Here is a 54106-nt window from a genome sequence, read left to right on the forward strand (position 1 = left end):
CCGCCCGAAGGCCAGCCCCGCCTCGAAGGTGCCGATGCCATGCATGCGTGGGTGCGGGCGTGGTGCGGGGCCGAGACTGGCTGGATCGAGATCGACCCGACCAACGACATGCTCGCCGGGGCGGATCACGTCACCGTCGCCTATGGGCGCGACTATTCGGATGTGGCGCCGACGCGCGGCTCGCTGCGCTCCGAAGGCAGCCATGTGACCACCCATCAGGTGGATGTGGTGCCGGTGTAGCGGCTCTTCCGATCCGGCGTCGTTGACGTTTGCTCAACCTCTTTGCCGCTATCCTCCACGCGCAACGGGCAGCGGGCAAGGATGCGCCATGCGACGGATCGACGAGAAACTGGCGAAGATCGCGCGCGGTCGCTATGGGCCGCGGGATTTCATTCTCACCTTCTGCAAGGATGCCGACCTGATCCGCGGCTGCTCGGCCGCCGGGCGCCTGCCTGATGGGCGGCTGCGCAGCGCGCCGGACTACCGCGCCGACATGCGGCGGGTGATCGAAAGCGATCTGGCCGATATCGTGCTGACCTCGCTGTCCTCGGCAGAGGTATTCAGCGAAGAGGGGATTTACGCGCGCTCCAACGTCACCCCGGCGGTGCGGCTCAGCGACAATACCGACATCTGGCTGGTGCGCGGCGGGCGCTACGCGCAGTTTCCGGCGCTGCCCTTCCGCTCCTCACGGCTCGAGAACGTGCGCCCGGTGGCCAACCTCGGGCTCTACGCGCTGAATTTCTACAATGATATCGACATCGACCATGCCACGCTGCGCGCCTATACCGAGTTTCGCGAGCACGCCACCGCCATCGGCCTGCGCCACTTCCTGCGCGTCGCCGACCCGCCGATCCCTGTCGAGACGGTCGAGGCAGAGTATGCCGCCTTCCGCAATGATATGCTGACCCGGAGCCTCTCGGGCATCGCCCGCAAGGAGCGCCCGCTCTTCATCGAGGTCGGCTACCACGGTCCCCGCGCCATGGAAGAACTGGCGGATTGGGATCCGGCAAGGGTCATCTTTGGCCTCACCGGCTGCGGCGAAGGCACGACGCGCGACTGCCTTGAACGGCTCGCGCAGGCCGAGCGCCACGGCGCCCGCGTCGCCAGTTTCAGCCGCGCCGATTTCCAGTGCGAAGACCCGGTGCTGATGATGCGCGCCATGCGCCGCGTGGTGCGCGAGGGGGTCAGCTCTCTCGAAGCGGCACAGGCCTATCACGGCGATCTGGAGAAGGCGGGGCTGACCCCGCTGCGCCCCCTCAAGGAGGATATCGAACTGACGGTGCCGCTGCTCAGCCGCAACCAGACCCGCGCAGCCTGACGGGGCTCTGCCGCCCGCCAAGGCCCAAGCCTTGCATGCTCAGGCACGAGCGTAACCTTTGATGCCGCGCTGGATGGGCTGGGGCGCTGCAGGGCCGGGCGCTGCAGGGGCCGGGCGCGGCAGGAGCAGGGCCTGCGCTTTCTGCTTTCCCCCACCCTCCGATATGTCCAGAAAGGGCGGCGCAAAGAGGACGGCGGGGACGCAGAATATGGACGACGGCAGCGGGTTCTGGATCGCAGCAGCGCTCGCCACCTATTGCGTTGGCGCCTCGAAGGGCGGGCTGCCGATGATCGCCATGCTCGGCGTGCCGATCCTGTCGCTCTTCACCACACCCGCCGCCGCGGCGGGGCTCTTGCTTCCGATGTATATCCTCGCCGATCTCTACGCGCTCTGGCTCTTTCGTGGCGAGTTTTCCCGCCGCAACCTCACCATCCTGATCCCGGCGGCGGCGCTCGGCATCCTGCTCGCCTTCCTCTGCATCTCCCGCGTGCCGCCCGAGGCGGGCAAGCTGCTCGTCGCGCTGGTGGGCGTCTACTACCTGGGTGACGCGCTGCGGCGGCGCTTGGTGCGTGACAGCCGCGCGCGCCCTGCTGATGTGCCGCGTGGCATCTTCTGGGGCGCGCTGGCGGGGTTCACCAGCTATGTCTCCCACGCCGGCGGCCCGCCGTTTCAGGCCTACACCCTGCCGCAAAAGCTCTCGAAGATGCGCTTTGCCGGAACCGCGGCTATCCTTTTCGCCTGCGTCAACTGGATGAAACTGCCGCCCTATGTGCTGGCCGGGCAGGTGACATGGGGCAGCCTCGGCCATGTGGCGCTGCTCGCCCCGGTGGCGCTTTTTGGTGCGTGGTCCGGCCACCGGCTGGTGCGCTGGCTGCCCGAGCGCGCCTTCTTCGCGGCGATCAACACCGCGCTGGCGCTGCTCACTCTGCGCCTGCTGTGGGAGGTCGCCACCGCTTGGGGCTGGCTCTAGGGCCTTCTTCTCTTTCACAAATACGCCGGGGGAGGCGCGCGCAGCGCGGCGGGGGCAGCGCCCCCATAGGTCCTGCGGGTCTCCGCGCTTGCACCGCGCGGGGGTGGGCGCTAACACCAACCGGCATTCCAAAATGGGCCGAGGAGGGCACATGACCGACGCAGCGGCAACCGACTGGATCGCGGTGGACTGGGGCACGTCGAACCTGCGCCTGTGGCGCATGGCGGCGGATGGCACGGTGCTGGAGCGCGTCGAGAGCGACGCTGGCATGGGCCGCCTATCCCCCGAAGAGTTCGAGCCGACCCTCCTGAGCCTCCTGCCCGACCTGACGGCGCGAACCACGGTGCTGGTCTGCGGCATGGCCGGAGCGCGGCAGGGCTGGATCGAAGCGCCTTATCTCTCGGTCCCCTGCGCGCCGCCGAAAGCGGCGCAGGGCATCGCCGTGCCCACCAAGGACAGCAGGCTTGACGTGCGCATCCTGCCGGGCGTGTCGCAAAACAGCCCCGCCGACGTCATGCGGGGCGAGGAAACGCAGGTCGCGGGCTTTCTGGCGCTTAACCCGCGGTTCGACGGGGTGATCTGCCTGCCCGGCACGCACAGCAAATGGGTGCATGTGAGCGCTGGCGAGATCATCTCGTTCCGCAGCTTCATGACCGGCGAGATCTTCGAACTGCTGAGCCAGCGCTCGGTGCTGCGGCACGGGCTGGGGCAGGGCTGGGACGATGCGGCCTTTGCCGCGGCGGTGGATCAGGCCATGGGCCGCCCCGCCGGGTTCGCGGCAGAGCTTTTCACCCTGCGCGCCGAGGGGCTGCTGCACGGGCTGTCGCCGGATGCGGCTGCCGCGCGGCTCTCGGGTCTGCTGATCGGCATGGAGCTTTCGGCGGCCAAACCCTACTGGCTGGGCACGAGTGTCGCCCTTCTGGGGGCAAGCAAGCTGGTGGCGCATTACCGCAAAGCGCTCGAGGCGCAGGCGGTGCCGGTGCTCATCGCCGATGCCGATCGCATGACGCTGGAAGGGCTGAAGGCGGCCCGCAAAGAGGAGACACAAGAATGACCCGCGAGATCATCGCCATCCTGCGCGGCCTCACGCCCGAGGAAGCGCCCGCCGTGACCGAGGCGCTGATCGGCGCTGGCATCACCAAGATCGAGGTGCCGCTGAACTCGCCGCAGCCGTTCGACTCCATCGCCGCCATGGTGCAGGGCTTTGGCACGCAGGCGATTATTGGCGCAGGCACGGTGCTTGCCCCCGAAGACGTGCTGCGCCTGCAGCAGATCGGCGCGCGTATGGTGGTCTCGCCGGACATGAACCAGCGGGTGATCATGGCCACCAAGAAGGCGGGCATGCTCAGCTACCCCGGCGTGCTGACCCCGACCGAGGCGTTCACCGCGCTGCGCACCGGCGCGGACGGGCTGAAGTTCTTCCCCGCCTCCCTGATCGGCCCGGATGGGCTTAAGGCGATGAAAGCGGTGTTGCCAGAGGGCACGGCGACCTATGCGGTGGGCGGTGTCAGCGCGGGCAATATGGGCGAGTGGCTGGCGGCGGGCGTCACCGGCTTCGGTATCGGCACTTGGCTCTATAAACCGGGGCGCAGCCTCGACGATCTGACCGCCCGCGCGCGCGAGGTGGTGGCCGCCTATGACGCGGCGCAAAAGACGGAACTGGCGGGCTGACGGCGCGCGCGTTACCTTCCTTGCAACACGGCACGGAAGGACGCGCGATGAGCCAGGCGACCAAGAAAGCCACCGAGGATGACATCCGTCCGGGCGAAACCGCGATTGACCTGCCGCCCGCTCAGGACGCGCAGCTGCGCTTCATCGGGCGCATCAGAACACCCTTTGCCAGCCGTACCGATTGCCCGCGGCAGGGCGATCCCGATGGCCCCGAGTGCCGCATCGAGCTTGATCCCGAATGGGCGCCTGCGCTCGACGGGGTGGATCGGGCCGAGCGGTTGCAGGTGCTCTACTGGCTCGACCGCGCCCGCCGCGACCTGCTGACCCAGAGCCCGCGCGGCAGCGACGGCACCCGTGGCACCTTTTCGCTGCGCTCTCCGGTGCGGCCCAATCCGATCGGCATCTCCTCGGTGAAACTGCTGCGGCGCGAGGGCACGGTGCTGGTGGTGCGCGGCCTCGATTGCGTCGACGGCACGCCGCTTCTCGACATCAAACCGGACCGCTGCGCGCATGGAACGCGGCCTGATGGGGCGTGATTCAGTTTCGTCTATATTTTGTGCGGATGTCAGATTCTCGCATTCAAAGTGCGCATTTGCGTCTCGTGCGCGCGCTTGGGGCGGCCCGCTCGGGCGCCGATTGCTTGTGGTTTCCGAAGCCCTGAAAGAGGGTCCGCGAGGCAACCGGAGGACAGGTCCATTCCCTATGATCAGCCGCAGATGAGCGCCGCCGGAAGTGCCCCGACTGCGGGCTCGGCGAACCGTGCGCGCGGCAAGGCCCGGATTGCCGCACGGCGGCGCAACGCGGCCAGTGTCATCGGCGATCTGCACATGTCCGGCAGCTCGAAACTTCTGTTCCCCCGGGCGCAGGATGCGCTGCAGGCGGTCTATCTCAACAGCTCTGGCGGCGTGACCGGCGGCGATGCCTTCGACATCGAAGCGACCGCGCGCGAAGGTGCGCATCTGGCGCTGACCACGCAAGCGGCGGAGCGCGTCTATCGCGCGCTGCCCGGCGAGGTCGGGCGGGTGCAGACGCGGCTGCAGATCGAGGCGGGCGCCCGGCTCGACTGGCTGCCGCAGGAGACCATCGTATTCGACGGCGCGGCGCTTGACCGGCGGCTGTCGGTGGAGATGGCCGAGGACGCCCGCTTTTTGCTGTGCGAGCCGCTGATCTTCGGGCGGGCCGCCATGGGCGAGCGTGTCACCGATCTGCGCCACGCTGACCGGATCGATATCCGGCGCGGCGGCAAGCTCGTCTGGGCCGACCGGCTGCGTCTTTTCGGCGATGCGTTCGCGCGGCTTGCCGATCCGGCCATCGCGAGCGGCGCGCAGGCCTTGGCGACGGTCGTTCTGGCCGCGCCCGGCGCTGGCGCTCGCGTCGAGGCGCTGCGCGAGATGCTGCCCGAAACCGAAGGGGTGTTTTCCGCCGGTGTCTCGGCGCTCGACCCCGATCTTACTGTGTTGCGCATGCTCGCCATTGACGGGTTCGAGCTGCGCCGTCACCTTTGCCCTGTACTGCGGCGCCTGTCGGGCGCCGAACTCCCAAGACCCTGGATGATCTGACCCATGCAACTGACCCCCCGCGAAAAGGACAAGCTTCTGGTGGCGATGGCCGCCGAGGTGGCCCGCAAGCGCCTCGCGCGCGGCGTGAAGCTCAACTACCCCGAAGCGATCGCGCTGATCACCGACGCGGTGGTCGAAGGCGCGCGCGACGGCCGGTCTGTGGCCGAGATGATGGAGGCGGGCGCGCAGGTCATCACCGCAGAGCAATGCATGGAAGGGGTGCCCGAGATGGTGCACGAGGTGCAGGTCGAAGCCACTTTTCCGGACGGCACCAAGCTGGTGACCGTGCACAATCCTATTCGCTGACCGATCCGCTGACATAGCCGCCTGACCGGGCGGCCCAACACGACAAAGACCACAGGTGAGACGATGAAATACCTCCTTCCGATCATGGCTCTGCCGCTTGCCACCCCCGCTTTCGCGCATTCGGGCGCCCATATGCATCCGCATGGCGCCGAAAGCTGGCTGACCGCAGTGGCGGTTCTGGGCGCGGCGGCTTATGGCGCCTATCGCCTCTATGGCGGTGGCCGCAAATGATCCCCGGCGAGCTCTTTCCGGCAGAGGGTGAGCTGACGCTCAACGAAGGGCGCGAGGCGATCACGCTGATGGTCGCCAACACTGGCGACCGCCCGGTGCAGGTCGGCTCGCACTACCATTTCGCCGAGACCAACCCCGCGCTCGATTTCGACCGCGCCGCCGCGCGCGGCATGCGGCTTGATATCGCGGCGGGCACCGCCGTGCGCTTCGAGCCCGGCCAGCGCCGCGAGGTGCAGCTGATCCCGATCTCGGGCGCGCGCAAGATCTACGGTTTCAACCAGCACGTCATGGGGGCGCTCTGAACGGCGCTTTTCTTTCAGCATAGGGGCGATGGCCATGTTCGAGGCATTCGGGGCACTAACGGGAAGCATGATGCGACTGGGGATGCTCAGCGCCGAGGCGCAGAGCGTGATCGCCCTTAGGATGCTGGGCTTTGCCGGCATGTGGTCGGTACCCTCGACCGAGGCGTATCGCATGACCGCAGAGAAAGGCCCGGCCTTCGTCCAAGGATGGATGCGCGCCAGTCAGGCGATGATGATGGGCGCGCCTGCGGGCACGGTGATCACCGCCTTTTCCGCGCCGCTCGAGCGCAAGGCGCGCAGCAACCGCAAACGGCTGAGCCGCCGCGGGCCGCAGTTCCGTCCGGGCCAGCGCTCGGGCTGGTGAGGCGCGGCGCGACAGGCGCGCCGGGCCCTAAGTTCAGGGATTTTGTGTAAGGGGAGCGAGACGATGTTTTTCATGACACCGATGGACTGGGCCGCGATCACCATGCGCAATGCCGCGCAGTTCTACGCCCTGCAACTGCAGATGGCGCAGAGCCTCGCTGCCTTCTCACGCCAGCAGGGCGCAGCGTTTGCGCCCATGGCCCGGCCCGCGGCACCTGCCGCCATGGGCATCTGCGGTCCAGTGCGCCTGTCGCTGGTGAAACCCACGACGCCTGCGAAACCTGCGCCCGCGCGGGCGCAGCTGTGAGCCGGGATCTCGCTTGATCGCCCGTCGCCATATCCCCGTGCGGCCCTTTGGTCGGCGCTCGGAAGTTGCCGCGCCGCACCGCTGCCAAAGCGCCCGCTCAGGCGTCGGGCAGCGGTGGCAGGCTGCGCAGGTAGAGGATCACCGCGTCGAGGTCCTCAGCCGTCATCCGCGCCAGATAGCCATAGGGCATGGGCGGCAGCATCGGCGCGCCGTCGGGCCGCTTGCCCTCGGTGATCATGGCCTTCAACTCGTCGTCGCTGTATCCGGCCAGACCGTCCTCGGAACTGGTCAGATTGGGCGCGGTGACACTGCCCCACGGTCCGTGGAATTCGAACCCGCCCTTGCCAAGATGGTCGCCGTCGAGCATCGGGCCGGTCTCGCTCATCGGCGAGTGACACTCCATGCAATGGCTGACCGCCCGCGCGAGGTATTCGCCGTACTCCACCGTGACGCCGCGCGCGGGCGCGGTGACGCTTTCGACCGGCGGGCCGTACGCTGGGGGCAGGGGAATGTTGTAGACCGAGGCCGGAACCTCGTTCTCGACCGGATCGAGCGTGCGCAGGAAGGCGACGATCGCCGAGAGATCCGCATCCCCAAGATCGCGATACATGGCAAAGGGCATCGGCGCGCCGATCACCGAGCCGTCGGGTCGGAGGCCCTCGCGGATCGCGCGGGCAAGTTCGGCGTCGCTCCAGTCGGCAATGCGCCCGGCGGGCGTGATGTTGGGCGCATAAGCGGTGAACATCGGATTATCCTCGACCAGCCGCCCGGCCAGTTCCATGCTCATGTCAAAGCCCGCCTCGCCGAAGGGTGTATGGCAGTTGCCGCATCCGGCGGGGCCGCGGACGAGATATTCGCCGCGCGCGATCTCGCTTTCGTCGGCAAGGGCGCCGCCGCAAACGAGCACCGTGTAGGACAGGGTGGAAAAGAACTTGTTACGCATCGTGAGCTCCTTGCTGTGAAATCGCTGGGAGGAGGGACTGGCCATGACTAAGTTCACGGGTACGTTACCTGCGGCAGGCTGCCGCACCAAGAAGAATTACCGAACTGGAATATTTCGCCCCGCTGCAAGCAGGGCCGCCGCGTTGGCGCTGCTGCTCTGTGGCATGGCGGGCGCCGCATCTGCCGCCTGCAACGAGGCGAAGACGACCATCGAAATGGGCGATTGCGTCCGCGGCGAATATGAGGCGGCGGATCTCGAGCTGAACCGCGTTTATGCGCAGCTGAAGGACGCCCGGGACACAGCCTTCATGGCCAAGGTCCGCGACGCGCAGCGCGCGTGGATCCCGTTCCGCGACGCCGCCTGCGACGCCGAAGGCGCGCTCTATGAAGGCGGCTCGCTGCAACCCATCGCGCAGGTGTCCTGCCTGACCAAACTTACCCGGCGTCGCAGCGAAGACCTGCGCACGCTGCTGTCGAACTGACCATCCGAGGAAGACCCACATGCCCGCAACGATTTCCCGCCGCGACTACGCCGCCATGTTCGGCCCGACCACGGGTGACAAGCTGCGCCTTGCCGACACCGATCTGATCATCGAGGTCGAGCGCGACCTCACCGCTTCGCTGGCCGGGGCCGGGCAGGGCGGCAATGGTGCCATCTACGGCGAAGAGGTGAAATTCGGCGGCGGCAAGGTGATCCGCGACGGCATGGGGCAGTCGCAATACACCCGCGCCGAAGGGGCGGTGGACACCGTGGTGACCAACGCGCTGATCGTCGACCACACCGGCATCTACAAGGCCGACGTGGGGCTCAAGGACGGGCGCATCGCCAAGATCGGCAAGGCGGGCAACCCCGACACCCAGCCGGGCGTCGACATCATCGTCGGCCCCGGCACAGAGGTGATCGCGGGCGAGGGGCGCATTCTCACCGCGGGCGGCATGGACAGCCACATTCACTATATCTGTCCGCAGCAGATCGAGGACGCGCTGCACTCGGGTCTGACCACCATGCTCGGCGGCGGCACCGGCCCGGCGCATGGCACGCTGGCGACCACCTGCACACCGGGGCCGTGGCACCTTGGCCGGATGATGCAGGCCGCCGATTCCTTCCCGATGAACCTTGCCTTCGCGGGCAAGGGCAACGCGGCGCTGCCCGCGGCGCTGGAAGAGCAGATCAAGGGCGGCGCCTGCTGCCTCAAGCTGCACGAGGACTGGGGCACCACGCCTGCCACCATCGACAACTGCATGAGCGTTGCCGACGCCTGGGACGTGCAGGTGATGATCCACACCGACACGCTCAATGAATCGGGCTTCGTCGAGAACACCGTCGCGGCGATGAAGGGCCGCACCATCCACGCCTTCCACACCGAGGGCGCGGGCGGCGGCCATGCGCCCGACATCATCAAGATCTGCGGCGAAGAGTTCGTGCTGCCCAGCTCGACCAACCCGACGCGGCCCTACACCACCAATACGCTCGAGGAACACCTCGACATGCTGATGGTCTGCCATCACCTCGACAAGTCGATCCCCGAGGACGTGGCCTTTGCCGAAAGCCGCATCCGCCGCGAGACCATCGCCGCCGAGGACATCCTGCACGACATGGGCGCCTTCTCGATCATTGCTTCGGACAGTCAGGCCATGGGCCGGGTCGGCGAGGTGATCATCCGCACGTGGCAGACCGCCGACAAGATGAAGAAGCAGCGCGGCAAGCTGGCCGAGGAAACCGGCGACAACGACAACTTCCGCGTCCGCCGCTACATCGCCAAATACACCATCAACCCCGCCATCGCACATGGCATCAGCCAGCACATCGGCTCGATCGAAGAGGGCAAGCGCGCCGATCTGGTGCTGTGGAACCCGGCCTTCTTTGGCGTGAAGCCCGAGATGGTTCTGATGGGCGGCACCATCGTCTGCGCGCAGATGGGCGATCCCAACGCCTCGATCCCGACGCCGCAGCCGGTCTACACTCGGCCCATGTGGGGCGCCTATGGCCGCTCGGTCGAGAACTCGGCGGTGATCTTCGTGTCGGAGGCGGCGCAGGCCGACGGGCTGCGTGACAAGCTGGGCCTCGCGAAACAGACCGTGGCGGTGAAGAACACTCGCGGCATCGGCAAGAAGGACCTGATCCTCAACGACGCGCTGCCCGAGGTCGAGGTGAACCCCGAAACCTACGAGGTGCGCGCCAATGGCGAGCTGCTGACCTGCGAGCCCGCCAAAGAGCTGCCGATGGCGCAGCGCTACTTCCTCTACTGAGAGCATCCCGCCGGTCCTGCGGCGGGACCTGAACTTGCTGGCGCCGGTCCCTTCCATGGGGCCGGCGCTTGGCGTATCAAGACCGCAGACTCAGGCCATGACCACGGCGCAAGGGCTGCGCCTCACGCATGACAGAGCCGAAATCCCCATCTTTGCAAATCGCCAAGATTCTGGGCAGCCTTTCCCCTCGCGCATGGCAGCCCAAAGCTAAATGCCGTGTCTTAAAGGATTTTAACCGCGCTTCGTTCGCAAACTGTCGCTCATTTGGGCGCCTAATTATTTTGCTTCGTCTCGCGGGCGATCTCGGCAACAAAAATATCTGTGATCTCTGCGCGGGTTGAAGGCCAGTTATGCAGTTGCAGCATTTGTTGTTCTGCGGGGCGTGCCCTAAGTTGGATGGCAAGGGAGGAAACCAACACTGAAGCTAGGATAGGTTTCCAAATGGCATTTCTGACTGCAACCGCACGCAACGAACAAGCACCGTTCTTCTCGCGTTTCTTCGCAGCCATCGGCAACGGCCTTGTCTCGATCGGTGAATCGAACCCGCGCCTGCGCAAGATCGAAGCCCTGCAGCGTCTGTCGGACGAGCAGCTGGCCGAGCGTGGCATCCGCCGCGAAGACATCGTGCGTCACGTCTTCCAAGACGTCTTCTACCTCTGAGTGTCTCGGCGCCTCTCGGGCGCTGCAGAACTCGGCATCTCAAGGCCACGCCCCGGAGAACCCGGCGCGTGGCCTTGCCTTTTCCGGCGGTTGGGACGAGGTTGCTGGCGCAATCCTGAAGACCGACGGAGCCTTCCCATGACCTCCCCCGCGCCCGCCCCCGCGTCTGCACTGCCCGTGTCCCACGAGATCGCCCGGAAGGGCGCCGTGTCCGAGGCGCATCCAGAGGCACCGCTGAGCGTCACGCTCAGCTACGAAGACCGCTTCCTGCGCCGCAAGGTGCTGAAGAGCGATCAGGGCGAGAGCTTTCTTGTCGATCTGGCGCATACCGAAAGCCTCGACGAGGGCGATGCCTTCGTGCTGACCGATGGGCGGGCGGTGCGCGTCGCGGCGGCGGCAGAGCCGCTGCTGGCGGTGAGCGGGGCCGACCTGCCGCGCCTCGCATGGCACATCGGCAACCGTCACACGCCTTGCCAGATCGAAGCCGCGCGGCTGCTGATCCAGCGCGACCACGTGATCCGCGACATGCTGGCTCATATCGGTGCGACGGTGGAGGAGGTGCTTGAGCCCTTCACCCCCGAGGGCGGCGCCTATGGGCATGGGCGCACCCATGGCCACGACCATTCCCACGCGCATGGCCCCGAGGGGCATTCGCACAGCCACTCTCATAGCCATTCGCACAGCCATTCGCATGCGCACAGCCACGGGCATGATCATTCTCATGATCATTCTCATGATCACTCCCATGAGCAGTCCCATTCCCACGGTTCCGCGCACACGCATGACCACTGATCCGCTGCTGACGCTGCACCAGCTGTTCTCGCCCTCCTTTCCGGTGGGGGCCTTTGCCTATTCGCACGGGCTCGAGACCTTGGTGCAGGAGGAGCGCATCACCAGCGCCGCGCAGCTTCAGGGCTGGCTCGAGGCGGTGCTGCGTCACGGCGCGGGCTGGAGCGATGCGGTGCTGCTGGCGCAGGTGGCGCGGGGCGGTGATGCGGCGGAACTGGCCGAGCTTGCCACCGCGCTCTCACCATCGGCCGAGCGGCGGCTCGAGACGGTGAAACAGGGCGAGGCCTTTGCCAGCACGGTGCGCGATCTGTGGCAGGTGGACATCCTGCCCGCGCCCTATCCGGTCGCCGTGGGGCAGGCGGTGCGCGCGCTGGACCTGCCGCTGCTGCCCGCCGCGCAGCTCTACCTGCAGGCCTTCGCTTCGAACCTTGCCGCCGCTGGCATCCGCCTGATCCCGCTTGGCCAGACCGAGGGGCAGGGCGTCGTGCGCGCTCTCTCGCCGCTGTGCGAGGCGCTGGCGGCGCAGGCGGTGACCGCCTCGCTCGACGAGATCGGTGGCTTCTCTCCGGTCTCGGACATTGCCAGCCAGCGCCATGAGGCGCTCTACTCCCGTATCTTCAGATCGTGACACCAATTGTGACGGAGACGACATGACTTCCCCCAACGGACCCCTTCGCGTCGGTCTCGGCGGCCCCGTGGGCGCCGGCAAGACCAGCCTCACCGCAGCCCTTGCCCGCGCGCTGCGCGACCGGCTGTCGATGGCCGTGGTGACCAATGACATCTACACCCGCGAAGACGCCGAAGAGCTGATGCGCCAGCAGATCCTGCCGCTCGATCGGATCAAAGGGGTCGAGACCGGCGGCTGCCCGCACACGGCGATCCGCGAGGATGCCTCGATCAACCTCGCCGCCATCGCCGAGCTGAACGAGACCTTCCCCGACCTCGACCTGATCCTCATCGAAAGCGGCGGTGACAATCTCTCGGCGACCTTCTCGCCGGAACTGGCCGATGTGACCATCTATGTGATCGACACCGCTGCGGGTGAGGAAATCCCGCGCAAGGGCGGCCCGGCGATCACCAAGTCCGACATCCTCGTCATCAACAAGACCGACCTCGCGCCATATGTGGGTGCCTCGCTCGAAGTGATGGAGCGCGATGCCACGCGGATGCGCGCGGGCAAGCCCTTCGTCTTTGCGCAGGTCAAGCACGGCAAGGGCGTGGATGAAATCGTCACGCTGCTGGCGCAGATCGGGGGGCTGCCGCTGGCCGAGGCGGTGGAATGAGCCGCTTCGTCATTCTTGGGGTTGGCGCGGTGGGCGGCACGCTCGCCGTCGCGCTGACCGAAGCCGGTGAAGATGTGATCGGCATCGCGCGCGGCGCGCAACTGGCGGCGATCAAGGCGGGCGGGCTGACGCTGCGCACGCCCGAAGGGCCGCGCCACGCCAATTTCCCCTGTGTGGCGACGCCGCAGGAGGCGGGGCTGCGCGAGGATGACGTGATCATCCTGTGCGTGAAGACCCAGCACACTGAGGCTGCGCTGGCGCAACTGCGCGAGGCCGGGGCGCAGGGACAGCACATCTTCTGCTTTCAGAACGGGGTCGAGAACGAGCGGCTGGCGCTGCGCTACTTCCCCAATGTGCATGGTGTCACCGTGATGCTGCCCGCCGATTTCGTGCAGCCCGGCGAAGTGGTCTGCTACGGCGCGCCGGTCTGCGGATCCTTCGATGTGGGGCGCTATCCCTCGGGCTCGGACGACGCGGATGCGGCGCTGGTGTCGCGGCTCGAGGCGGCGGGCTTCCCCTCGGCGGTGCGCGACGGGGTGATGACGTTCAAATACGGCAAGCTGCTGATGAACCTCGGCAACATCGTCGGCGCTGCGCTTGGACAGGAGGCCGATGCCGCTGCGGTAAACGCGGCGCTGAAGGCCGAAGCCGAGGCTGTCTTTGCCGCGGCGGGGATCGCTTGGGCGGATCCGGCCAAGGGCGATGAGGCGCGCGATGCGCAGCTAAAGATCGTCGATGTTCCGGGCGTCACCCGCGTCGGCAGTTCCACCGCGCAGAGCCTTGCGCGCGGCGCGGGGTCGGTCGAGACCGACTACCTCAATGGCCAGATCTCGCTTTTGGGTCGTCTGCATGGCGTGCCGACACCGGGCAACGACTGGTTCAATGCGCTGGCGGCGCGGCTGGTGCGCGACGGTGCCGCGCCGGGTGCAGTGACGCTGGATGACGTGAAGGCGGCTCTGGCGCTTTAAACCATCCGTGACCCGATGCGGTCTGGAAACCAAAAGGGGCGTCCTTGCGGGCGCCCCTTTGCTTTTGGTGCTTTTTGTCGGCGTGGCTCAGTAATCGCGTTCGAAATACATGCCGAGCGTGCTGTCACCATCCGAGGTGACGCTGCCCTTGGCCTTCAGGCTCGGGGTGATCTTGATGTTGAGATTCACCGCACTGTCGCCGCCGGAGTCCACCTCGACATCGGTGTAGATGTTGTCCGAGATGTATTTGCCCAAGCGCAGCCCGGCCTCGCCCTCGTCATTGGTGGTGACGTCGAGGTCATCAAGCCCGAAGCCCTGCCGGAGGTTGTCCACCGCCCCCGAGCCGCCGCCCGCCAGCGTGTTGATCGCCGCGGCGATCTGCAACGCTTGGAAGCCCGAGATCTCGGTCAGGTCGCGTCCGAACAGCAGCAGCGCCAGAACCTCTTCCTCGGGGCGCGAGGGGTCGGAGGTGAAATCGACCTCGGGCGAGGTCGCCAGCCCGGTGATGCTGACCGTCACCGTGGTGCTTTCCACCTGCGAGGTGGCGGCGATATCCAGTGTCGGGATGAAATCGCCGGTCAGCGCCATGGACGCGGTGTCGAGCGTCAGGCGCTGACCGAGGATGTCCAACCGGCCGCGGATCAGGTCGAACCGGCCCTGCGTGATGATGTCGTTCGAGGTGCCGGTCACGCGCAGCGCGCCGCCAAGCTCCATGTCGAGACCACGACCGCGCACGAAGATCTGCTGCGGCGCGCGGATCACCACATCGAGCGGGATCGAATAGCTCGAGCCGCCGTCAGCGCCATCGGCCTCGTCCAGCAGCCCGGCACGGGCGCGGGTGATACGCGATCCGGCGGGTTCCTGAATGTGGTGCAGCACAAAGCCACGGCTGCTCGGGCCAAGTCCGGTCTCGGGGATGCGGATCTCGGCATTGTCGATGAGGATGTCGCCGCCGATCGTAGGCCCGGTGAGCAGCGGGCCAGAGATGCTGACGTTGCCGCCAAGCCGCACCTGATAGAGCCGCTGATCTTCCAGCACCAGTTGGTTGAGCGCGATGGCCAGATCGGCCGGGTAGTTGCCGCTCATGCCGATGGTGCCGTTCACCTCGATGCGCCCGCCGGTGGCCAGCGCGGTGGAGGCGGTGAGCGTGGTCTGCCCGCCACCGACATTGGCGTTGAGGTTCAGCCCCGTGAGTTCGAGCCCCGGACCGGGCAGGATCACCTGCGCGCCGTTCACCGTCACATTGCCCGACAGCGAGTTCACCGCCAGCGGCCCGCTGAGCCGCATGTCGATATTGGCATTGCCCGACAGCAGGTTCGGCGCGGCGACCTGATTGGCCAGCGCCAGCGGCGCATTGCCGGTGATTGCCAGATCGGCGGTGCCGAAGTCCTGCGCGATGCTGCCCGAGACTTGCGCCTGCGTGCCGCCGGGCGCGGTGAGCGCGGTCTGCAGCTGGTACTGCCCGCCATTCGCCGCAAGCGTGCCCTGCGCGGTGGCGCGGCCCGGAAGCTGCGGCACGATCAGCCCAAGGTCGCGCAGCGCCACCTCATAGCTGATGCTCGAGCCTTCGCCGCCGTAGCTGCCCGAGGCCGATGCCGTGACCTCGCCGGTCTGCACATCGAGCTGCTGGATCGTCAGCACGCCATTGGCGTCGCGGGTGACTTGCACCGTCGCGCTGCCATCGCCGCCGACAAGCTGATCGGCGGTGGGGATGCCAAGGCGCAGGTTGCTGGAATTCAGCTGACCGTTCGCCGAGAGGCTGCCGTCGGGCAGGTTGTAGGAGACATCGCCATCGAAGCTGACGCCGCCCGAGAGCGGCTGGCCGACCAGCGGCGCATAGGCCGCCAGCGAGGCGACCGAGGCGTTGCCGTCGAAGGCCACCGTGCCGACGCTGCCGTCATCCAGTTTTTCGGCGGTGACGCGGCCCTGCGCCGTGGTCTCGCCGGGGCCGGAGGCGGTGAAGTCGAGCTGGTAGGTGCCATCGGTCTCTTGCAACTGGCCGTTCACATTGGCGCTGCCGGTCACGCCGGACTGGATCAGCGACATGTCGGGCAGAGTGATGTCAAAGCTCGCGTTGCTCTGGCCCGCGTCGGGGGAGGGGGTGCCGCCCATGAGGGCCGCGGTATAGACCTCGCCCTCGGCGGTGGCACGGATCGCCTGTCCGTTCACCTCGAGTTGGCGGATCTCGACCTTCTCGGTGTCATAGGCAGCCGAAACGTCGAGATCGACGGTGCCGGTCAGCAGCCCGTCCACCTGCGCGATGCCAGTGCCGATATCGCGGGTCGTGCCGTCAAGCACCGCGTCGATGGCGCCGCTTTGCATGTCGTAGGTCACATCGGCGGTCAGATCGAGCGCGCCCGCCAGCGGGCGGTCCGCAAGCCCGGCGTAGACCGACAGATCATCCGCCGCCACCTCGCCGTCGAACGACACGGTGCCAATGCTGCCATCCGCCTCTTTTCCCGCTTCGGCGAGGCCGTTGATCGCCACGCCGCCGGGGCCGTTGGCGTCGATGTCGAGCCGGTAGCTGTTGGCTTCTTCCTGCAGGGTGCCGGTGGCCGCGAAGGGCCCGGTGATGCCGGGCTGGATCAGCGACATATCGGGCAGGCGAATGTCAAAGCTGGCGTTGCTGAGGCCCGCATTGGCAGAGGGGGTGCCGCCCAGCAGGGCGGCGGTATAGACCTCGCCCTCGGCGTTGACCTGCACGGCCTGACCGTCGACGGTCAGCTCGCGGATCAGCACGCGGTCGCTGTCGTAGTTCACCGAGGCGTCGAGATCGACACTGCCGGTCAGCAGCCCGTCGAGCTGTTCGATGCCGGTCTCGATATTGGCGACAGTGCCGTCCAGAACCGCGTCGATTGCGCCGCCGTCGAGCGTGTAGGTGACATCGGTGTTCAGATCGACCGCGCCCGCCAGAGGACGCCCGGCGAGCGGGGCGTAGGCGGCCAGATCCTCTGCCGCCGCATCGCCCTCAAAGCCGATGCTGCCGATGGTGCCATCCTCGAGCTTGCTGGCGGTCAGCAGACCATCAAGGTCAGTGCCGCCCGGCGCGCTGCCGGTGAAGTCGAGAAGATAGGCGTCCGGTGTTTCGGTCAGCGTGCCCGAAAGCTGGGCCGCGCCGGTCATATCCGCCTCGACCAGCGACAGGTCGGGCAGCGAAATGTCGAAGCTGCCGGTGCTGCCGCCGGTCTGCAGCTTGGCCTCGGCCACCGCCTTGAGGCCATCGCCCGAGAGGTCGAGCCGCCGCAGTTCGGTGCCTTCCTCGTTGCGCACGGCAGAGGCGAAAAGCTCCACCTCGCCAGCAAGCAGCCCGTCCGCCTGCGCGACGCCGGTCTTCAGATCGCGGGTCAGGCCATCGACGGTGACGTCGAAGCGCCCGGCGACCGGCTCCAGCGTGCCTTTGACGGCGACATTGGCGTCGCCGCCAAGCTCGCGTCCGGCCAGACCGGAGAAGCGCCCGATGTCCTCGGCGCGCAACTGCAGGTCCGGCTCGATGATGATGTTGCCGCTGTTGCCGATGCCCGAGAAGGTCACGTCGCCCGCAAGCGCAAGGCCCGCACCGCCAAAGTCGATCTGGCGCAGATACAGCGGATCGCCCGCCTGCCAGTCGATCTGCATGACGCCCTTAAGCTCCTCGCCCGCGGCATCGGCCATGGAGGCATCGGCAAAATCGAGGCCGGTGGCATCGAAGGTCACTTGTGCCTCGACCCCACCCGGAAGCGAATTGCCCGCGCTGCGGCGGATGGTGCCACGGCCCGCGATATCGGCGCGTTCGAGCGACATGTCGGGGCGGTCGATGCCTTCGGCGATCACGTCGAGGGTGAAGGCCTCACCCTGCGCGGCATCGTAGTCGAGATTGATTGTCGCCTGATCGACCATGGTGACATCGCCCGACATGGCCAGCCGCACCGGGCTGCCGTCGTCCGAGGCGATCTCGCCATCAAGCTGCAGCAGTTCCGGCCAGCCGTCGGCACCGATGCGCGCGGCGCCGGTGAGCGAGACCATGGCGGTCTGCAGATCCAGCGTTTCGAGGTCGAGCACCCCGTCGGCGCCCTGCAGGCCCGCGACCTGCAGCGACTGCTCGGGGCCAAAGAACTCGCGGTGCTGCTCGGGCAGCAGCGGGCGCAGATCGCCCGAGACGTCTGCGGTAAAGCGGCGGCCCTCTTCGGCGCTGCCGAGCAGGGTGATCTGGCCGCCAAGGCGCTCTTCGCCATCGGTGGCGAGCTGCAGATCGGCGGTGAAATCGTCAAGCTCGCCGTCGCCCTGCAGCGCAAGGCTCAGCGAGGGCGCGCCGGGCAGGCCCATCTTGGTGGTGACGATGCCGCCGCTTTCCTCTTCGAGCGAGACATCGAGCGACAGCGCGCCGCTCTCATTGGCGTAGCTGCCGGCCAGTTTCAGCGAATCCTGCGGCCCGTCGAGGCGGTTGATCGAAATGTCGGCCTCGCCCTCGCCATCGGCCAGTTGGGCAGAGCCATTGACCTCAAGCGCCACTTCCTCGCCCAGCAGCGAAGCGCCCAACTCGACGCGCGCGATGCTGAGCTCGCCCACATTCACCGACACGGGCAGGTCGGGCAGGGCGAAATCGCCCGACGCCTCGGGCGCGGGGGCCTCTTCGCCCGCCGCCGGGGCGCGTTCGACCACCAGCCGCTCGGCGCTCAGCTCGTTGACCACCAGCGCGCCGCGCAGCAGCGCGGTGCGGCGCCAGTTCAGCGTCGCATTCTCCAGCACCAGCCAGACCCCCTCGTCATCCGAGATGGTCATACGCTCCAGCGTCGCCTCAGAACTGAGCGCGCCGCGGAAGCCGGTGATCGAAACGTCGCGGCCCGCGCCCGAGAGCGAGTCCTCGATCAGACGCTCGAGAAAGCCGCCGCTGTCCTCATCCTCTTCCTGCGCGAGGGCAGGGGGGGCCGCCAGAATGAGCGGCAGGAGCAGCAGCAGGGAAAAACGCTTGAGAAGGGTCAAAATGCCTGTCCTATGCCGAGGTAGATCTGCACGCCGTCACCGGTGTCGCCACCGGCGGGCATGGCCACATCAAAACGTAGCGGGCCGATCCCGGTTTTGTAGCGCACGCCGATGCCAGCGCCCGCGTGCCATTCGCCATCATCGCCGCCGGGGGTGCTGTCACGCCCGACATAGCCCGCGTCGTAGAAGATCACCGCGCCGAGGCTTTCGCCGATGTCCTGCCGAAGCTCGCCGGAGATGCCGGCAAAGCTGCGCCCGCCGATCGAGTCGCCGTCGCCGAGGTCGATGTCCAGCGACTGATAGGGCTGGCCGCGCACCGTGCCCGCGCCGCCGGAGTAGAACAGGTAGTCGGGAGGCGTCTCGTCGATGTCCGGCCCGATCACCGAGCCGAGTTGCAGCCGTCCGGCCAGCACCGTGCGCTGGCGTTCGCCAAAGGCGTAATAGCCGCGGAAATCGCCGTAGAGCCGCGCGCCATTGGGATCGTCGCGCAGGTTCAGGAAGGGCGTTGCATCGGCAAGGATGTAGTAGCCCTTGCGCGGGTCGAACTCGTCATCGCGGCGGTCGTATTCCACTTCGATCGGCAGGGTGAGCAGCTCGAAGGTGCGCTCGCCGAGGTCGTCGGTGGTTTCCGAGTAGAGATAGCCGATGCCGATCTCGGTATAGAGATTGTCGGTCAGCTGCCGGGTGAGACCGGTGGTCAGCTCGATGCTGTCGAGGTCATAGGCGGGCTCTTGCAGGTGCTGAAGCTCGGTCTGAAAGTAGGCGTCAGTGTCCGGGCCGACGGCGGCAGGAACGTCGAGCCTGCCGGTCAGCGTGTAATCGAGCGTGTCACTCTGGTCGGTGATGTCGGTGATCTCGGCATCGAAGCGCAACCGCTCGGCACCGCCAAAGATGTTGCGGTGCAGCCAGTAGCTGGTCACCGACAGACCTTCGAGCGAGCTGATCTCGGCACCAAAGCCGATGCGGCGCGGCTTGGAGTCGACCACGTCGAGCGTGTAATCAAGCGTGCCGTCTGGGTTCGGCGTGTCTTTCTCACGAAGGGTGACCGTGGCGAAGGCACCGGTGCGGGTCAGCCGGTCGACCACGTCTTCAACTTCCTCGGGGTCGTAAATCTCGCCCGTCGGCATGCCGGCGATGCGGCGCTGCGCGGCGGTGCGCACCTTGCTGGTGCCATCGGTGTCGATCCGTCCGAAGCGCAGGCGCGGGCCGGTGGTCACGCCCATGTCCACATCGACGCGGCGCGCGGCGTGGTTGGCGGTGACATCTTCGCGGGTCAGCTCGGCCTTGGGGTAGCCGACGTTGCGCCAGCCATCCACCGCCGCCTGCGCGGCGCTGGTGATCGTGGTCGCTTTGGCGCGCTCGCCGGGTTTGAAATCGCTGGGCAGGTCGGTCTCGGGCGCCAGCGGCGTGACATTGGTGCGGCCAAACTGGAAACGCGGGCCGGGGCGCACCAGCACATCGACACGGTTCACGCTCTGCGGTGTGGACAGCAGCGGAATCTCCGACGCCTCGCGCCCGTCGATGCGGATCGACACCTCGGGCCCATAAAACCCGGACGCATAGAGCGTCTCGACGATGATCCCATAGTCGGACAGAGCTGCGGCCATCACATCGGGGCCTTCGGTCTTGCCCTCGGATTTGGTGGCCACCAACTGCGAATAATTGGTGATCTGGGTCTGCATGTCCTCGCTCAGACCGGGAAATGCAAAGCTGAGCGTCTCGAAGGCAGAGGCCGGCAGGGCGGCGGCGCTCAGGGCGAGGCTCAGGGCAATGGAATGATGCCGAAGGCGCAATGAACTGTCCTTTCGCGAAACTATGGCTGCACCTTAACGCAGCGGAATTCACGCGGCTAGGCGCTGCGCGAAGAAGCGCGGCCTGCCGGTTGATTTCGCGCGGTTTCGTGGGGATCGGGTCACGCCCGCGAAACTGTGAAGCCACGCGTGGCATCGGGGGCTTGCCCATACGCCTCGGTCTGTGCGGCCCGTCTTGTCGGGGCAGGCGGCGGCCTTTATCCCGGAAGGCAGGAAGCGGCAGCGCAGGGTGCAGGCCGCAGAGGCGACGGTAAGGATTTGCGATGCGCATTTACGTGACGGGCTGTGCGGGCATTCTGGGCTATGAGATCCTGTGCCGCATGCATGCCGAGGGGCATGAGGTCACCGGTATTTCGCGCAGCGCGCTGCCCGAGGGCGCACCGGCGCTGCCGCATGTGCAGGTGAGCGATGCGCTGCATCCGGGCTGGCTGGCTCCGGGGGACGAGGGGGCGACCATCGTGCATTGCGCGGGTCTGTCGGACGCACGGCGCAGGTTCGACAGCATCGCCGCGCTGAACCGAGAGGTGACAGAGCCGCAGACCGATTTCGTCGAGGCGCTGCTGGCGCGGGGCTGGCGCGGGCATCTGGTGTATCTGTCGACCGCCGCCGTCTATGGCGACACCGAGGATTTGCCCATTGCCGAGACGCGCGAGCCGCAGCCGAAGGGGTACTACGCGCTGCACAAGCTGTCGGTGGAGAACGCGCTGCTGTTTCTTGCCGCGCAGCATGGCTTTCGCCTAACCCTGCTGCGCCTTGGTAACCCTTATGGCACGGCGATGCCCGGACGCGAGCGGGGGGTGATGCGGCTCTTGCTGGATGCGCTGGCCACCGGCGCGGAGTTCACCGTCTACGGCAGCGGCGAGACCTCGCGCGATTATCTGCATATGGATGATTTCACCCGTGCGGTGTCGCAGGTGGTGACCCGCGATCTGCCCGAACAGATCACCCGCCTAAACCTCGGGGCCGGGGAGGGGACAACGCTCAACGGTCTGATCGCGCGCATGGAGGCGGCCACCGGGCGCAGCCTCAATCTCGTCAGCAAACCGTCGGACCTTGAGGTGAAATCGAGCGTTCTCGACATCACGCGCGTACGGCAGCTGCTCGGCTGGAGCCCGCAGGTCTCGCTCGACGACGGTCTGGCGCGGATGGTGTCGGACTACGGTCTGTGAGCCGGTTGCGGCGGGACCTGCGCGAGTGACCTTCGCATCGCCCGGAACGCAAAAACGCCGCCCCGAAGGGCGGCGTTTTGTGGTCTTGGAAGGCGGGATCAGCTGAAGATTCAGCTGAAGATCCGGGCGCCCTGTTCGTCGATCATCTGTTGCGCCTTGCGCAGCGAGGCGGCGACCGCCTCGTCGCGGTCGCGGATGACGTCGGCGCGGATCAACTGGTGCACCTTCACCTCGCCGTTCACCTCACCCTCGATCCGGGCGGCGATGCGGAACTGACCGTCGGTCGGTTGCGGCTCGGGGAAGATCACGAACCCCTTGTATTCCACCGCTTCGGCCTGAGGCTGCGCGGCAGCGCCGGTGTCGGAACCGCCGCCGCCAAAGAGACGTGACCAGAAGGACATGGCTCTCTCCTTGCGCTTACTGGTCGAGGAACGAGCGCAGCTTGCGCGACCGGCTCGGGTGCTTGAGCTTGCGCAGCGCCTTCGCTTCGATCTGACGGATCCGCTCGCGCGTCACCGAGAACTGCTGGCCGACCTCTTCGAGCGTGTGGTCGGTGTTCATGCCGATGCCGAAGCGCATCCGCAGAACCCGTTCCTCACGCGGGGTGAGCGAAGAGAGCACGCGGGTGGTGGTCTCTTTGAGGTTCTCTTGGATCGCGCTGTCGAGCGGCAGGATGGCGTTCTTGTCCTCGATGAAATCGCCGAGCTGCGAATCTTCCTCGTCGCCGATGGGCGTTTCGAGCGAGATCGGCTCCTTGGCGATCTTCATCACCTTGCGGACCTTTTCGAGCGGCATCTGCAGCTTTTCCGCCAGCTCTTCCGGGGTCGGCTCGCGGCCGATCTCGTGCAGCATCTGACGGCCGGTGCGGACCAGCTTGTTGATCGTCTCGATCATGTGCACCGGGATACGGATGGTGCGCGCCTGATCGGCGATCGAACGGGTGATCGCCTGACGGATCCACCAGGTCGCATAGGTCGAGAACTTGTAGCCGCGACGATACTCGAACTTGTCCACGGCCTTCATCAGGCCGATGTTGCCTTCCTGAATAAGGTCGAGGAACTGCAGGCCGCGGTTGGTGTATTTCTTGGCGATCGAGATCACGAGGCGAAGGTTGGCTTCGACCATTTCCTTCTTGGCCTGACGCGCCTCTTTCTCACCCTTCTGCACCTGCTGGACGATGCGGCGGAATTCGCTGATGTCGAGGCCCACATACTGACCGACCTGCGCCATATCGGCGCGCAGTTCGTCAGCCTTGTCCGAGAAACGCTCGATGAACATCTGCCAGCCGCGACCGTCTTTCTCGGCCATGCGGTCCATCCAGTTCGGCTCAAGCTCGCGACCACGATACTCGGCGACGAACTCGCGGCGGTTGATGCGGGCCTGATCGGCCAGCTTCACCATCGCGCTGTCGATCGACATGATGCGCTTGTTGATGCCGTAGAGCTGGTCGATCAGCGCCTCGATGCGGTTGTTGTGCAGGTGCAGGCCGTTGACCATCACGACGATCTCAGAGCGCAGCTTCTGGTACTGCGCTTCGTCGGCGTCCGAGAAGGTGCCGTCCTCGTTCAGCGTGGCGCTGATCCGGGCGTCCTGCATTTCCGACAGGGCTTCGTAGTCGGCAGCGATGAGATCGAGGGTTTCGAGCACGCGCGGCTTCAGCGCGGTCTCCATCGCGGCCAGCGACATGTTGGCCTGATCGTCCTCGTCCTCGTCGTCATCCTTGCGGATCGGGTTGCCGTCGGCGTCGAGCTCGGGCTCGTTGCTCTTGGGCTTCTGTGCGGCCTCGCCACCGGCACCGGCGTCCACCACCGGCTCGTTCAGCTCGCCGTCTTCGTCGAGCTGATTGCCGAAGGTCGCCTCGAGGTCGATCACATCGCGCAGCAGAATCTCTTCGCTGAGAAGTTCCTCCCGCCAGATGGTGATCGCCTGAAAGGTCAGGGGGCTTTCGCACAAGCCCGCGATCATCGTGTTGCGGCCAGCCTCGATCCGCTTGGCGATGGCGATCTCACCCTCGCGCGACAGCAGTTCGACCGAGCCCATCTCGCGCAGGTACATGCGCACCGGGTCATCGGTACGGTCGAGCTTTTCCGAGCCGCCGGACGACAGCGCGACGTCACGGCCTTTGGAGGCGTCGACCAGATCGGTCGAGCCCTTGTTCTTGTCCGCGTCTTCCTCGGCTTCCTCGTCCTCTTCGGTGACTTGGATGCCCATTTCGGAAAGCATCGACATCACGTCTTCGATCTGGTCGGAACTGACCTGATCCGGCGGCAGAACCTGGTTCAGCTGGTCATAGGTGATAAAGCCACGCTCGCGCGCCTCGGCGATCATCTTCTTGACCGCGGCCTGGCTCATGTCGAGGCTATGTGCGTCGTCCTGAGTTTCCGGCTTGGCGTCGTCGTTGTCTTTGGCTGCCATGAAGTGCTCCGTCAAAGGGAGGGGCCGGTTCTGGCCGGCACTCGCGCAAGTGAAGTGATTCGTTTCTGCGAATCATGGGGGGAATCAAATGATTCGGCCACCCGTGTACCCGTTTTTCCTCCAGTTTCCCTAAATGGTCATCTAGTTCTGACCCTTGGAAAAGCGAATCTGTTGCAGCAGCGCGTCGAAAGCGCTGCGTTCTTCTTTGTCCATCCGGGCCCCATTGGCCCCGGTTTCGAATTCCACATCGTCTTCAGAACGGTTCATAACCGCCTGATTGCGCGCCTGTGCCGCCTGTCCCAGCCTCCAGGTCAGGGCTTCGTCCGCGAGGCTCTCCATATCCTCCAGCGCCTCTGCGAGTTCGGCCACGAGTCCCGCCTGCGCCGCGATCTTGGCGAATTCCTCGGCCACCGTGAGGCGGGCGAGTTCAATATCACCGATCTGTCGCAAGCAGGGTACAACTGCCACATGGCGTGCCCCGAGGAGGGAATCAAGGGCCTCGGGTCCGATTCTCTGCGCTGCGTCTTCCTGAAGTATTTCCGGATCGGTCGTTCCCGCGCGCAGGAACAGGTCACGCAGCGCTGCGTGATCGGGATCGCTGCAGGGCAGGGTCTCGAGCGGGCCTTCGAACTCGGGCAGCAGCGCCGGGTAGCGCAGCAGCACGGCGAGGATGACGGTCTCGCGCAGCCGCGTCTCGGCAGCCTCGCCAGCCGAGACCAGCAGCGAGGATTTCGCCGCGGCGCTGGGGGCGATGGTGACGGCCTGACCCCATTTCTGGGTGCGCTGACCGCTGCGGAACGGGCTGCGCTGGCCGGATTTTCCGCCCCAGTTGCCGCCTCCGTTTCCGCCATCGCCGCTGCGCTTGCTGCGGAAGAGCTGCCAGCGGAGTTCCTTGATCTCATTGCCGTAGTGGTGGCGCAGGTCGGGGTGCTGGATGCGCTTGATCGCGGCGCGCAGCGTCGCGTCGAGCGCGGCCTTGCGCTCGGGGCTGTCAAAGACCTTGTCCTCGGTCTCGCGGCGCCACAGCAGTTGCACCATGGGCTGCGCCTGATCGAGCACCGCCTTGACCGCCTGCGGCCCTTTGGCGCGCAGCAGGTCGTCCGGGTCCTGACCTTCGGGCATGATGGCGAACCGCAGCCCCTTGCCGGGTATCAGCAGCGGCAGCGCGGTGTCGATCACCCGATAGGCGGCGCGCAGACCGGCCTTGTCGCCGTCGAGCGCGATCACAGGCTCGTCGGAGATGCGCCAGAGCAGCGCGATCTGATGCTCGGTGACGGCGGTGCCGAGCGGCGCCACCGCCGCCTCGAACCCGGCCTCGCTGAGCGCGATCACATCCATATAGCCTTCGGCGACGATCAGCGGCTGGCCTTTGCCCGCCGCCTCGCGCGCGGGCGCGTGGTTATAGAGGTTACGGCCCTTGTCGAAGAGTTCGGTCTCGGGCGAGTTGAGGTATTTGGCGTTGTCGCGCGGGTCCATGGCGCGCCCGCCGAAGGCAATGGCGCGGCCGCGGCCATCGCGGATCGGGAACATGATGCGATTGCGGAACACGTCATAAGGCGCGCGGCCCTTCTGCGAAGGCTTGGCCAGCCCCGCCGCCATGATCAGGTCCTCGGCGACACCCTGTCCGCGCAGATGGTCCCAAAGGTGCTGCCAACCCTCGGGCGCAAACCCAAGCTCGAAACGGTCCTGCACTGGTTGCGTCAGTCCGCGCCGGTCGAGATAGGCGCGCGCCTCGGAGGCGGCGCCGGTGCGCAGCTGCATCCTGAAGAACCGCACCGCCTGTTCCATCACCTCGGCAAGCTGGCTGCGGCGGTCGGCCTTCTGCGCGGCCTGCGGGTCGCGCGCGGGCATCTGCATGCCTGCCTCACGGGCGAGAATCTCGACCGCTTCCATGAAGTCGACGTTCTCGCTTTCGCGCACGAAGGAGATCGCATCGCCCTTCGCGTGGCAGCCGAAGCAGTAGTAGAACCCCTTGCGGTCATCGACGTGGAAAGAGGCGGACTTTTCCTGATGGAACGGGCAGGGCGCCCACATGTCGCCCTTGGCCTGATTGGACTTGCGGGTGTCCCACATGACTTTGCGACCGACGACCTGGCTCAGGCTCGTACGGGTGCGCAATTCGTCAAGGAAGCCGGGTGGTAGACTCATGCTCGGAGTATCAATGCAGAGGGGGGCCGAGTCCATGCGGCTCGGCACGCGCGTTGGTGTTTGTGTCAGATAGCCGATGCCCGCGCCGACCGGAAGGGCGACGCGGGCGGGTGCGGGTCACGTAATGCGCGCCTCAGCGCGGCGTCATTGCGAGAGGCACTGCTGTTCCCAGCTGCGGCCCACATCAAGGGTGAGCTGGTTTTCGGGCAGCGAATAAATCCATTGCGCCAGCATCTCGCCCGAGTCGCGATCCAGCGCCCGGCGCAATTCGCGCTCGGTCCGCTTTTGCGGAATGCCGTCCTTACGCGCCTGCACTGCTTCCATGACCATCTTGGCCGAGGTTTCGCAGCGTGCCGCCTTGTCACTTTGCGCGGAGGCCGGGGTGGCGGCGGCGAGCACCAGCCCGAAAAATACTACAAGATTCCGCATGGTCTGCATCTCCTGTGTCAGCCAAGGCGCTTATGTAGTCCTTTGCGGGGAAAGTGTCACCCATGAGGCGGGCTGCGATCACGGCTTGGAGAGCGCCGTGGCTTTGCCGTTGCGCCAGTGCCGGGAAATCGCGTTGCGCTTGCGGGTTCAAAGTGAAATCATGACGTCACTTTTAGCGGGTATCAGCCATGGCGAAGACCAAAGAAATCAAGCCCAAGGACGAGAAGAAGAACACGTCCCTGCGGCTTAGCAGCAAGACACTCAAGGCGCTCAAGATGCGCGCCATCGAAGAGGATCGCAGTGTGCAGAAGATCGTCGAGACGCTGATCGAGGATTACCTGCGCAAGACCGGAAAGAAATCCAGATGACTCAAGGCGAGGGTGCCTTTTACTTCCTCCCCGACACGGCCGCAGAGGGGGCATCGCTGGTCGATGCCGCCGATCTGGGCGGTCTTAAACCCCAGCTTAGCTGGCAGGAGGCGAGCAGCGCCTTCCTGATCCGCGATACCTTCGATCAGGAATTGCGCCTGAGTGGCCGTGTGCTGATCGAAGTGGCGGAGCAGTTTGAACTGTTACAGCCCGACGGGCGGGTGCTTGGCCAGTCTTCGGCGGGGGCGGGGCGCTTTGTCGCCGAGTTCTCCGAGGGCTCGGTGAAGCATGCGCTGTCCGACCTTTCGCCCCTGCGCTGCCTGCTGCCGGTGGGCGCGGGCGAAATGCGCCGGGGCGAGCTGGCGCTGCTCGATGACGAAGAAAAGACGCAGGCGCGGGCGCTGTTGTGGGTGCTCGAAGCGGCGGAGGGCGGGCGTGTGACGATTGCCCGCCTGCAGGGGCTGCGCGGCTACGACAAGGCGCTGACCCGGCTGCGGAAGCTGGTCGAAGGGCTGGGCGGCGCGGCGCTGGATGATGGCGCGCTTTATGATCTGCTGTTCCCCGGCCATTCGGCCTATGTGGCCAAGCCCGAGGTGCCAATGGACGGGCAGGAAGAGGCCTTTGACGCCGCCAGCGATATCATCGCCGCCTATCTTCCCGTGGCGCGCGCCAATGAGGCCGGGGTGATCGCCGACGACGACACCGAGTTCCTGCATGACTACCGCATCGCGCTGCGCAAGATCCGCTCGGTGCTCAGCCTGTTCAAAGGCGTTTATGCCGCCGAGCAAACCGCCGAGCTGAAAGCGCGCTTTTCGGCGTTGATGGAACCCACCGGGCGGCTGCGCGACCTTGATGTCTACCTGCTCGAGAAGGATGCCTATTACGCGATGTTGCCGGAGAGCCTGCACGAAGGTCTCGACCGGATGTTCGCCTTGTTCGCCGAGGAACGCACCGCCGCGCAGGCAGGGCTGGCGAAACATCTGCGCAGCACCGGCTACCGCAAGGAGATCACCGCGCTTGGCAAGATATTCGACAAGCGCAAAGCCTTGCAGCGCGGCGAACGCGCGGACCTTCCGGCCTATGATTTCGCCTGCAAGCTGATCTGGAAACGCTACCGCAAGATCTGCACCATCGCCGAGGCGATTGATGATGCGACGCCGGACCACGAGGTGCATGAGCTGCGCATCCACTGCAAGAAGCTGCGCTATCTCATGGAGTTTTTCGGCCCGCTGTTCCCTGCAGGGCCGTTCAAAAAGCTGATCAAGCCGCTGAAGCGCCTGCAGGACAACCTTGGTCTTTTTAACGACTACTCGGTGCAGCAGGGCAGCCTTATCGACTTCCTGAGGCGGCTTGAGGACAGCGGCGAGAGCGGCAATCTGCAGGTGGCGCAAAGCGTTGGCGCGCTGATCCTCGTGCTGCACGAGCGGCAGCTGGCAGAGCGCGCCAAGGTCGTCGGCAGCTTCGCGACGTTCAACAGTGCCGAGACCCAAATGACGTTCCGCGAGCTGTTTCACGGAGGAAAGAAATGAAGATCATCGCCTGCTACTCCAACAAAGGGGGCGTCGGGAAAACCGCGACCTCGGTGAACCTTGCCTATGCGCTGGCGCAGGGCGGCCGCCGGGTGCTGCTGTGCGATCTCGACCCGCAGGGGGCGTCGAGCTTCTACTTTCGCGTGAAACCCTCGAAGAAGCTGACCGAGGCGAAGTTCTTTGAGGACGTGCAGCGCTTCACCAAGGCGATCCGCGGCAGCGATTTCGACAATCTCGACATCCTGCCCGCCAATATGACCTTCCGCGACTTCGATGTGTTCCTCGCCCGCATGCGCAATTCGCGCTCGCGGCTGAAGAAGGCGTTGAAGGCGGTGAAAGGCGATTACGACGTGATCCTGCTGGACTGCCCGCCGAACATCTCGACCCTTTCCGAAAATGTCTTTCGCGCGTCCGACGCGATCGTTGTGCCGGTCATTCCCACGACCCTGTCGCAGCGCACGTTCGAGCAGTTGCAGGAGTTCTTCCGCGACCATGACCTGAGCCCCAAAAAGCTGCACGGGTTCTTTTCGATGGTGCAGGGGGTGAAGTCGCTGCATGGCGAGACCATGGACGAGATGCGCGCCGAGCACGGCAAGCGCCTGATGAAGTCGAGCATTCCCTTCACCTCGGATGTCGAACGCATGGGCGTGCATCGCGCGCCGGTGATGGCAACCGCGCCGTCGAGTGCCGCCAGCGCGGCCTATACGGCACTGCATGATGAATTGAGCAAGAGGGTCCTGAAATGACCGAAGCAACCGAAGCTGTCGAGATCGAGCGCAAGTTTCTCGTGGCGCAACTGCCGGTGCTGGAGGAGCTGAAAGCAAAGCCGGTCCGGCAGGGCTATGTCACGCAGGCGGGCGACTCGGTGGAACTGCGCCTGCGCGAGAAGGGCGGGGCTTTCTTTCTGACGCTGAAGTCCGAGGGTGGGCTGGTGCGCATGGAGCGCGAGATCGAGATCGACGCCGCGCAGTTCGAGGCTCTCTGGCCCGCGACCGAGGGGCGGCGGCTCGAAAAGACACGCTATGTGGGCGCGCTGCCGGACGGCACGGGGTTCGAGCTTGATGTCTTCACCGGGACGCTGGCGCCGCTGGTGCTGGTGGAGGTCGAGTTCGACAGCGCAGAGGCGGCGCGGGCCTTCACGCCGCCCGACTGGTTCGGAGCGGATGTCACCGAAGACCGCCGCTACCGCAACCGCGCGCTGGCCGATGATGGCGTGCCGGGGCGTCCCGAGCGGCGCGGCTGAGGCGCTGCAAGGGCCTCATTGGCCGAACACACGCACAGGTGGCGCGGGCCTTCGCGCCGCCTGTTTCGTTGTGCGCGCCCGCGTGCTGTGGCGCTCTTGCGCCAAACCGGCACGGCTCTGCGGTGGGCGGCTGGGGTCCGGACCCGGCGGCTGCTACCCATGTCTATAAGGAAACGGCAGCACAGGCAGGGGCAGCAAGATGATCCTCGCGGATTCCATCGGCTTTGCGGCGACGCATACGATCAGCGAAATTCTCTCGGGCATTCCGAATGCGGAGGTGCGCCACGGCACCCGCAACTTTGCCAAGGGCGGTGCCGTGGGCGGGGAGGACACGCCGATCGATCAGTTCGTCGCCGAGATGAAGCAGAGCGCCGCCGCGGGCAAGCGTGTCTACGCCGTGCATTGCCTCTACAACGCGCCGCAGGGGCGCGAGGTCTGTCTGGCCAATGGCGTCAAGCACCGGATAATCGTTCGCGAGCCCGTGCGCCACGTGCGCAGCTGCTTTGCCTGGTGGGTGAAGAAGACACTCGGCGGTGATCAGGTGGGCTATCGCAAGATGGTCACCCTCGACGAGCATCTGATCTCGAAACTGCCGATTCCACGAACCTTTCCCAATGCTGCCTATGCGGCAGCGCTGTCGCATGTGATGCAATTTAATATCGAGGCGCTCGAAGCGGGCTGCGAGATTCTGCAGATGGAACGGCTGGTTTCCGAAGAGGACTACTTCCGCGAATCCTTCGATGTGCCCGATGACGTGACCCTCAGCCATTTCAGCGGCGCCGAGGTGCATCGCGCGTCACATAAGGACAAGCTGGAGGGGCTTGGCGTCGGCGAGGCGAATGAAGACGCGCTGCGTCAGGTGGTTCGCTGGACCGTGGCGGGCAAAACCACGAGCTTTGCGGAAATGTCTGCGCGGCTTGGTTACAGCTAAGCGCTGATCCCGGCGCAGGGGGCAGCTCTCTTGCGCTGGGATGCTGAACAATCAGGCGGACCACGCGCGATCAAAGGCTTGAGCGAATGAGCACTCTTCCGGGCGCTCGTATGGGGCGCCCGGCATGTCTGGAATGCACGGAAAGCAAAGGGCGATCGGCCTTCGCCAGCGCGGCACACACGGCGCGCCCCAACAATAAACTGTCTATTTTCAGGGAGGTAAGTGGTGCTGCTGGAGAGAATTGAACTCTCGACCTCTCCCTTACCAAGGGAGTGCTCTACCTCTGAGCTACAGCAGCGCCGGTGTGCCTTTCGAGGCGTCCGCGCTAGGTTGCGTCGGTGTGCCTCGTGGCGTGGCGCGGTGTCTAAGGGCAAACGCCGGGGGGTGCAAGCGCAATCTGGACGGTTTTTTGCCTCTCCGGTAAAGAAAGTTCATGAAGCCCAAAACGAGCCCCCAAAAATCCCCGGCACAGGACCGCGATGCCCGCCTTAAGGCGGCGCTCAAGGCGAATCTGGGCCGGCGCAAGGCACAGGCGAAGGCGCGCGACGCCTCGAAAGACGACAAAAAGCCCGAAGACGGGCCGAGCAGTGAAAAGGACAGCTAATGGATTCGATCGTCGTCACGGGCAATGGCCCGCTATCGGGACAGATTCCCATCGCCGGCGCGAAGAATGCCTGCCTCACCCTCATGCCCGCGACGTTGTTGTCGGATCAGCCGCTGACGCTGACCAATGCGCCGCGGCTGTCCGATATCCGCACGATGACGCTGCTGCTGCAGTCACTGGGTGCGGAAGTGCAGGCGCTGAACGACGGGCAGGTGCTGGCCATGTCGAGCCACGCGCTGACCTCGACCCGCGCCGACTATGACATCGTGCGCAAGATGCGCGCGTCGATTCTCGTACTCGGTCCGCTGCTGGCGCGATTCGGCCATGCCGAAGTGTCGCTGCCCGGCGGCTGCGCCATCGGCGCGCGCCCCGTGGACCTGCATCTCAAGGCGCTGGAAGCGATGGGCGCGGAGCTTGATCTGCGCGAGGGCTATGTGCACGCCAAGGCGCCGTCGGGTGGCCTGAAGGGCGGCATCGTGGAGTTTCCCTTTGCCTCGGTTGGTGCCACAGAAAACGCGCTGATGGCCGCCACGCTCGCCAAGGGCACAACGGTGATCCGCAATGCGGCGCGTGAGCCCGAGATCGTCGATCTGGCGCAATGCCTGCGCAAGATGGGCGCACAGATCGAGGGCGAGGGCAGCAGCACCATCGAGATTCAGGGCGTCGAGATGCTGGGCGGGGCGACGCACCGCGTGGTGACCGACCGGATCGAACTGGGCACCTATATGCTGGCCCCGGCGATCTGCGGCGGCGAGGTCGAATGCCTCGGCGGTACGATCGAACTGGTTAAAAGCTTCTGCGAAAAGCTCGACGAGGCGGGAATCGCGGTCGAGGAAACGCCGACCGGCCTCAAGGTCGCGCGCAAGAATGGTCGGGTGAAGGCTGTGGATGTGACCACCGAGCCGTTCCCCGGCTTCCCCACCGACCTGCAGGCACAGATGATGGCGCTGCTTTGCACCGCCGATGGCGAAAGCGTGCTGGAAGAAAAGATTTTCGAGAATAGGTTCATGCACGCGCCCGAGCTTCTGCGCATGGGCGCGAATATCGACGTGTCGGGCGGCACCGCCCGTGTGCGCGGTGTCGAGAAACTGAAGGGCGCCCCGGTGATGGCCACCGACCTGCGCGCCTCGGTGTCGCTGATTCTTGCCGGTCTTGCGGCAGAGGGCGACACGGTGGTCAGCCGGGTCTACCATCTCGACCGTGGCTATGAGCACGTGGTGCGCAAACTGCGCGGCGTGGGCGCCAAGATCGAACGGGTGAAGGGCGAGTGACCGAGGACGCAAAATTCGAGGACGCGGGCGGCCAGCCCCTCAACCTCGGGGCGATGGACCCCGAGGACCTGCAGGTGCTGTCGGCGCTGGCGCAGGATGCGGTGCTGACCGTCGCGGATGTCGCATGGGAGAAGCGCCACCACCGGCTGGCGCTTCTGGTGAATCGCCTCCGCCGCGAGGATGGCGTGCATCAGGATCCGCCCGAGCGGGTCCGTGCGCTGCTGGTGGTCGAGAACGTGCTGAAGGTGGCGGCTCAGGGAATCAGCCGCGACGACAAGGACACGGTGCTCTCGCTGCTGTCTGTCGGTTTCGAGCCCGGCGAGGATGGCGCGGGATATGTCGAACTGACCTTCGCCGGTGACGGTGCGCTCCGCTGCGAAGTTGAGGCGCTGGAACTGCGCCTCAAGGATGTGACCCGGCCCTACCGCGCCATTTCGGGGCAGATGCCGGATCACAAGGACTGATCAGCGGCTCACTGCTGCATTGATTCTAGATGCTGCGCGAGGGCGAGAATGCGTCCTCGCGTCACGATCTCGCTGGCATAGGCGCCGATCTCGACCGACAGCGCCTCTTTGAAGCGCTGCCCCCAGACCGGCATCGGATACCCGTGGCCACGAATGCCGCTGCGCCCGTCGATGATCTGAATGACCTCAAGCATCGGGAATTCGCCGTCGTTGTTCGCAGAGATCTGCGTCAGGTCCGGCAGATCAACCGTCATCAGTTCCGCCAGCGGCCCGTCACCGACGCCGCTCTCGCCATGGCAGGCGGCGCAGGCGTTCATATATTCGGTCTCTCCGGCGCTTTGCGCCGAGGCGCTGCCACTCATGCACAGCCCAGCCATGCCAAGCGCCAGTCCGAGCGCGGTAATATTGTTCTTAAACATCTTTGCTCCTCCAAAATACATCGGCTCTCCCGTGCCGATTTCCCCATATTAGGCGATTCGCATGTGTCACTCGCTGATCCACGTCATCGTGGAGAGGGGCGAATCCCCTCTTGCACCACTTGAGCCGCGCCCGGCTTGTCTCTAAGCACGGGCGCGACAAGGAGATCGCCCATGCCCGTCTTTCTCGACACCACCGAGCCGGATTTCGAGCTGCAGTTCGCCCAACTGCTCAGCGCCAAGCGCGAGGACAGCCCCGATGTGGACGATACCGTCGGCGGCATCATCGCCGATGTGCGGGCGCGCGGCGACGCGGCGGTGCTCGAACTGACCGCGAAATTCGACCGGCTGGAACTGGCTGCTTCGGGGCTGCGCTTCACCGCCGAAGAGATCGACAGCTATTGCGCGCAGGTGCCGCAGGCCGAGCGCGACGCGCTCGAGACCGCTGCCGAACGCATCCGCGCCTATCACGTGCGGCAGATGCCCGAGGATCAGCAGTGGACCGATCCCGATGGCGCCACGTTGGGTTGGCGCTGGACGGCGGTCGCGGCAGCGGGCCTTTACGTGCCGGGCGGGCTGGCGAGCTATCCTTCCTCGGTGCTGATGAACGCCATTCCCGCCAAGGTGGCGGGGGTCGAGCGGCTCTGCATCACCGTGCCCACGCCCGACGGTGTGGTGAACCCGCTGGTGCTGCTGGCGGCAAAGATCGCCGGGGTCGACGAGATCTACCGCATGGGCGGTGCCCAGGCGATCGCAGCGCTGGCCTATGGCACCGAGAGCATTGCGCCGGTCGACAAGATCACCGGGCCGGGCAACGCCTTTGTCGCCGCCGCCAAGCGCCGGGTGTTCGGCAAGGTCGGCATCGACATGATCGCGGGCCCCTCGGAAATTCTCGTCATCGCCGATGCGGACAATGATCCCGAGTTCATCGCCCTCGATCTGCTCAGTCAGGCCGAGCACGACGAAAGCGCGCAGTCGATCCTGATCACCCCGGATGCCGCCTTTGGCCGCGCCGTGACCGAAGAGGTGGAGCGGCAGCTTCAGGTGCTCGAACGCCGCGGCATCGCCGGGGCCAGCTGGCGCGATTTCGGCGCCGTGATTGTCTGCCGCGATCTTTCCGAAGCCGCCGCGCTGTCGAACCGCGTGGCACCCGAGCACCTCGAGCTTTGCGTCGCCGACCCCGAGGCGCTGTCGCAGCAGATCCGCCACGCTGGCGCGATCTTCCTTGGTCAGTGGACGCCCGAGGCCATCGGCGATTACGTCGGCGGCCCGAACCACGTGCTGCCCACCGCCCGTTCGGCGCGCTTCTCTTCGGGCCTGTCGGTGCTCGATTTCCTCAAGCGCACCACGCTGGCCAAGATGTCGCCCGAGGCGCTGCGCGCTATCGGTCCGGCAGCCGAAGTTCTGGCCACCTCCGAGAGCCTGCAGGCGCACGGCCTTTCGGTGACGGCGCGGCTGCGCAAACTCAACGGCTGAGACTAAAGTCGCAGGCGCAGCGCTGCACCTGCGGTCACCACGCCTCCGGCGCAGGGCTTTGCTACGCCTCTGGCGTAGGACTTTGCTACGCCTCCGGCGTAAGGCGCATTGCCCCATCCCCGCGCATTGGCTACAGATTCCGGAGCCGAAGCCGAGGACGCGCCCATGAGCCATATCGCCCGTATCGAGCTGGACGACGCCAACCTGCCGCCTCCGACCCCGGAGATCGAGCAGGAGCGCCGCGTTGCCATGTTCGATCTCATGGAAGAAAACAGCTTCACGCTGCCCCCGCGCGAGGGCCGCGAGGTGCCGCAGGGCCCCTATGCGCTTGGCCTGTCGATCCGCGAGAAACGGCTGGTCTTCGACATCTCGACCGAGGGCGGCGATCCGGCGGCGGAGTTCCACCTCTCGCTGGCGCCCTTTCGGCAGGTGGTGAAGGACTACTTCCAGATCTGCAAAAGCTATTTCGACGCGGTGAAATCCGCCGCCCCCAGCCAGATCGAAACCATCGACATGGCCCGGCGCGGCATCCACAACGAAGGCGCGCGCATCCTGCAGGAGCGGCTCGAGGGCAAGGCCGAGGTCGACACAGACACGGCGCGCCGCCTCTTCACCCTTATCTGCGTGCTGCATTTCGGGGGCTGACCTGGTGCCGAAACTGCCGCAATCGGTTCTGTTTTGTTGCGACCACAACGCCGTGCGCTCGCCCATGGCCGAGGGGATCATGAAAAAGCTCTACGGGCAGGGCACCTATGTGCAGTCCGTCGGCGTGGTGAATGATCTCGAGATCGACGGGTTTGCCATTTCCGTCTGCCAGGAGATCGGCGTCGAGCTCAGCAAGCACCGCTCGCGCAGCTTCGAAGAGCTTGAAGAGATGGGCGAGACGCTCTCGGGCTTCGATCTCATCGTCGCCATGTCGCCCGCCTCGCAGCGCGCCGCGCTGGAGCTCACCCGCTTCTTTCATCTGACGGTGGAATACTGGCCGATCATGGATCCCACGGGGCTCGGCGAGACCCGCGAGACCAAGCTCAACGCCTACCGCCAGACCCGCGACCAGATCTACGACAAGCTCAAGACCCGATGGGGAGAAAAATGACCGCCACCGAAACCATTCAGGCCTATTTCGACGCGTTCAACGGCGGCGACACCGAGGCGATGCTCGACCTGCTGTCCGCGGATATCGCGCATCACGTGAACGAAGGGCAGATCCGCTCGGGCAAGACCAAATTCGCCGAGTTCAGCGCCCATATGTCCCATTGCTACCGCGAGCAGCTGACCGACATGGTGATCTTCGAGGCCGAGGGCGGCACCCGCGCCGCCGCCGAGTTCATCGTGAACGGCACCTATCTCAACACCGACGCGGGCCTGCCAGAGGCCAAAGGCCAGAGCTACCGCCTGCCAGCCGGGTCGTTCTTCTCGCTCGAAGGCGGCAAGATCACCCGCGTGGTCACCTACTACAACCTCGCCGACTGGATCCGGCAGGTTTCGTGACCGAGGTCCGGGTCCTCACCGGCGCGGCGCTCGACGCCGCGCTCGACGATGTCGCCCGGTTGCGCATCACCGTCTTCCGCGACTTTCCCTATCTCTACGACGGCGATCTCTACTACGAGCGGCGCTACCTCGAGAGCTACCGGCAGAGCGAGGGCGCGGTGCTGGTGGGCGCCTTCGAGGGCACGCAGCTGGTCGGCGCCGCCACCGGCACGCCGATGGAGGATCACGCCAGCGATTTCGCCGCGCCCTTCGCCGCCACCGGGCTGGCGCTGAGCGACATTTTCTACTGCGCCGAGTCGGTGCTGCTGCGCAGCGCCCGCGGGCAGGGGATCGGCCATCGCTTCTTTGATCTGCGCGAGGCTCATGCCCGCAGCCTTGGCCGCAAATGGTCCACCTTCTGCGCCGTCGAGCGCCCGCTCGATCACCCGCTGCGCCCGCCGCATTACGCGCCGCTCGACCCGTTCTGGAAAAAGCGCGGCTACGCGCCGGTCGAAGGCGTTGCCGCGCGGTTCAACTGGAAAGACGTGGACCAGCCCGAGGACACCGACCACCGGCTGCAATTCTGGCTGCGCGACCTCAGCCAGTCTCCATAGGCCGCGTCCTAGACACTTCCTCTTGGCAAACATATCCCGGGGGAGTCGCGCTTTGCGCGACGGGGGCAGCGCCCCCTCCCAGCCTGCACCATCACGCGCCCCACCCACACAGCACGGAAGCCCCCAAATGAAGATCGCCACCGCCGCCTACCCGATGGATTTTCTCGCCAACTGGGACGCCTATGCCACCAAGATCGAGGCTTGGGTGGCCGAGGCGGCGGGGCAGGGCGCCGAGCTTCTGGTGTTTCCCGAATATGGCGCGATGGAGATCGCCACGCTTGCCGGGGCAGCGGCCGCGGCGGACCTCGAAGGATCGCTTCACGCCATTTCCGAGCGTATCCCGCAGGTTGATGCGCTGCATTCGGACCTCGCGGGCAAATATGGCGCGCATATCCTCGCCGCCTCGGCGCCGGTCTTTGATGGCACCCTCGGGCCGCGCCCGGTGAACCGCGCGCGGCTCTTCACCCCGGGCGGCGCCATGGGGTTTCAGGACAAGCAGATCATGACCCGCTTCGAGCGCGAGGATTGGGATGTGGTGGGCGGCGCGCCGCTGCAGCTTTTCGACACCGCTCTGGGCAAGATCGGCATCCTGATCTGCTACGATTCGGAATACCCGCTGCTGGGCCGTGCGCTGCGCGATGCCGATCTCTTGCTGGTGCCGTCGTGCACCGAGGCGCAGGCGGGCTATTCCCGCGTGCGCATCGGTGCCATGGCCCGCGCGCTCGAGCAGCAGTGCATCGCGGTGATGGCCTCGACCGTGGGCGATTGCGACTGGTCCGAAGCGGTGGACACCAACACCGGCATGGGCGGGGTTTTCTGCCCGCCCGACACGGGCTTCCCTGCCACCGGCGTGATCGCCGAAGGGGTGCTGGGCAAGGCTGGCTGGACCTATGCGGAGGTGGACCTTGACGCCGTCGCTCGGGTCCGTAACGATGGCGTCGTGCTGAACCGCACCCATTGGGACGATCAGTCCGGGCGCGACGGCCCCGTTGCATTGCGGGCGCTGTGCTGACGGCTATTCCCGACAATCTGCAATTGCACCCTTGAAAAACGCCGCGATTGGGCGCATATCCATGCGCGTTCCGCGACCTAGAGGCGGAACGGCATTTTCAGGAGAAAGCATGGCCAAGGAAGATACGCTCGAATTTCCCGGTGTCGTGAAGGAACTCCTGCCCAACGCGACGTTTCGGGTCGAGCTTGAGAACGGCCATGAGATCATCGCGCATACGGCAGGCAAGATGCGCAAGAACCGCATCCGTGTTCTTGCAGGCGACAAGGTTCAGGTCGAGATGACCCCCTATGATCTGACCAAAGGCCGGATCAACTATCGCTTCAAGTAAGCGCCGCATGGTCCCGAAACTCATGGCGGTTCCCGCTGCACGGGGCCGGACCTGCGAGGTCTGCGCATGAAGCTCGTTCTCGGCTCCGGTTCGCCCCGGCGGCGCGATTTGCTCGCGCAGCTGGGTGTGACAGCAGACGATATCCGCCCGCCCGACATCGACGAAGATCCGATGCCGGGCGAGCTGCCCCGCCCTTACTGCGTGCGTCTCGCGCGCGAGAAGGCGCAGGCGATTCCCTCCACCGCTGACGAAATCGTACTCTCGGCCGACACCACCGTCGCGCTGGGACGCCGGATTCTGGGCAAGCCCCGGGATGCGGGCGAGGCGGCGGAGTTCCTCACCAAGCTCTCGGGGCGCCGTCACCGTGTGATCACGGCGGTTGCCGTGCGTCGCGGCGATCAGCTGTGGGAACGCGACGTGGTCACGCAGGTGAAGATGAAGGACCTCTCGAACGAGGAACTGAACGCCTATCTCGCGTCGAACGACTGGCAGGGCAAAGCTGGCGGCTACGGCATTCAGGGCATGGCGGGCGCCTTCATCCCGTGGATCAACGGCAGCTTCACCTCGGTGGTCGGCCTGCCGTTGGCGGAAACCGCGAACCTGCTGCTCGCCGCAGGATACCCGCTCTACAAGTTCGGAGAAGTCGCATGAAGGGACGCACCATTGCGCTCGACCATCTCGGCGAGGCCGAAGCGGCGGCGCTGATCGTCGACGGCAAGCTCGAAGACCTGCTGATCGACAGTGACCACGCGCGCCCCGGCACCATCTACCGCGGCATCGCGCAGCGCCCGATGAAGGGGCAGGGCGGCATGTTCCTCGACACGCCCGAAGGCTCTGCCTTCCTGCGGCAGGTGAAGGGCTTGTCCCCGGGCCAGCCGCTGGTGGTGCAGGTCACCGGCTTTGCCGAACCGGGCAAGGCGATCCCCGTGACCACCCGCGTGCTCTTCAAGTCGCGCTTCGCCATCGTCACGCCCGGCGCGCCGGGGCTCAACATCTCGCGCCGGATCAAGGATGAGGACATCCGCGAAAGCCTGCTCGAGATCGCCCATGAGGTGATGCCGGGAGCCAAGCAGGCCGAAAACGGCCTGATCCTGCGCTCGTCCTGCGCGGAAGGTGACCCCGACGAGATCGCCGAAGATGTCGCCGCCATGGCGCAGCTCTGCGAGCAGGTGATGGCCGATGTCTCGGGCGAGGCCGAAGTGCTGGTCGAGGGCGACGGGCCACATGCGCTGGCATGGCGCGAGTGGGACGAAGGCGATGTCGACGCCGAGGCAGGCAGTTTCGAGCGCCACAACGTGCACGAGATGATCGAGGCGCTGGCGCGTCCGCTGGTGCCGCTGCCCGGTGGCGGCTCGATGAGCATCGAGCCGACCCGCGCGCTGGTGGCCGTGGACATCAACACCGGCGGGGACACTTCGCCCGCGGCGGGGCTCAAGGCCAATGTCGCCGCCCTGCGCGAGTTGCCCCGGCAGCTGCGTCTGCGCGGGCTTGGCGGGCAGATCATTGTCGATCTGGCCCCGATGCCGAAGAAGGAACGCCGGCAGGTGGAATCGGTGCTGCGTGCGGCGCTGAAACAGGATCCGACGGAAACCATTCTTGCGGGCTGGACCCAGCTTGGTCTCATGGAGTTGCAGCGCAAGCGCGAGCGCGTGCCGCTGAGCGAGGTGCTGAAGCCGGGGATGCTGTCATGAGCTGCCCGATCTGCGCCAAGCCGACCGACCCGAAGTACCGCCCCTTTTGCTCGAAACGCTGCGCCGATGTGGATCTGGCGAAATGGATGACCGGCAGCTACGCCGTGCCCTCGACCGATCCGCAGGATGTGGAAGAGGCCATCGAGGCCGCCGAGCGCGAGCTCAACAACCCGACGCGGCACTGATCCTCATCTGATCCCGGGGGCGCTGCCCCCGCCGCGCGTGGCGCGGCGCCCCCGGGATATTTTCGTCTAGACGAAGGCTCTACGGCCGGTTCTGTGCGCGCTCAAAGCTCGCGCAGATAGGCGAAGGACGCATAGCCCTTCATGCCGCCGTCGCGGTCCAGCGTGACCTCGCACCAGCGGGTGCCGCCGGTTTGCGTGCATTCATAGACCTTCACCACCGTGCCGTTCGGCAGCCCGGCCAGCACGTCGAAACCGGTGCCCGGCCCGCCGCGCAATTTCAGCATGTCGCCCTCGTCGACCCCAAAGACCTCATAGCGGGCGCCCCAGACATTGCTGCCCGAGGGGGCGCCGCATCCGGCCAGCGCCGCCAGCGCCAGCGCAAGAAGGATTGGTCTGCGCATCGTTTTCTCCTGTCGTCTGCCTCGGGCTCAGGTGTAATCCGCGCCGCGCGCAAAAGGAACGGTGGATGGGCACGGAAGGGCGGTCTCTGAGCGAACGGGGCGGCGCGGACACGGCGGCGGCGGATTGCCGGTTGCAGCCGCCGGTGGCTGCGCTAACGTCCGGCGCATGACTGACGATTTGGCCCCGATGGCGTCCTACCCTCTGCTTCGCACCGCCGGTATCGACGGGATGCTGGTGAGCTTCGGCGACAAGCTGAGCGAGCCCGCCAACCGCGCCGCGCTGGCCTTCCGGGCCGCGCTTGAGAGCGATCCGCCCGAGGGGGTCGAAGAGATTTCCTCGTCGCTGGTCTCGGCCTATCTGCGCTTCGATCCCTTGGCGCTGAGCCACGCCGCGTTGGAGAGCAAGCTGCGCGGGCTCATGGCGTCGCGCGACTGGCTGCAGGCCGATCTGCCGCATGGCCGCCGGTTGCACCGTATCCCCACCGTCTATGGCGGCACGCTCGCGCCGCAACTCGCCGAAGCCGCCGCCGAAGCGGGGATGAGCGCGGCCGACGCGGTGACCTCGCTGTCGACGGCGCGGGTGCGGGTGACGGCGCTTGGCTTTGCGCCGGGGCAACCCTATCTTGGCGAGCTGCCCGAGACGTGGAACATTCCGCGCCAGCAGGGACTTACGCCGCGCGTACCGAAGGGCGCGCTGGTGCTGGCGATCCGGCAATTCGTGATCTTTTCGGTCACCGCGCCTACCGGCTGGCGCCATGTGGGCCAGACCGCTGCGCCGCTGTTCCGCATGGGCGCTGAGCGGCCCTTCCTTCTGGCGCCCGGCGATGAGGTGGAATTCCCGGAGGTCTCTGAAGAGGTCTTTGCCCGGATGCAGAACGACCCCGAAGGCGGCGCAAGCTGGGAGGATCTGCCATGAGCCGCGAATTGATCGTGCATCGCGCAGGGCCTGCGGTGACCGTGCAGGATGGCGGCCGTCCGGGCTGGATTGCCTTTGGGCTCTCGCGCGGCGGCGCGATGGATCGGCTGGCGCTGGCCGAGGGCGCGGCGCTGCTGGGGCAGGGTGAGACGGCGGCGCTCGAGATGGGCGGTGTCGGCGGGCGGTTCGAGGCGGGCTGCGATCTGCGCATCGCGCTGACCGGCGGTGCCATGCGGGCCAGCATCGACGGCGCGCCGGTGGTGTGGAACGCCGCGCATGCGCTGCCCAAGGGCGCGGTGCTCGAGATCGGACCGGTGCAATCGGGGGCCTATGGCTATCTTTCGCTGGGCGGCGGGCTGGAGCCCGAAGAGCTGCTGGGCGCGCGCTCGGCGCATCTGACCGCCGGGTTGGGCCGGGGCGTCGCGGCGGGCGACCGGCTGCCGGTCGGGGCCGACAGAGGCGGGCCGGTGGCGCGCAAGCTGGCGGTGGACGACCGTTTTTCGGGCGGTGCGCTGCGCGTGGTGGAAAGCCTGCAGACCCGCCTCTTCCCCGAAGAGCAGCGCCGCCGGTTGGGCGAGACCACATTCACCCGCGACTCCCGCGCCAACCGCATGGGGGTCAAACTGGTGCCGGATGGCGCGCCCTTCGGCGTCGACGGCGGGCTGTCGGTGGTGTCAGAGATCATCACGCCGGGCGATATCCAGATGACCGGCGATGGCGCGCCTTTCGTACTTATGGCCGAATGCCAGACCACCGGGGGCTACCCGCGTCTCGCCACGGTCATTCCCGCCGATCTGCCGCGCGTGGCGCAGGCGCCAGCAGGGGCCGAATTGCGCTTCAGCGTCGTGTCGATGGACGAGGCGCTGGCCGCCGAGAGCGCCTATCGCGCGGCCCTCAGGGATCTGCCGCGCCGTATCGAGCCGCTGGTGCGCGATCCGGCGGATGTGGCCGATCTGCTCAGCCACAAGCTGGTCAGCGGGTTTTCCAACGGCGAGTATCACGACCACTGAGCCGGGCAGGCTTTGACAGAAGGAGACAGAGGGATGACCAGCGTCGATCTCAACGCGGATATGGGCGAAAGCTTTGGCCCTTGGGTCATGGGGCAGGATGCGGCGCTGCTCGAGGTGATCACCTCGGCCAACATCGCCTGCGGCTTTCACGCCAGCGACCCTGACGTCATGGCGGCGACGATGAAGCTGGCGGCGGACCGCGGCACCGGCATCGGCGCGCATCCCGGGTTTCCCGATCTGCAGGGGTTTGGGCGGCGACGCATGCAGCTTTCGCATGCCAGCCTGCGCAATCTCACCGCCTATCAGCTGGGTGCGGCGCAGGCGATGGCCGGGGCTGCGGGCGGCAAAGTGCGGCATCTGAAGCTGCACGGCGCGCTGGCCAATATGTGCGCCGAGGACAAGGCCATGGCGCTGGCTGCCTATGAGGGTGCGCTTTCGGTCGATCCCGAGATCATCATCATGGTGCTGGCCGCGACGCAGCAGCAGGCGGCGGTCGAGGAGTTGGGCTGTCGCTGGGCGGGCGAGATTTTCGCCGACCGCGCTTATAACGACGATGCGACGCTGGTTGATCGCGCGTTGCCGGGGGCGGTGATCCATGATGCCGAACTGGCCGCTGCGCGCATGGTGAAGATGGTGCAGGCCGGGGCGATCATCACCGAAAGCGGCAAGCACATTCCGGCGGCGGTGGATACCATCTGCCTGCATGGTGACGGCAAGACCGCGCTGCAGATCGCCCGCGCCGTGCGCGCGGCGCTGGAAGAGGCGGGCGTCGCGCTGGAGGTGTTTCCGGGGCGGACCGGCGGGGTCTGACCCGCTCTGCGCCCTTACGCACCGGGCCCTAGCCGCTGATCCAATAGGCCGAGAAATAGCCACGCTCGCGCGGCAGCCCGAGGTCCTTGAACTGCGCCTTCGCGGCGCGGACGATGGATTTTTCCGCTGCGACCCAGACGAAGAGCCCATCCTCGATCTCGGTGATCCGCGCCAGCGCGGCACCGAGGCCGCCCTCTACGCCGCGAGGGACCCAGCTGAGGTGCATGCCTGAAGGGTAGGCCAGTTCAGGCCGGTCGGCCTGCGATCCGGTCTCGATCATCACCCGGCCTTGGGTGCCCGCGGGCGCGCTTTCGAGGATGCGCCGGATGGCGGGCAGGGCGGTCTCATCCCCGGCGAGCAGAAGCCGCTCGCTTTTTGGAAAATCGCCGCCGCCCGGCCCCATGACGCCGACGGTGGTGCCGGGCCGCGCCTGCCGCGCCCAGTGGGTTGTGCGCCCGCCCTCATGTTCGAAGATGTCGAAGGCAAAGCGCCCGCGCGCGGCATCGAGCCAGACGAACGTATAGGCGGCGCGGTGTAGGGCGCAGGCCCCATCGGGCCAGATCGTCCGCCCCTGCGCGGTCAGTTCCGGCCAGCGCGGCTGCGTGTCCTCGGGGGGCAGCAGCAACGAGAAATGCATCCCGCCCTCAGAGAGTGCCTCGATGCCATCGCAGGCCATCTCGATACGCAGGAAGTTCGGCGTGATGCGCCGTGTGCCGATCACCGTGGCAAGGTGGAAGTTGGGCGGGGTCTTCGCCTCGCCGACGCCGCTCCACGCCATGCGCGCGCCGGCGTCGGGCAGCAGTTGGTCGAGCATGTAGTTCACCGTCTCGCGCCACTGGTGCAACGGCACATCCCCATCGGCGGCGATCTCGACATCGAAACCGCGCCGATCCACCCGCAAGGCAACCTCGGCGCCGGTGGCGTTGACCTTCAGGCGGCGGCCTTTGTGCTCGTAGGGGATGCCGTATTCATCGAGGCGGGCGCGCAGATCCGGCACGAACTGCGCGGGAAGCGGGCCGTCAAAGCGGCTCGACGTGGTGGCGCGGGAAGCGGTAGCCATGCGGCGATCTCCTTTCGGCTCAAAGCGGGATGATCATCGGCGTTCCGTTCACCGGGTCGGGATCGACGCGGGCGGCAAGGCCGAAGGCGGTCTGCAGGTTGGCGGGGGTCAGCACCTCCCAAGGCGTGCCGGTGGCCACGAGCCCCGCCCGCCCCAGCAGCACCAGCCGGTCCGAGAAACGCGCGGCAAGGTTGAGGTCATGCAGCACCGAGATCACCGTCAGCCCGGCCTCGCGGTTGCGCCGCCGCAGCAGCGCCAGAACGTCGATCTGATGCACGAGGTCGAGATAGGTGGTCGGCTCGTCGAGCAGCAGCAGCGGCGCGCTCTGCGCCAGAACCAGCGCGATCCATGCCCGTTGCCGCTGCCCGCCGGAAAGCTCGCTCAGCGGGCGCTCGGCAAGGGCGGTCATCTGCACCGCCTCCAGCGCCTCGGCGCAGGCGCGGGCATCGGCGTCGCGCCATGGGGTGAAGAGGCCGCGCCATGGGGTCCGCCCGCGTTTCACCAGATCGGCAACGGTGATCCCCTCCGGCGCAATCGGCGCTTGCGGCAGGATCGCCAGTTCGCGGGCCAACGCGCGGGTGTCGCGGCGGTGGATGTCTTCGCCGTCGAGCAGGACGCGCCCGGCGCTTGGCTGCAGCAGCCGCGCCATGGCGCGCAGCAAGGTGGATTTGCCGCAGCCGTTCGGGCCGAGGATCGCGGTCATCTCGCCGCGGGGCAGATCGAGCGACAGCTCGCGGATCACCGGGCGCTCGGCATAGCCCAGCGACAGGGCCTCGGCCTGCAGGCAGGCGGGGGCGGCACGTGAGGTCATAGCTCGCCTTTCTCCATTTCGCGCGACAGGCGCCAGAGCAGATAGGGGGCGCCCAGAAGGCCGGTCATCACGCCGGTGGGCAGCTGGATGCCGGGCAGGGCGGCGCGGGCGGCAAGATCGGCCAGCACCAGCACAAGGGCACCTGTGGCCGCCGCGGCCAGAAGCCGGGTATGGAGCTGGCGCGCAGCGACAAGACGTATGCCCAGCGGCCCGGCCATCAGCGCGACAAAGGGCACCGGCCCAGCGACCGCGACGCCCGCCGCAGCCAGCAGCACGCCGGTGCCCGCCAGCGCCAGCCGCGCGGCTCCGACCCTCAGGCCAAGTCCCGCGGCCAAGTCCTCGCCCAGTTGCAGCGCCGCCAGCCTGCGCATCTGCGCCAAGGCCAGCGCGCCCAGAACGCCGCCCACCGCCCAGACCTGCAGCGCATGGTTCCAGTCGCGCGCCGCCAGCGAGCCGGTGAGCCAGCGCTGCGCCTCGGCGGCTTGGGTATGCGGCAACAGCGTGAGCAGAAAGCTCGACAGCGCCGAGGCGACAAAGCCGACGCCGAGACCAACGAGGATCATCGTCAGTGGCGGCGTCGCATGGCCGCGGCGGTGCGACAGCGCCACCACCAAAAGCGCCGCCAAGAGCCCGCCGCCCGCCGCGATCAGGGGCAGCGGCAGGCTGAGGCCAAGCGCGATGGCGGCGATGATCGTCAGCCCGGCCCCTGCGGTGAAGCCCATGATGTCGGGCGCCGCCAGCGGATTGCGAAAGAGGCTCTGGAACAGCGCGCCCGACATACCCAGAACGGCCCCTGCGCCGAGGGCGGTCAGCACCCGCGGGCCGCGGATCGTGCCCAGCACCAGCGCGCCCGGTCCCTCGCCGGTGCTCAGCCCCTGCCAGAGCAGCGCCGGGCTCAGGCGCACCTGCCCAAGCGCCAGCGCAGCCAGCGTGGCGGCAAGCAGCAGCAGGCCAAGGGTCAGCGCGCCTCTCATGCGCTGGCTCCGGGGCGCAGGCGGCGGGCGACCCACATGAAGACCGGCCCGCCGATCAGCGCCGTCATGATCCCGGCGCGCACCTCGGCGGGCGGCATCACCACCCGGCCCAGCGTGTCGGCCAGCAACAGCAGCGTGGCGCCCATCAGCGCCGAGGCGATCAGCGCGCGGCGCAGCGAATGGCCCGCGACGATCCGCGCCAGCGGCGGCACCATCAGCCCGAGGAAGGCGATCGGCCCGGCGACGGCCACCGCCGCCCCGGTGCAGAGCGTGACCACCGCCAGCGCCGCCGTCTGAACCCGGCGCGGCTTGGTGCCCAGCCCGCGCGACAGGGCCGAGCCCAGCGAGAGCGCCTCGATCTGCGGCGCCATGGCCAGCGCGAGCGCACCGCCAGCGGCGGCGAGCAGTGCCATTTCCGCCAGCGGGCGGCTTGCGGCTTGGGTCAGCGAGCCCGCGACCCAGAAGCGGAAGAGATCGAGCGTGTCCTGCCGGATCAGCACGATGGCGGTGACCAGCGACAGCAGCAGCGCATTGAGCGCCGCGCCCGCAAGTGTCAGCCGCACCGGACCGACGTCACCGCGCAGCCCGCCGCCGAGGATGAACACCAGCGCCGAGGCCAGCGCCGCGCCCGGAAGGCTCAGCAGCGCGACCGAGGCCTGATCGGAGCGGCCCAGCAGTGTCGCACCAAGCAGCAGCGCAAAGGCGGCGCCGGAGTTCACTCCCAAAATGCCGGGGTCGGCCAGCGGGTTGCGGGTCATCACCTGCATGATCGTCCCGGCGATCCCCAGCGCCGCCCCGGCGATCAGCCCGGCGGCCATGCGCGGCAGGCGGATCGCGGCCAATGTCACGTGATCTGGGTTGGTGGGGTCAAAGCTGTGCAAGGCCTCGAGCGCCATGGCGAGGCTGACCGGGCGCGCGCCTACGGAAAGCGCCAGAGCCAGCGCAAGCAGCAGCAGCGCCAAGAGCCCGAAGAGCCGCAGCATCAGAGCAGACCAGCCTTTGCCGCGCTCGGCACAGCGGTGCTGGGATCGCCGTCGAGTGCGGCGGTGATCTCTGGCTCAAGCTGGGCCAGCGCGAAGGGCATGGACAGCACGCTGCCGAAGGAGAGCGCGCCCGCCAGAACCTCGCCGCAGAACACTTCGCGTCCCTCGGCGTTGGCGCGCAGGGTTTTCCTCATGGCGAGCGACGCGATGTCGGGGGCCTGATCTTCGCTTGAGATCCAGACAAGCGCATCCGCATCGAGCGGCGAGAGGTCCTCGGGCGAGAGCGCGGTGTAAAAGCCGTCGGCGGGGCTGATCGCCTCGAGCGCCTGCGGCTGGCGAAAACCCATCTCGCGGACGAACTGCACCCGCGCATCGCCGCCGGTAAAGGCGCTGGTCTGGCCCCCGTCGTGCCACGCGCAGGCGGCGGTCTGCCCTTGCCAGTCGGGGTGCCGGTCGCGGAGGGCGGCGAATTGCTGCGCGACGTCGGCTATCAGTGCCTCGGCTTTCGCCTCGGTGCCGGTCGCGCGGGCGATCATCCGCAACTCGGCGTCCCAGGGCATGCCATAGGCGGAGTACTCCGGCGCTTGCATCAGCACCGGCGCGATCTGCGACAGCAGTGCGTATTCCGCCTCGGAGATGCCCGAGCCGATGGCGACGATGAGATCGGGCGAAAGGCTGGCGACGGTTTCGATGGACGCTTCGCCAGTCATCAGCGCCGGGCTCGCCTCTCCGAGAAGCGGCTGCGCCCAGGGCCAGACGCCGTGGGGGTAATCGCCATACCAATAGCGGATCGCTTGCGGCACGATCCCAAGCGCCAGCAGGCTGTCCTGCGTCGTGTAGCCAAGCGAGACGACACGCCGCGCCGGGGCCTGCAGCACGGTCTCTCCATAAGCGTGCTCGAAGCTGAGCGTGTCTTCGCCCGCGCGCAGTTGCGGCGCGGTTAGCAGGCCGCCCACGCCGACAAGAGTGCTGCCCAAAGCGCCGCCCAGAAAGCCGCGACGGCTGAAATCGGTAAGGCAGGCTCGCATGGGGACTCCTTGGATCCGGCGCGCGGCGGGAGGGGGCGCGGCTATCAAAACCGCCGCTCCGCGCTTTATCCAAGCTAATTAGTCGGGATTTATGGAAAGGAAAACCCCCTTTGCCGTCAAGGCAAAGGGGGCTGCTTTCGGTTGGGGCGGGGGCTTACTGCGCCGCGCAGTCCGCGACGTTCCGCGCCAGCGTCTCGATCAGCGCCGGGTAGAACTCTGCGCCGAGGTCGAGCGTCTGGCCCAGCGGGTCAAGCTCGGCCACCGGCGTATCCGCACCTTCGGTCACGGCGGCGATGAGGCGCGGATCAAACTGCGGTTCGGCAAAGACGCAGGCGGCATCGGCCCCCTGCAGCGCGTCGCGCAGCGCATCCAGTCGCGCCGGGCTGGGCGCCGTGGCGTCCGACAGAGAGATCGCACCGAGCACCTTCAGCCCAAAGCTGTCCTCGAAATATTGAAACGCATCGTGGAAGACGACGAAGTTCTTGTCCGTGGCGCCAGCGAGCAGGTCTTGGGCTTTGGCGCGCGCCTCGGCGATGCGGGCGGCAGCGGCTTCGGCATTGGCGGCATAGGTGTCGGCATGCTCGGGGTCGGCCTCGGACAGCGTCTGCGCGATCAGCGGCAGCCATGTGGTGGCATTGTCCACCGACAGCCAGACGTGCGGATCGTCGCCTTCATGATGGTGCTCATGGCCCGCTTCGTGCTCGTGCTCGTCGTGATCATCGTGGTCCGCGTGGTCGTCATGCTCATCATGGTCGTCGTCACCGTGCTCATGCGCCTCCGCGCCCGGCTCGGCAAAAAGCACGTCGTTGCGTGCCTGCAGGTGCAGCGTGCCGAGGGCGTCGAACAGCGAGACGGCGGCACCATCCGCAGCAATCGAGTCGATCTTGCGCCCGAGGTCGGGGCTCAATTCGCCGCCGATCCAGAACACCAGATCGGCGTTCTGCAGGGCGCGCGCTTCGGAGGGTTTCAGCGCGTGGCTGTGCGGCGAGGCGCCCGGCGGGATCAGCAGCCCCGGCTCGCCCAGATCGCCCATCACGCTGGCCACCAGCCCCTGCACGGGGGCGATGTCGGTGACCACCTTCGGAACTTCGGCAAAGGCAGGGCTGGCGAGCAGCAGGGCGGGGAGGAGGGAACGGTACATCTGGGCCTCGTGGGTATCGAGTTTCGGGTCAATGATGTTATATCATAACAATCGACGGGCTTGATACTTTGAACACTATAACATATCAACCCCCATCGGACGCGTGCTTGATCACGCGTTCGGCGAGGCTGGTATCAGGGGAAACGACATGGCCGTACATTCCGAGGCGCTCGGGTTCACCCAGCACGACCACGCACATTGCCGCGAGCACGCTTTGCAGGCCGCCGAGGAGACCTGCGCCCGCGAGGGGCTGTCGCTGACCAAACAGCGCCGCCGCGTGCTGGAAATTCTGCTGCGCAAGCACCGGGCCATGGGGGCCTATGAACTGCTTGATGTCCTGCGGGACGAAGGGCAGGGCGCGCAGCCGCCCACCGTTTATCGCGCGCTTGACTTTCTGGTGAGCAATGGCTTCGCGCATAAGATCGAGCGTCTGAATGCCTTTGTCGCCTGTGCCCATCCGGGGGAGCGCCACAAGCCCGCCTTCCTGCTCTGCCGCGCCTGCGGCGCGGTGGCCGAGATGCCCTCGCAGGCGATTGGCGAGGCGGTGCGCGAAGCCGCCGAAGGGCTGGATTTCGCGCTTGAGCGCATGGTGGTCGAGGCCGAGGGCCTTTGCCCGCTCTGCCGTGAGGCCGCGGCGTGAGCCTCATCGAAGCAAACGGCCTGCAGGTCACGCTGGGAGAGCACCCGGTGCTGCAGGGCGTGGATTTCCATGTGGAACCGGGCGAGATCGTCACCATCGTCGGGCCGAACGGCTCGGGCAAATCGACGCTGCTGCGCACGCTCATCGGCGCGGTGAAGCCGCAGTCGGGCAAGGTGACGCGCAAGCCGGGGCTGCGGCTGGGGTACGTGCCGCAGAAGCTGCAGATCGACGCGACGCTGCCGCTGACCGTCGGACGTTTCCTGTCGCTGCCGCATCGGGTGGACCGCGCCGCGCGGCGCGCCGCGCTGGAAGAGGCCGGGGCGGGCACGCTCGAAGACCGGCCCATGGCGGGACTCTCGGGCGGGCAGTTCCAGCGCGTGTTGCTGGCGCGGGCGATCCTGAGCCGTCCGGAGGTGCTGCTGCTCGACGAGCCGACGCAGGGGCTGGACCAGCCCGGGTCCGCCGCTTTCTACCGGCAGATCGAGCAGATCCGCGCGCGGCTCGGCTGCGCGGTGGTGATGGTCAGCCACGAGTTGCATGTGGTGATGAGCGCGAGCGACCGGGTGGTCTGCCTCAACGGCCATGTCTGCTGTCAGGGCCACCCCGAGACCGTCGCGCAGGCGGCGGAGTATCGGGCGCTCTTTGGCACGGGCACGCATGGGGCGCTGGCGCTCTACCGGCACGAGCACAGCCATAGCCACGATCATGACCATAGTCATGACCACGATCATGGTCATGATCACGATCACTCTCACCAATCCCACGCGGGGCACTGATGCTGGACGATTTTCTTGTGCGCGCGGCGCTGGCGGGGCTGGGGCTTGCGCTGGCCGCGGCGCCTCTCGGGTGTTTCGTTTCGTGGCGGCGGATGGCCAATTTCGGCGATGCTACCGCCCATGCGGCCATCCTCGGCGTCGCGCTGTCGCTGGCCCTGTCGTTGCCGGTTTTCGCCGGAACGCTGGCGGTGGCGCTGATCATGGCGATGCTGGTCGGCGCGCTGAGCGAGCGCGGTCTTGGTATCGACACGGTGCTGGGGGTGCTGGCCCATGGCGCGCTGGCGATCGGCCTTGTGGCGATCACCTTCGTGCCCGGTGCGCGGCTTGATCTGTCGGCCTATCTCTTTGGTGACATCCTCGCGGTAACGAGGTCCGACCTGCTGGTGATCTGGGGCGGCGCGGCGCTGGTGCTGGCGCTGCTGGTCTGGCGCTGGCAGGCCTTGCTGACCGCGACGCTGTCGCCCGATCTCGCCCATGCCAGCGGCATCGACCCGCGGCTTGAAAGCCGGGTGCTGACCGTGGCGCTGGCGCTGACCGTGGCGGTGGCGATCAAGGTGGTGGGCGTGCTGCTGATCGGGGCGATGCTGCTGATCCCCGCCGCCGCCGCGCGGCCCTTCGCCCGCACGCCCGAGGCGATGGCGCTGCTGGCCACGGGCATCGGCGCTGTGTCGGCACTGGCGGGGCTGCAGGGCGCGTTGCTTTTCGACACGCCGGCGGGGCCGAGCATGGTCTGCGCCGCGACGCTGATTTTCGCGGTGACCGCCAGCCTGCACGGGCTGAAGGCCCGTCGCTGAGCCTTAGCGTCAGAGATGGGCCCGGCGCGTCAGCGCCAAAGATGCGCCTGCGATGCCAGAAGGCCCTGCAGTTTCGACAACAGCCGGTTCGGCAGGCCGGGATGGGGGATCGTGCCCCGCTCCAGCCGCTCGGCGATCACTTCGGGCGTGCAGGGCAGGCCGCTGACCGGATCGCGGTAGCGCGGATAGGCGATGAGCGTGGCATGCACCAGCGCGGCAAGGTCGGGGCGTGGGCCTGAGAGCCGCCGCGCGGGCACCGGGCCAAGGTCGCGCGTCAGCCCCCAACCGGCATAAAAGGGCGCGCCGAGCGTCGTCACCTTCACGCCGCGCAGCAGCGCCTCGAACCCGGTGAGCGAGGTCATCGTCCAGACCTCCTGCACCTCGCGCAGCAGTGCGCCCATGTCGGTGCCCTCGACGGTCATATCGGCCCATCGCTCGGGCGCCTCCACCGCGCCGTGGCGCAATCCGGCGCTGACGTCAGGATGCGGCTTCCACAGCAGCACCGCCTCGGGGTTGGCGGCGCGGGCGCGGGCGAGCAGATCGGCATTGCTGCGGCAGTCTGGGCTGCCGCGTAGGATCGAGGCGTCATCCTCGACTTGCCCGACCACAAGAATACGGTGCCCCTCGGGCAGGACGGGCGGCGGCGTGCCAAGGTTGTATTTGGTCAGCCCGCCCGCGGTCAGCCGCTCGATCAACTTCTCGCTGCGCAGGCGCTGATCGGGGCGCAGGTCGGGCGTGCCGGTGATCAGCGCCTCTAACCGCGAGGGCCGGGTGGGATCGTAGTAGATGCCCAGATCATCCAGCACCAGCGACAGCGGCGGCACCAGTGCGGCGCCAAGCCCGCGCGAGCGTAGAAAGCCGTCTTCCACCCGCACCTCCTTGCCGCTTGCCTTGCCCGCCCATGCCATATGGCGGCGGCCCTCCGCACGGTGCTTGTCCGCCGCAGCGCCTTCGGCAAAGATCATCGCCTTCTGCCCGCCAAAGAACCCCTGCAGCAGGCGGCGTTTCCACAGGCGCATGCCGGAGGCGACCCAGCCCTGACGGTCTTCGCGCCATGCCCGCGTTTGCGCCTCTAAGGCCCCGAGCGCGTCTTCGAAAGGACAGAGCGCGTCACGGCAGGGGTCGTACCACGTGGGGTAGAGGATCATGGCGGCGGCGAAAAGCTGGGCACGGGTCAGGCCGCGGCCCCGGCGCGGCAGCGGCGCTTCATCCTGCGTCAGCCGCCAGCCCGCGTAGAAGGGCGTGCCAAAGACCCGCGGCTTGTGCCCGGCGAGGATTGCCTCGAAACCCATCTGCGAGCTGAGCGTGTAGACCGCCACCGCACCGTCGAGCAGCGCCCAGGGCGAGACCGCATCGGTGCAAAGGCTGATGCGGCCCTGCGCGTCCTCGGGTCCGTAGTGGCCGCCGCGCAGGCCCTGCGCGGTTTCAGGGTGGGTCTTGATGAGGATGCGGGCGCCGGGGTTTTCGTCCTGCGCCCAGTAGAGCATCTCGAGAAATCGATTGCGGTCGCCGCCGGAGGCGCGGACCGAGGCGTCACCCTGCGTCTGGTCGATGATCAGCACATAGCCGGGCTCGGGCACGGGCGCGCCGGGGTCAAAGCCGGAATATTTGCTTAAGTGATGCTCCTGCATCCGCGCCATGCCGCCCCGCGCGCGCTCGAGCAGCGCGTGATCGTCGAGCGGGTGGGTGGCCAGAAGCACCTCCAGATCCGACGGCTGGGAGGCTTCGAAATGCACACCGCTGCGGTCGATCAGCAGGCCGAGCGGCGGCTCACCCTTGCGACCGGGGTGTAGCGAGCGCAGGAAGGCGTCTTCGATGCGGATGATCCGCGCGCCGGTCTTTGCGGCCAAAGCCTCGCCGCGTGCGGCATAGGGGGACTGGCCCCAGACACCGATATGGTCCTCGGGCCCCGGCGTGCCCAGCGACAGCCTCCATCCCGCCTGCGCAAGCATGCGGCGCAGCCGGGTCTGGGTTAAGAAACCAGCGGTGCGCACATAGAGACGCCGGGGGATTTCTCCCCCGGCGCTGCCCTGTCCCTCGTTATATGTATTCAGGGCTTTTATCCGGATCAGCCGCCCGAAACCGCGTCCTGCACGGTCGAGACGGTGGCGATGGCGGTCAGCGTGCCGGTCAGCGCCGAGATCACCTTGCTCCACTGTGCGTAGGGCGCTTCGGTGACGTAGAGCGTGTCCTGATCGCGCACCACGAAGTCGCGCGCCATGAACATGCCATTGGGTTTGGTCAGGTCGAGCACATAGACCATGCGCTGTGCGCCGATCAGATCGCTGCGGCCCAGAACCTGATTGGCGA

At 66.9% G+C, this 54106-nt stretch carries 61 protein-coding genes and 1 tRNA gene (2 of these 62 only partly in view); 44 read left to right on the forward strand and 18 right to left on the reverse strand.

Translation table 11 applies throughout. From position 1 onward, the window contains the following. The 12 genes from G0A00_RS15265 to G0A00_RS15315 form a co-directional block, all read left to right on the forward strand. Positions 1-240, forward strand: the 3' portion of a protein-coding gene (locus tag G0A00_RS15265) for a transglutaminase family protein (RefSeq protein ID WP_164182676.1). The gene continues 639 nt to the left of window position 1, outside the view; the window shows 240 of its 879 coding nt (coding positions 640-879); its start codon lies beyond the left edge, outside the window; it ends in the stop codon at positions 238-240. A gap of 88 nt (positions 241-328) precedes the next feature. Next, positions 329-1318 (forward strand): hypothetical protein, encoded by a 990-nt coding sequence (locus G0A00_RS15270; RefSeq protein WP_164182674.1) that lies wholly within the window; start codon positions 329-331, stop codon positions 1316-1318. Between the two features lie 208 nt (positions 1319-1526). Then, on the forward strand, positions 1527-2288 hold the full coding sequence (locus G0A00_RS15275; protein ID WP_164182673.1) for a sulfite exporter TauE/SafE family protein: 762 nt from the start codon (positions 1527-1529) through the stop codon (positions 2286-2288). Between the two features lie 151 nt (positions 2289-2439). Continuing rightward, complete coding sequence (locus tag G0A00_RS15280) at positions 2440-3342, forward strand: 2-dehydro-3-deoxygalactonokinase (protein WP_164182672.1); 903 nt, start codon at positions 2440-2442, stop codon at positions 3340-3342. Beyond that, positions 3339-3959: a 2-dehydro-3-deoxy-6-phosphogalactonate aldolase gene (locus tag G0A00_RS15285; protein ID WP_066101606.1), complete on the forward strand. Its 621-nt coding sequence runs from the start codon at positions 3339-3341 to the stop codon at positions 3957-3959. The genes G0A00_RS15280 and G0A00_RS15285 overlap by 4 nt, the downstream gene beginning before the upstream one ends. A gap of 47 nt (positions 3960-4006) precedes the next feature. Continuing rightward, positions 4007-4495, forward strand: a complete 489-nt coding sequence (gene tsaA, locus G0A00_RS15290) for a tRNA (N6-threonylcarbamoyladenosine(37)-N6)-methyltransferase TrmO (RefSeq protein ID WP_164182671.1) — start codon at positions 4007-4009, stop codon at positions 4493-4495. A 180-nt stretch (positions 4496-4675) separates the two neighbouring features. Continuing rightward, a complete protein-coding gene (locus tag G0A00_RS15295) occupies positions 4676-5518 on the forward strand; it encodes an urease accessory protein UreD (protein ID WP_164182666.1) in 843 nt (280 codons plus the stop codon). Between the two features lie 3 nt (positions 5519-5521). Beyond that, positions 5522-5824 carry an urease subunit gamma gene (locus G0A00_RS15300; protein ID WP_066101594.1) on the forward strand — a complete coding sequence of 101 codons (303 nt, stop codon included), beginning with the start codon at positions 5522-5524 and terminating at the stop codon, positions 5822-5824. Between the two features lie 63 nt (positions 5825-5887). Beyond that, positions 5888-6055: a hypothetical protein gene (locus G0A00_RS26375; protein WP_203595395.1), complete on the forward strand. Its 168-nt coding sequence runs from the start codon at positions 5888-5890 to the stop codon at positions 6053-6055. Further along, positions 6052-6357 carry an urease subunit beta gene (locus tag G0A00_RS15305; protein ID WP_066101592.1) on the forward strand — a complete coding sequence of 102 codons (306 nt, stop codon included), beginning with the start codon at positions 6052-6054 and terminating at the stop codon, positions 6355-6357. The genes G0A00_RS26375 and G0A00_RS15305 overlap by 4 nt, the downstream gene beginning before the upstream one ends. 34 nt (positions 6358-6391) lie before the next feature. Further along, on the forward strand, positions 6392-6721 hold the full coding sequence (locus G0A00_RS15310) for an antifreeze protein (protein ID WP_066106634.1): 330 nt from the start codon (positions 6392-6394) through the stop codon (positions 6719-6721). A gap of 63 nt (positions 6722-6784) precedes the next feature. Next, positions 6785-7027 (forward strand): hypothetical protein, encoded by a 243-nt coding sequence (locus G0A00_RS15315; RefSeq protein ID WP_066101589.1) that lies wholly within the window; start codon positions 6785-6787, stop codon positions 7025-7027. A 97-nt stretch (positions 7028-7124) separates the two neighbouring features. Here the strand turns inward: G0A00_RS15315 and G0A00_RS15320 are convergent, their stop codons facing one another. Then, the gene (locus tag G0A00_RS15320) at positions 7125-7970 is read right to left on the reverse strand and encodes a cytochrome c (RefSeq protein ID WP_164182664.1); all 846 of its coding nucleotides are present in this window, start codon (positions 7968-7970) and stop codon (positions 7125-7127) included. A gap of 43 nt (positions 7971-8013) precedes the next feature. Here G0A00_RS15320 and G0A00_RS15325 point away from each other — a divergent pair, with 43 nt between their 5' ends. The 7 genes from G0A00_RS15325 to G0A00_RS15355 all read left to right on the forward strand — a co-directional run bounded on the left by G0A00_RS15325 (position 8014) and on the right by G0A00_RS15355 (position 13919). Then, on the forward strand, positions 8014-8451 hold the full coding sequence (locus G0A00_RS15325) for a lysozyme inhibitor LprI family protein (RefSeq protein ID WP_235953122.1): 438 nt from the start codon (positions 8014-8016) through the stop codon (positions 8449-8451). Positions 8452-8470: 19 nt separating this feature from the next. Further along, positions 8471-10219, forward strand: a complete 1749-nt coding sequence (gene ureC / locus G0A00_RS15330; RefSeq protein WP_164182662.1) for an urease subunit alpha — start codon at positions 8471-8473, stop codon at positions 10217-10219. A 441-nt stretch (positions 10220-10660) separates the two neighbouring features. Beyond that, positions 10661-10879 (forward strand): DUF1127 domain-containing protein, encoded by a 219-nt coding sequence (locus G0A00_RS15335; protein ID WP_066101580.1) that lies wholly within the window; start codon positions 10661-10663, stop codon positions 10877-10879. A 138-nt stretch (positions 10880-11017) separates the two neighbouring features. Next, complete coding sequence (gene ureE, locus G0A00_RS15340; protein ID WP_164182660.1) at positions 11018-11671, forward strand: urease accessory protein UreE; 654 nt, start codon at positions 11018-11020, stop codon at positions 11669-11671. Next, a complete protein-coding gene (locus G0A00_RS15345; RefSeq protein ID WP_235953121.1) occupies positions 11625-12296 on the forward strand; it encodes an urease accessory protein UreF in 672 nt (223 codons plus the stop codon). Before ureE ends, G0A00_RS15345 begins: the two co-directional genes overlap by 47 nt. A 22-nt stretch (positions 12297-12318) precedes the next feature. Then, a complete protein-coding gene (ureG, locus tag G0A00_RS15350) occupies positions 12319-12951 on the forward strand; it encodes an urease accessory protein UreG (RefSeq protein ID WP_066101571.1) in 633 nt (210 codons plus the stop codon). Then, a complete protein-coding gene (locus tag G0A00_RS15355; RefSeq protein ID WP_164182658.1) occupies positions 12948-13919 on the forward strand; it encodes a ketopantoate reductase family protein in 972 nt (323 codons plus the stop codon). The genes ureG and G0A00_RS15355 overlap by 4 nt, the downstream gene beginning before the upstream one ends. Positions 13920-14006: 87 nt before the next feature. Here G0A00_RS15355 and G0A00_RS15360 read toward each other — a convergent pair whose 3' ends face one another. Beyond that, the gene (locus tag G0A00_RS15360; protein ID WP_164182656.1) at positions 14007-18878 is read right to left on the reverse strand and encodes a translocation/assembly module TamB domain-containing protein; all 4872 of its coding nucleotides are present in this window, start codon (positions 18876-18878) and stop codon (positions 14007-14009) included. Further along, positions 18875-20671, reverse strand: a complete 1797-nt coding sequence (locus G0A00_RS15365) for an autotransporter assembly complex family protein (RefSeq protein WP_164182654.1) — start codon at positions 20669-20671, stop codon at positions 18875-18877. Before G0A00_RS15365 ends, G0A00_RS15360 begins: the two co-directional genes overlap by 4 nt. A 281-nt stretch (positions 20672-20952) precedes the next feature. On the opposite strand from G0A00_RS15365, the gene G0A00_RS15370 reads away from it, so the two are divergent. Further along, positions 20953-21858 carry an NAD(P)-dependent oxidoreductase gene (locus G0A00_RS15370; RefSeq protein WP_164182653.1) on the forward strand — a complete coding sequence of 302 codons (906 nt, stop codon included), beginning with the start codon at positions 20953-20955 and terminating at the stop codon, positions 21856-21858. 110 nt (positions 21859-21968) lie between these two features. Here the strand turns inward: G0A00_RS15370 and G0A00_RS15375 are convergent, their stop codons facing one another. The 4 genes from G0A00_RS15375 to G0A00_RS15390 all read right to left on the reverse strand — a co-directional run bounded on the left by G0A00_RS15375 (position 21969) and on the right by G0A00_RS15390 (position 26850). Then, positions 21969-22259, reverse strand: coding sequence for an HlyU family transcriptional regulator (locus G0A00_RS15375; protein ID WP_164182652.1), 291 nt, complete (start codon positions 22257-22259; stop codon positions 21969-21971). A 16-nt stretch (positions 22260-22275) separates the two neighbouring features. Continuing rightward, positions 22276-24273, reverse strand: a complete 1998-nt coding sequence (gene rpoD / locus G0A00_RS15380; protein ID WP_164182651.1) for an RNA polymerase sigma factor RpoD — start codon at positions 24271-24273, stop codon at positions 22276-22278. A gap of 141 nt (positions 24274-24414) precedes the next feature. Continuing rightward, complete coding sequence (dnaG, locus tag G0A00_RS15385; RefSeq protein WP_164182650.1) at positions 24415-26421, reverse strand: DNA primase; 2007 nt, start codon at positions 26419-26421, stop codon at positions 24415-24417. Positions 26422-26565: 144 nt separating this feature from the next. Further along, positions 26566-26850, reverse strand: coding sequence for a hypothetical protein (locus G0A00_RS15390; RefSeq protein ID WP_066106624.1), 285 nt, complete (start codon positions 26848-26850; stop codon positions 26566-26568). 188 nt (positions 26851-27038) lie between these two features. Between G0A00_RS15390 and G0A00_RS15395 the strand changes: the two genes are divergently transcribed. From G0A00_RS15395 to G0A00_RS15415, 5 genes are all read left to right on the forward strand, one after another. Continuing rightward, positions 27039-27218: a ribbon-helix-helix protein, CopG family gene (locus G0A00_RS15395; RefSeq protein ID WP_164182649.1), complete on the forward strand. Its 180-nt coding sequence runs from the start codon at positions 27039-27041 to the stop codon at positions 27216-27218. Then, positions 27215-28747: a CHAD domain-containing protein gene (locus tag G0A00_RS15400; protein WP_164182648.1), complete on the forward strand. Its 1533-nt coding sequence runs from the start codon at positions 27215-27217 to the stop codon at positions 28745-28747. The genes G0A00_RS15395 and G0A00_RS15400 overlap by 4 nt, the downstream gene beginning before the upstream one ends. Next, entirely contained in the window at positions 28744-29493 is a 750-nt protein-coding gene (locus G0A00_RS15405) for a ParA family protein (protein WP_066101546.1), read from the forward strand. Before G0A00_RS15400 ends, G0A00_RS15405 begins: the two co-directional genes overlap by 4 nt. Next, positions 29490-29990, forward strand: a complete 501-nt coding sequence (locus G0A00_RS15410; protein ID WP_164182647.1) for a CYTH domain-containing protein — start codon at positions 29490-29492, stop codon at positions 29988-29990. The genes G0A00_RS15405 and G0A00_RS15410 overlap by 4 nt, the downstream gene beginning before the upstream one ends. 199 nt (positions 29991-30189) lie before the next feature. After that, complete coding sequence (locus G0A00_RS15415) at positions 30190-30921, forward strand: hypothetical protein (RefSeq protein WP_164182645.1); 732 nt, start codon at positions 30190-30192, stop codon at positions 30919-30921. Positions 30922-31144: 223 nt separating this feature from the next. Here G0A00_RS15415 and G0A00_RS15420 read toward each other — a convergent pair. Beyond that, positions 31145-31219: transfer RNA gene (locus G0A00_RS15420), tRNA-Thr, on the reverse strand. 135 nt (positions 31220-31354) lie between these two features. On the opposite strand from G0A00_RS15420, the gene G0A00_RS26380 reads away from it, so the two are divergent. Genes G0A00_RS26380 through G0A00_RS15430 form a run of 3 tightly spaced genes read left to right on the forward strand, consistent with a single transcriptional unit; the run spans position 31355 to position 33260 of the window. After that, positions 31355-31525, forward strand: a complete 171-nt coding sequence (locus G0A00_RS26380; RefSeq protein WP_193789508.1) for a hypothetical protein — start codon at positions 31355-31357, stop codon at positions 31523-31525. Then, a complete protein-coding gene (gene murA, locus G0A00_RS15425) occupies positions 31525-32796 on the forward strand; it encodes a UDP-N-acetylglucosamine 1-carboxyvinyltransferase (protein ID WP_164182643.1) in 1272 nt (423 codons plus the stop codon). The genes G0A00_RS26380 and murA overlap by 1 nt, the downstream gene beginning before the upstream one ends. Next, positions 32793-33260, forward strand: a complete 468-nt coding sequence (locus tag G0A00_RS15430; RefSeq protein ID WP_066101534.1) for a DUF2948 family protein — start codon at positions 32793-32795, stop codon at positions 33258-33260. The genes murA and G0A00_RS15430 overlap by 4 nt, the downstream gene beginning before the upstream one ends. 8 nt (positions 33261-33268) lie before the next feature. On the opposite strand, the gene G0A00_RS15435 is transcribed toward G0A00_RS15430, so the two are convergent. Continuing rightward, a complete protein-coding gene (locus tag G0A00_RS15435) occupies positions 33269-33679 on the reverse strand; it encodes a c-type cytochrome (RefSeq protein ID WP_066101531.1) in 411 nt (136 codons plus the stop codon). A 171-nt stretch (positions 33680-33850) separates the two neighbouring features. Between G0A00_RS15435 and hisD the strand changes: the two genes are divergently transcribed. From hisD to G0A00_RS15485, 10 genes are all read left to right on the forward strand, one after another. Beyond that, positions 33851-35152, forward strand: a complete 1302-nt coding sequence (gene hisD, locus G0A00_RS15440; RefSeq protein WP_164182641.1) for a histidinol dehydrogenase — start codon at positions 33851-33853, stop codon at positions 35150-35152. Positions 35153-35317: 165 nt separating this feature from the next. Next, the gene (locus G0A00_RS15445) at positions 35318-35797 is read left to right on the forward strand and encodes a UPF0262 family protein (RefSeq protein ID WP_164182639.1); all 480 of its coding nucleotides are present in this window, start codon (positions 35318-35320) and stop codon (positions 35795-35797) included. Positions 35798-35801: 4 nt separating this feature from the next. Then, complete coding sequence (locus G0A00_RS15450; RefSeq protein ID WP_066101522.1) at positions 35802-36248, forward strand: low molecular weight phosphatase family protein; 447 nt, start codon at positions 35802-35804, stop codon at positions 36246-36248. Continuing rightward, complete coding sequence (locus tag G0A00_RS15455) at positions 36245-36643, forward strand: ketosteroid isomerase-related protein (protein WP_224907042.1); 399 nt, start codon at positions 36245-36247, stop codon at positions 36641-36643. Before G0A00_RS15450 ends, G0A00_RS15455 begins: the two co-directional genes overlap by 4 nt. After that, a complete protein-coding gene (locus tag G0A00_RS15460; RefSeq protein WP_164182635.1) occupies positions 36640-37236 on the forward strand; it encodes a GNAT family N-acetyltransferase in 597 nt (198 codons plus the stop codon). The genes G0A00_RS15455 and G0A00_RS15460 overlap by 4 nt, the downstream gene beginning before the upstream one ends. Positions 37237-37363: 127 nt before the next feature. Next, complete coding sequence (locus G0A00_RS15465) at positions 37364-38248, forward strand: carbon-nitrogen hydrolase family protein (protein ID WP_164182633.1); 885 nt, start codon at positions 37364-37366, stop codon at positions 38246-38248. A 109-nt stretch (positions 38249-38357) separates the two neighbouring features. After that, entirely contained in the window at positions 38358-38576 is a 219-nt protein-coding gene (gene infA / locus G0A00_RS15470) for a translation initiation factor IF-1 (protein WP_005978431.1), read from the forward strand. Between the two features lie 66 nt (positions 38577-38642). Continuing rightward, the gene (locus G0A00_RS15475; protein ID WP_066101512.1) at positions 38643-39227 is read left to right on the forward strand and encodes a nucleoside triphosphate pyrophosphatase; all 585 of its coding nucleotides are present in this window, start codon (positions 38643-38645) and stop codon (positions 39225-39227) included. Beyond that, complete coding sequence (locus G0A00_RS15480) at positions 39224-40267, forward strand: ribonuclease E/G (RefSeq protein WP_164182631.1); 1044 nt, start codon at positions 39224-39226, stop codon at positions 40265-40267. Before G0A00_RS15475 ends, G0A00_RS15480 begins: the two co-directional genes overlap by 4 nt. Continuing rightward, on the forward strand, positions 40264-40452 hold the full coding sequence (locus G0A00_RS15485; RefSeq protein WP_066101506.1) for a DNA gyrase inhibitor YacG: 189 nt from the start codon (positions 40264-40266) through the stop codon (positions 40450-40452). The genes G0A00_RS15480 and G0A00_RS15485 overlap by 4 nt, the downstream gene beginning before the upstream one ends. 101 nt (positions 40453-40553) lie before the next feature. On the opposite strand, the gene G0A00_RS15490 is transcribed toward G0A00_RS15485, so the two are convergent. Further along, a complete protein-coding gene (locus tag G0A00_RS15490; RefSeq protein WP_066101504.1) occupies positions 40554-40853 on the reverse strand; it encodes an SH3 domain-containing protein in 300 nt (99 codons plus the stop codon). Between the two features lie 166 nt (positions 40854-41019). Between G0A00_RS15490 and G0A00_RS15495 the strand changes: the two genes are divergently transcribed. Genes G0A00_RS15495 through G0A00_RS15505 form a run of 3 tightly spaced genes read left to right on the forward strand, consistent with a single transcriptional unit; the run spans position 41020 to position 43589 of the window. Then, on the forward strand, positions 41020-41769 hold the full coding sequence (locus G0A00_RS15495) for an allophanate hydrolase subunit 1 (protein ID WP_235953120.1): 750 nt from the start codon (positions 41020-41022) through the stop codon (positions 41767-41769). Next, positions 41766-42779, forward strand: coding sequence for a biotin-dependent carboxyltransferase family protein (locus G0A00_RS15500; RefSeq protein WP_164182629.1), 1014 nt, complete (start codon positions 41766-41768; stop codon positions 42777-42779). Before G0A00_RS15495 ends, G0A00_RS15500 begins: the two co-directional genes overlap by 4 nt. Before the next feature lie 33 nt (positions 42780-42812). Continuing rightward, positions 42813-43589 carry a LamB/YcsF family protein gene (locus G0A00_RS15505; RefSeq protein WP_164182626.1) on the forward strand — a complete coding sequence of 259 codons (777 nt, stop codon included), beginning with the start codon at positions 42813-42815 and terminating at the stop codon, positions 43587-43589. Positions 43590-43617: 28 nt separating this feature from the next. On the opposite strand, the gene G0A00_RS15510 is transcribed toward G0A00_RS15505, so the two are convergent. The 6 genes from G0A00_RS15510 to G0A00_RS15535 form a co-directional block, all read right to left on the reverse strand. Beyond that, positions 43618-44649: a siderophore-interacting protein gene (locus tag G0A00_RS15510; RefSeq protein ID WP_164182624.1), complete on the reverse strand. Its 1032-nt coding sequence runs from the start codon at positions 44647-44649 to the stop codon at positions 43618-43620. Positions 44650-44668: 19 nt separating this feature from the next. After that, the gene (locus G0A00_RS15515) at positions 44669-45460 is read right to left on the reverse strand and encodes an ABC transporter ATP-binding protein (protein ID WP_164182622.1); all 792 of its coding nucleotides are present in this window, start codon (positions 45458-45460) and stop codon (positions 44669-44671) included. Beyond that, entirely contained in the window at positions 45457-46434 is a 978-nt protein-coding gene (locus G0A00_RS15520) for an iron chelate uptake ABC transporter family permease subunit (protein WP_164182620.1), read from the reverse strand. Before G0A00_RS15520 ends, G0A00_RS15515 begins: the two co-directional genes overlap by 4 nt. Beyond that, positions 46431-47417 carry an iron ABC transporter permease gene (locus tag G0A00_RS15525; protein WP_066101483.1) on the reverse strand — a complete coding sequence of 329 codons (987 nt, stop codon included), beginning with the start codon at positions 47415-47417 and terminating at the stop codon, positions 46431-46433. Before G0A00_RS15525 ends, G0A00_RS15520 begins: the two co-directional genes overlap by 4 nt. Then, a complete protein-coding gene (locus tag G0A00_RS15530; protein ID WP_164182618.1) occupies positions 47417-48445 on the reverse strand; it encodes an ABC transporter substrate-binding protein in 1029 nt (342 codons plus the stop codon). Before G0A00_RS15530 ends, G0A00_RS15525 begins: the two co-directional genes overlap by 1 nt. 154 nt (positions 48446-48599) lie before the next feature. After that, a complete protein-coding gene (locus G0A00_RS15535; RefSeq protein ID WP_164182615.1) occupies positions 48600-49586 on the reverse strand; it encodes a zinc ABC transporter substrate-binding protein in 987 nt (328 codons plus the stop codon). A 148-nt stretch (positions 49587-49734) separates the two neighbouring features. Between G0A00_RS15535 and G0A00_RS15540 the strand changes: the two genes are divergently transcribed. The 3 genes from G0A00_RS15540 to G0A00_RS15550 are packed head-to-tail and all read left to right on the forward strand — an operon-like array spanning position 49735 to position 51796. Next, complete coding sequence (locus G0A00_RS15540) at positions 49735-50226, forward strand: transcriptional repressor (RefSeq protein ID WP_164182605.1); 492 nt, start codon at positions 49735-49737, stop codon at positions 50224-50226. Beyond that, positions 50223-51002 (forward strand): metal ABC transporter ATP-binding protein, encoded by a 780-nt coding sequence (locus G0A00_RS15545; protein WP_164182603.1) that lies wholly within the window; start codon positions 50223-50225, stop codon positions 51000-51002. Before G0A00_RS15540 ends, G0A00_RS15545 begins: the two co-directional genes overlap by 4 nt. Beyond that, positions 51002-51796: a metal ABC transporter permease gene (locus tag G0A00_RS15550; RefSeq protein WP_164182601.1), complete on the forward strand. Its 795-nt coding sequence runs from the start codon at positions 51002-51004 to the stop codon at positions 51794-51796. Before G0A00_RS15545 ends, G0A00_RS15550 begins: the two co-directional genes overlap by 1 nt. A gap of 29 nt (positions 51797-51825) precedes the next feature. Here G0A00_RS15550 and G0A00_RS15555 read toward each other — a convergent pair whose 3' ends face one another. After that, entirely contained in the window at positions 51826-53748 is a 1923-nt protein-coding gene (locus tag G0A00_RS15555) for a capsular polysaccharide biosynthesis protein (protein WP_164182599.1), read from the reverse strand. A gap of 116 nt (positions 53749-53864) precedes the next feature. After that, on the reverse strand, positions 53865-54106 hold the end of the coding sequence (locus G0A00_RS15560) for a polysaccharide biosynthesis/export family protein (protein ID WP_066101469.1). Its footprint extends 904 nt past the window's final position; only the last 242 of its 1146 coding nucleotides appear in the window; its start codon lies beyond the right edge, outside the window — the gene reads right to left on this strand; it ends in the stop codon at positions 53865-53867.

Source organism: Salipiger sp. PrR002 (assembly GCF_010500775.1).
In the GTDB taxonomy this organism is placed as follows: domain Bacteria; phylum Pseudomonadota; class Alphaproteobacteria; order Rhodobacterales; family Rhodobacteraceae; genus Salipiger.

Coding starts and splice junctions, on each gene's coding strand:
- G0A00_RS15270 (WP_164182674.1), top strand. CDS start 329: ATGCGACGGATCGACGAGAAACTGGCGAAGATCGCGCGCGGTCGCTAT.
- G0A00_RS15275 (WP_164182673.1), top strand. CDS start 1,527: ATGGACGACGGCAGCGGGTTCTGGATCGCAGCAGCGCTCGCCACCTAT.
- G0A00_RS15280 (WP_164182672.1), top strand. CDS start 2,440: ATGACCGACGCAGCGGCAACCGACTGGATCGCGGTGGACTGGGGCACG.
- G0A00_RS15285 (WP_066101606.1), top strand. CDS start 3,339: ATGACCCGCGAGATCATCGCCATCCTGCGCGGCCTCACGCCCGAGGAA.
- tsaA (WP_164182671.1), top strand. CDS start 4,007: ATGAGCCAGGCGACCAAGAAAGCCACCGAGGATGACATCCGTCCGGGC.
- G0A00_RS15295 (WP_164182666.1), top strand. CDS start 4,676: ATGAGCGCCGCCGGAAGTGCCCCGACTGCGGGCTCGGCGAACCGTGCG.
- G0A00_RS15300 (WP_066101594.1), top strand. CDS start 5,522: ATGCAACTGACCCCCCGCGAAAAGGACAAGCTTCTGGTGGCGATGGCC.
- G0A00_RS26375 (WP_203595395.1), top strand. CDS start 5,888: ATGAAATACCTCCTTCCGATCATGGCTCTGCCGCTTGCCACCCCCGCT.
- G0A00_RS15305 (WP_066101592.1), top strand. CDS start 6,052: ATGATCCCCGGCGAGCTCTTTCCGGCAGAGGGTGAGCTGACGCTCAAC.
- G0A00_RS15310 (WP_066106634.1), top strand. CDS start 6,392: ATGTTCGAGGCATTCGGGGCACTAACGGGAAGCATGATGCGACTGGGG.
- G0A00_RS15315 (WP_066101589.1), top strand. CDS start 6,785: ATGTTTTTCATGACACCGATGGACTGGGCCGCGATCACCATGCGCAAT.
- G0A00_RS15320 (WP_164182664.1), bottom strand. CDS start 7,970: ATGCGTAACAAGTTCTTTTCCACCCTGTCCTACACGGTGCTCGTTTGC.
- G0A00_RS15325 (WP_235953122.1), top strand. CDS start 8,014: ATGACTAAGTTCACGGGTACGTTACCTGCGGCAGGCTGCCGCACCAAG.
- ureC (WP_164182662.1), top strand. CDS start 8,471: ATGCCCGCAACGATTTCCCGCCGCGACTACGCCGCCATGTTCGGCCCG.
- G0A00_RS15335 (WP_066101580.1), top strand. CDS start 10,661: ATGGCATTTCTGACTGCAACCGCACGCAACGAACAAGCACCGTTCTTC.
- ureE (WP_164182660.1), top strand. CDS start 11,018: ATGACCTCCCCCGCGCCCGCCCCCGCGTCTGCACTGCCCGTGTCCCAC.
- G0A00_RS15345 (WP_235953121.1), top strand. CDS start 11,625: ATGAGCAGTCCCATTCCCACGGTTCCGCGCACACGCATGACCACTGAT.
- ureG (WP_066101571.1), top strand. CDS start 12,319: ATGACTTCCCCCAACGGACCCCTTCGCGTCGGTCTCGGCGGCCCCGTG.
- G0A00_RS15355 (WP_164182658.1), top strand. CDS start 12,948: ATGAGCCGCTTCGTCATTCTTGGGGTTGGCGCGGTGGGCGGCACGCTC.
- G0A00_RS15370 (WP_164182653.1), top strand. CDS start 20,953: ATGCGCATTTACGTGACGGGCTGTGCGGGCATTCTGGGCTATGAGATC.
- G0A00_RS15375 (WP_164182652.1), bottom strand. CDS start 22,259: ATGTCCTTCTGGTCACGTCTCTTTGGCGGCGGCGGTTCCGACACCGGC.
- rpoD (WP_164182651.1), bottom strand. CDS start 24,273: ATGGCAGCCAAAGACAACGACGACGCCAAGCCGGAAACTCAGGACGAC.
- dnaG (WP_164182650.1), bottom strand. CDS start 26,421: ATGAGTCTACCACCCGGCTTCCTTGACGAATTGCGCACCCGTACGAGC.
- G0A00_RS15390 (WP_066106624.1), bottom strand. CDS start 26,850: ATGCGGAATCTTGTAGTATTTTTCGGGCTGGTGCTCGCCGCCGCCACC.
- G0A00_RS15395 (WP_164182649.1), top strand. CDS start 27,039: ATGGCGAAGACCAAAGAAATCAAGCCCAAGGACGAGAAGAAGAACACG.
- G0A00_RS15400 (WP_164182648.1), top strand. CDS start 27,215: ATGACTCAAGGCGAGGGTGCCTTTTACTTCCTCCCCGACACGGCCGCA.
- G0A00_RS15405 (WP_066101546.1), top strand. CDS start 28,744: ATGAAGATCATCGCCTGCTACTCCAACAAAGGGGGCGTCGGGAAAACC.
- G0A00_RS15410 (WP_164182647.1), top strand. CDS start 29,490: ATGACCGAAGCAACCGAAGCTGTCGAGATCGAGCGCAAGTTTCTCGTG.
- G0A00_RS15415 (WP_164182645.1), top strand. CDS start 30,190: ATGATCCTCGCGGATTCCATCGGCTTTGCGGCGACGCATACGATCAGC.
- G0A00_RS26380 (WP_193789508.1), top strand. CDS start 31,355: ATGAAGCCCAAAACGAGCCCCCAAAAATCCCCGGCACAGGACCGCGAT.
- murA (WP_164182643.1), top strand. CDS start 31,525: ATGGATTCGATCGTCGTCACGGGCAATGGCCCGCTATCGGGACAGATT.
- G0A00_RS15435 (WP_066101531.1), bottom strand. CDS start 33,679: ATGTTTAAGAACAATATTACCGCGCTCGGACTGGCGCTTGGCATGGCT.
- hisD (WP_164182641.1), top strand. CDS start 33,851: ATGCCCGTCTTTCTCGACACCACCGAGCCGGATTTCGAGCTGCAGTTC.
- G0A00_RS15445 (WP_164182639.1), top strand. CDS start 35,318: ATGAGCCATATCGCCCGTATCGAGCTGGACGACGCCAACCTGCCGCCT.
- G0A00_RS15455 (WP_224907042.1), top strand. CDS start 36,245: ATGACCGCCACCGAAACCATTCAGGCCTATTTCGACGCGTTCAACGGC.
- G0A00_RS15465 (WP_164182633.1), top strand. CDS start 37,364: ATGAAGATCGCCACCGCCGCCTACCCGATGGATTTTCTCGCCAACTGG.
- infA (WP_005978431.1), top strand. CDS start 38,358: ATGGCCAAGGAAGATACGCTCGAATTTCCCGGTGTCGTGAAGGAACTC.
- G0A00_RS15475 (WP_066101512.1), top strand. CDS start 38,643: ATGAAGCTCGTTCTCGGCTCCGGTTCGCCCCGGCGGCGCGATTTGCTC.
- G0A00_RS15480 (WP_164182631.1), top strand. CDS start 39,224: ATGAAGGGACGCACCATTGCGCTCGACCATCTCGGCGAGGCCGAAGCG.
- G0A00_RS15485 (WP_066101506.1), top strand. CDS start 40,264: ATGAGCTGCCCGATCTGCGCCAAGCCGACCGACCCGAAGTACCGCCCC.
- G0A00_RS15490 (WP_066101504.1), bottom strand. CDS start 40,853: ATGCGCAGACCAATCCTTCTTGCGCTGGCGCTGGCGGCGCTGGCCGGA.
- G0A00_RS15495 (WP_235953120.1), top strand. CDS start 41,020: ATGACTGACGATTTGGCCCCGATGGCGTCCTACCCTCTGCTTCGCACC.
- G0A00_RS15500 (WP_164182629.1), top strand. CDS start 41,766: ATGAGCCGCGAATTGATCGTGCATCGCGCAGGGCCTGCGGTGACCGTG.
- G0A00_RS15505 (WP_164182626.1), top strand. CDS start 42,813: ATGACCAGCGTCGATCTCAACGCGGATATGGGCGAAAGCTTTGGCCCT.
- G0A00_RS15510 (WP_164182624.1), bottom strand. CDS start 44,649: ATGGCTACCGCTTCCCGCGCCACCACGTCGAGCCGCTTTGACGGCCCG.
- G0A00_RS15515 (WP_164182622.1), bottom strand. CDS start 45,460: ATGACCTCACGTGCCGCCCCCGCCTGCCTGCAGGCCGAGGCCCTGTCG.
- G0A00_RS15520 (WP_164182620.1), bottom strand. CDS start 46,434: ATGAGAGGCGCGCTGACCCTTGGCCTGCTGCTGCTTGCCGCCACGCTG.
- G0A00_RS15525 (WP_066101483.1), bottom strand. CDS start 47,417: ATGCTGCGGCTCTTCGGGCTCTTGGCGCTGCTGCTGCTTGCGCTGGCT.
- G0A00_RS15530 (WP_164182618.1), bottom strand. CDS start 48,445: ATGCGAGCCTGCCTTACCGATTTCAGCCGTCGCGGCTTTCTGGGCGGC.
- G0A00_RS15535 (WP_164182615.1), bottom strand. CDS start 49,586: ATGTACCGTTCCCTCCTCCCCGCCCTGCTGCTCGCCAGCCCTGCCTTT.
- G0A00_RS15540 (WP_164182605.1), top strand. CDS start 49,735: ATGGCCGTACATTCCGAGGCGCTCGGGTTCACCCAGCACGACCACGCA.
- G0A00_RS15550 (WP_164182601.1), top strand. CDS start 51,002: ATGCTGGACGATTTTCTTGTGCGCGCGGCGCTGGCGGGGCTGGGGCTT.
- G0A00_RS15555 (WP_164182599.1), bottom strand. CDS start 53,748: ATGCTTGCGCAGGCGGGATGGAGGCTGTCGCTGGGCACGCCGGGGCCC.